Source organism: Streptomyces sp. NPDC058653 (assembly GCF_042716895.1).
Taxonomy (GTDB): Bacteria; Actinomycetota; Actinomycetes; order Streptomycetales; family Streptomycetaceae; genus Streptomyces.
On record NZ_JBHXRM010000013.1, the window covers coordinates 38,653 to 96,323 of the forward strand.

Sequence of the window (57,671 nt, forward strand, 5' to 3'; positions counted from 1 at the left end):
CCACGGGCCCCCGCCCCGCGGCCCTTGCGCGCCCTGCGCTCCAAGGCCGGCCCCGACCGGTACATGGACCCGGGCACACCGGTGGGGGCCGGCCGGGCGGGGCCGGCCGCCGCTCCCGAGACGAAAGGCTCCGAGGCGAAGTGAAGATAGTTCGCGTGGAGACGTTCCTCGTCCCGCCCCGCTGGCTCTTCTGCCGTATCGAGACGGACGACGGCACCGTCGGCTGGGGCGAACCCGTGGTCGAGGGCCGGGCGGAGGTCGTACGGGCGGCCGTGGACGTCCTCGCCGAGTACCTCGTCGGCCAGGACCCGCTGCGGATCCAGGACCACTGGCAGATCATGACCAAGGGCGGCTTCTACCGGGGCGGCCCGGTGCTCTCCAGCGCCGTCGCCGGCGTCGACCAGGCGCTGTGGGACATCGCCGGCAAGACCTACGGCGCCCCCGTGCACGCCCTGCTCGGCGGACCCGTCCGCGACCGGGTGCGGGTGTACGCGTGGGTCGGCGGCGACGAGCCCGCCCGGCTCACCGAGGAGGTCACCGCACAGGTCGAGGCGGGCTTCACCGCGGTGAAGATGAACGCCGCCGGGCGTACGTCCCCGATCACCAGCCCCGCCGAGACCGCCGCCGTGGTCGAACGGGTGGCGGCGGCGCGCGCGGTCCTCGGCCCGGCCCGGGACGTCGCCGTCGACTTCCACGGCCGCTTCAGCCCGGCGGGCGCCCGCCGCGTGCTGTCCGAACTCGCCCCGCTGCACCCGCTGTTCGTGGAGGAGCCGCTGCTGCCCGAGCACGGCCATCTGCTGCCCGGCCTCGTCGAGTCCAGCCCCGTGCCCATCGCGACCGGTGAACGGCTCTACGGGCGGGCCGAGTTCCTGCCCGCGCTCGCCGCCGGCATCGCGGTCGCCCAGCCCGACCTCTCGCACGCCGGCGGCATATCGGAGGTGCACCGCATCGCCTCGCTCGCCGACACCTACGGCGCACAGCTCGCACCGCACTGCCCGCTCGGCCCGATCGCCCTGGCCGCCAGCCTCCAGATCGCCTTCTGCACCCCGAACTTCCTCATCCAGGAGCAGAGCAGGGGCCTGCACTACAACAAGGACGCCGACCTGCTGTCGTACGTCGTGGACACGGAGCCGTTCCGCTTCGTCGACGGCCACGCCCACCGCACCGGTCTGCCGGGGCTCGGCGTCACCGTCGACGAGAAGGCCGTACGCGCCGCCGACCGCACCGGGCACAGCTGGCGCAACCCCGTCTGGCGCCACGACGACGGCTCGTTCGCCGAATGGTGAGCGAACCGCTGTCCGTCACCACCGACCCGGCGCACGGCGGACGCTGGACGTCGCTGCGCGCGGGCGGCCGGGAGTGGCTGTGGCGGCGCGACGAGCCACGCCGTGACCTCGTCGCCCCCGGGGAGGCGTTCGCCGACGCGGGGGGCCTGGAGGAGTGCGTCCCCACGGTGCGCGGCAGACCCGACCACGGCGACGCGTGGTCCCGGCCCTGGCGCGGCGACGGGGCGTTCGCGAGCGTCGACTGCCCGGACTTCCGTCTCACCCGCCGTATCCGTACGGAGGGCGACACGCTCGTCGCCGACTACCGGCTGACGGCCGCGCCCGGCTACCGCTTCCTCTGGGCCGGGCACGCCCTGTTGGACGTGTCGCCCGGCGCCACGCTCGGCATCCGGCAAGGAGCGCCCGTCCGGCTCTACCCCGACGAGGGGGCGAAGTGGCGGGCGGGAGCCTGGCCACGGGCCGACGGTGTGTCACTCGACCGGCTCGCCCCCGACGACGGCACCGCCGTGGGCGCCGTCGTCGCCGCGCCGGAGGTGACGGTGCGGGACGGGCGGCACACCTTGCGCATGGCGGTGGAGGCGGAAGGACAGCCCGTCTCCGTCGCGCTGTGGCGCAACCTCGGCGGCTTCCCGGCCGGCGCCCCGTACCGCTCCGTCGGGGTCGAACCGATGCTGGGCCGCGTTTTCGACCTGGCGGCGGCGGGGGAGGGGGACGCGGCGCGGGTCCCCGCGTCGGGCGGGGTCCACTGGCGGCTGACCGTCACGGCCGGCCGCGGTCCACGGCCATGAACGAGCGCGCCACGAACGAGAACAGCGGGCACGAGCACGCCCCGGACAGGAACCGTGCACGACCGCCCACGTACGAGAGAAGGAAGCCACCCGTGGATCTGCCGGCCGCCCTGCGCGCCCACCGACTCGTCGCCATCGTGCGCGGCGACGACCCCGACGCGGCGCTCAGGACCGTACTCACCCTGATCGAGGAGGGCGTCGTCCTCGTCGAGGTCTCGCTCACCGGGCGGGACGCGCTGGACGTCATCGCACAGGCCCGAGCCGCCCTCGGACCCGACGCCCCTCTCGGCGCGGGGACCGTCCTGACCGCCGACGACGCGCACGCCGTGCACCGGGCCGGGGCGGACTTCGTCGTCACACCCGCCGTCTGCGAGGGCGTCGACGCCGCGCGGGACCTGCGACTGCCGGTGCTCGCCGGTGTGTTGACACCCACCGAGATCCTCGCGGCGCTGCGCGCCGGAGCGTGCGCGGTGAAGATCTTCCCCGCGGCGCAGGCCGGCGGACCCGCGTATCTGCGCGCCCTCAAGGGCCCCTTCCCGGACGTTCCGTTCGTGCCCGTCGGAGGCGTGGACGCCGAGGCCGCCGCGGCGTATCTGGACGCCGGAGCGCTCGCGGTCGGCGTCGGCTCGCCTCTCGTGGGCACCGCGGCCGACTCGGCGGGCGGAGACGGTCTCGACGGCCTGCGCTCCCGTGCCCGCACCTTCCTCGACGTCGTACGCGCCGTGGGCCAGGACCCCGCGTGAGGACGGTCCCGACGCCGCGCCCGGGGCCGGTCGTCTGTGTCGGCGAGACGATGGCGGCGCTCGCGCCCGACCCGGCGGCCCCGCTCGACACCGCCGAGCGGCTGAGGCTCGACGTCGCGGGCGCCGAGTCCAACGTGGCGATGTACCTGGCCGACCACGGTGTCCCGGCCCGCTGGGTGTCCGCGCTGGGCGACGACCCCTTCGGGCGGCGCGTGCGGGAGCGGATCGCCGCGTCGGGCGTCGACGTCTCCGGCGTACGTACCGATCCGGCGCGCCCCACCGGCCTCCTCGTCAAGAACCCGGGCACGGACGCCACGAGCGTCCACTACTACCGCACCGGATCGGCGGCCTCCGCCCTCGGCCCCGGGACCCTGGACCAGCCGGCGTTCCGGGACGCCGCGCTCGTCCATCTCACCGGGATCACCCCGGCGCTCTCGGCGTCCTGCCGCGCGCTCGTCGAACGCGCGCTGCGCCCGGAACGGCCGTACGCCGTCAGCTTCGACGTGAACCACCGCCCCGCGCTCTGGGGCGACGAGCCGGCGGCCGAAGTCCTGCGTCCTCTCGCGGCCCGCGCCGACCTCGTACTGGTCGGTCTCGACGAGGCGCAGGCGCTCTGGGGCGCGGCCCTGTCCGACGACGGCCCCGACGCGGTCCGCGAGCTGCTGCCGGAGCCGCGCGTGCTGGTGGTCAAGGACGGGCCGCGCGCCGCCACCGCGTACGTCGGCCCCGACACGTACACCGTGCGGGCGCCGAAGGTGCGGGTGGTCGAACCGGTGGGCGCGGGCGACGCGTTCGCGGGCGGCTTCCTGGCGGGCCTGCTGCACTACGACGATCCGGTACGGGCCCTGCGCCTGGGCCACCTGACGGCGGCATCGGCCCTGAGAGTCCTGACCGACCACGGCCCCCTGCCACCCACGCCCCGAACCCGCGACCTGTTGGAGACGGACGAGAAGACCTGGAACGCGCTGTCCCTATAGGAAAGAGCCTGAGGAACGGCAGGCTGCTGCGCCCGGGGGTCGATCCCCGCTGGCGCGGGGAGCAGCTGACCCTCCACCACGGCGCCGACGATCCGGAGGGTCCATCCCGCTGGCGCGGGGAGCAGTGGTTGGGATGCTGAGGCCAGGCCCGCCCCCGGAGTCCATCCCCGCTGGCGCGGGGAGCAGTTTGTCGGATGGCAGAAGACCATCCGCCCTGGGGGTCCATCCCCGCTGGCGCGGGGAGCAGAGAATCCTCACTTTGAGTAACTGTCAGGCGGGGGGTCCATCCCCGCTGGCGCGGGGAGCAGGCAGCGGACGGCGTGAAGACGTCCGTGACGCAGGGTCCATCCCCGCTGGCGCGGGGAGCAGCTGACGGGGTGTCGCAGGAATCCGCAGCCCGAGGGTCCATCCCCGCTGGCGCGGGGAGCAGCCTCGCTGTCAAGGAATGTGATCACAGGGAGGGGGTCCATCCCCGCTGGCGCGGGGAGCAGGCTGCGTGGCCAGCAGGTTTCCTGGTGAGCAAGGCAGCTTTGAACCAACTGCCACGGGAGCGACAAACAGGCCAAATCGGCCAGCTCGTTGTACACGGATCTCCAGCGAACAGGTTACGGCCGCCCATAGACCGCCACGAGCATTCCACCCGAGATCCCGGAAACGTCGTGCGGCCGAGTCGGCGCGGTGGAAGATGTCGAACCCCGACATCTTCCCTCCGCAGTACACTTCCGCACCACACAACGGCATCCTGCGGTCAACCAACCAGGCACGGCATCAACGGCTCAGCAGCCACATACCTCCGTGGACGCTGGCGGCCCTGAGGAACTGCTTCCATGGTGCAGCCCTTCCAGAAACCCATGACGGCGCCGTGTGGAATGGGCCAGCCACGACGTGGAGACAGGGGACGGCCCGCGCACCTCGCCCCGCGGGCCCATCTCCCGGAAGTACGGCTCGACGTCGACGACCGGGCCCCATCGATCGCGTCCAAGTCCGTCACGTGCAGGTCCAGACGGTCGAACGTCCCGGTGGCTGGCCACTCAGCGTTGTCGCGGGGACTGCGAGTGTGGAGGGCAACGTCGCCCGGCGACGCCCTGTGGAATGTCAGACAACCACCAGTTCGGAGAACTCCTCCAGGGCCTGGACGACCTCGACGGGGAAATCCCGGTTCAGGCGGACGATCGCCGAACCTCTCCAACGGTCGCCGGTAGGCTCGTTGCGTCCGCCGACCACGGTCGCGATGGGCTTGATCTCCAGCGACTTCGTCATACGATCCGCACTCCCCTTCGAGCCTCCATGACGACGGCGTCAATCTAATCGGGCAGCCATCGCAGCGCCCCGGTCGTCGTCGATCGGACTCGACATCCGCAGCACGATCTTGGCGTCGTGCTGGGAGGCACATCCGTACTCGATGTGGATGGTTGCGTAGGCGACGCGGAATCCGTCCCTGTGCCGTTCAACCCATGCCGTTGAGAGGCCTCTTTCCTGTGGGTGTCGACGTGGCTCTGGTGGCACACGGCACAGTCACGTACTGCGCCTCGCCCCCAGGCTGTGGCGCGAACAGAGCCGCCCTGAACGTCCCTACGCCGAGTGGTAGGGCACGCAGTCCGTGCGCACTCACAACGCAGACAAGGCTTCGGCGCGTCAAGCACGCTGACCTCGTGGCTTGTCGTCAGCCTGGCGCTTCGCGCAGCGGCTGCTTGACGCAGACTGCGGACCTCGGCAAGGAACGAAGAACCCAATAGGCGGACAACGTGATCTCCGGCAGAGTGTCCGCGTGCGTGCCCGAACCTCGGTGCGCACCGACCCTGCGGAGCAGCCGAGGTGCGGTGGTTCCCCCGCGGGGTCGGGGGATTTGCACTACTTTTGCATGATTGTTGATCGCTGTCACGCCCAGCGAAGACGAGAAGAAGGCCTACGACTCACTCGGTAGTAGTCAATGACGAGCGAGCAGAACGCTCCATAACACAACACAAGTGCTGGCGATCGGCCTATCATCGGAGATACGGATCGTAGATCCTAGTGATTCTGTGTGTGCCCTGGCCCGCGGCACCCCTCGGTCGCGGGCCCCTTGATCAACGCCGGTCACTCGAAGGGGAATCCCCAATGAATTCGGTAGAATCGGACGACAACATGGCGGTTTCAGCACCTGCCGTCCCATCGCAGGAGATAGACAGTGTCGCCCTGAAGCGTTTGATCGAGGAGGTTCGGACAAGCGAACCGGTGGTGACCAGTAGTTATAACCGGACCCACAACCGCCACAACCGCTAGAGGTCGGTCCTGAACCGGGAGATCGACACCGTACTGGTCAAGACGGCTAGTCGCTGCAACCTGGACTGCAGCTACTGCTACGTCTACAACCTCGGTGATGACGGCTGGAAGAGCCAGCCTCGCCGTATGACAGATGCGGTGATGAGTGCCGTCATTGATCAGTTGGGTGGGTTGAGCCAGTCGCAGCCGCGCCCGCTGAGCGTAGTGCTGCACGGAGGCGAACCACTACTGCTTGGAATCGGTGCCACCGAGCGTTTCGTCGGAGGTCTCAAGTCGAGTCTGCGCGCAGATGCCGGTCTGCACATCCAGACCAACGGCGTGCTGTTGACTGACGAGTTCATTGACGTCTTCGATCGCTACGACGTGGGGATCTCGATCAGCCTGGATGGTCCGGCCGAACTGCATGATCGGAATCGTCTGGACCGACACGGCGACGGTTCGCACGAGCGCGTGGTGGCCGGCGTTGCTCGACTCGTCGCGCACCCGGCGAGAGAGCGGCTGTTCAGTGGATTACTCGCGGTTGTCGATCCGACGTCGGACCCTACCGAGGTGTATGAATTCCTCAAAGCCACCGGGGCGCCGTCGTTCGACTTCCTCTATCGGGACGGAAACCATGACGCACTTCCTCCAGGGAAGAGCCGGACGGACTCGACCGAATACGGCGACTGGATGGTGCGCCTGCTCGACCACTATCTCGCTGACCTGACCCCGCCTCGAATCCGCGTACTCGATGACCTCATCCGTCTCATCCTTGGCGGCCGTGGCCGCAAGGAAGGTATCGGGCAAGACGAGTACGGCATTCTTGTAATCGACACCGACGGTCGTATCACTCGCAACGATACGCTGAAGGTGGCTTACCCCGGCGCTGATCGTTTTCAGCTTGAGCGTTCAATCGTCAACCGAGATCTCCTTGACCAGCTCGATGGCGCAGAGCTTGACGAGTACTTTGCCCTCCAGTATCCGACATCCCCGACCTGCGAAGCCTGTCCCGAGCTGACCATATGCGGCGGAGGAATGCCTGCGCATCGCTGGTCCACCGAGAACGGCTACTCCAACCCGACCGTCTTCTGTAGCGACCAGCTTGAACTGATCTCGGCTGTCAAAGACCGCCTCTCCATCGCCGCCAAGGGAAATGACCGACACGAGGAATCGCCGTGACGACCAACTCTCCGCCTGAACAAGGCGCATTGCAGGTATCCGATACGACGGCGTGGCCGCGGCCAGATCTGGGTGCCCGGGAGGTGGCCGCAACTCCGTTTCGATACGCGACGTTGGCTGAGTGCTTCACGCCGCAGACCGGTGAGCACGTGCTCGAATGGTTTGAACGCGACGCGCCGTGGGTCGCGAAGCGGACCGACTTCTACGAGCAGTACGAGTTCAGCTGCTGGGACAGCGCATCGCCGACAGCTTCCTACCTGACCAGACACGACGTCCTCGATGCTGTCGGCACCGCGATGACAGGAATGTTCGGATGCGAGTTCGAGCCGGACGTCAGCGTCGTGTGCCACAAGCTCGTGCGCGGGCATCGAATCGGCATACACAACGACTACCTCGTCGGAGAAGAGTCACACCGACTGACCGTCCAGCTGAACCGCGGTCTCACTGACAGAGATGGCGGCTTTCTGATGCTCTTTAGCTCTGGCGACCCCGCCGATGTTCACCGTGTGCTGCGTCCGCAACACCTGAGCGCACTCGCGTTTGAAATATCGCCCGACTCTTTTCACGCGGTTTCCGAAATGCATGGTGGAGCGCGATACACGGTCATTTACTCGCTCCGAGCTCGACGTGACTAACTCCCTCAGTCTGCGCCTGGGCAAGGAAGATCCGCTTTGGTTCCCCGACTTGACGGCCGAATTGGTAGCGGACTTCATGTCGCGCAATCAGGTGGAGCCGAGTCTCATCGAACAGTACGGGACTTCTCGCTGGTTGGCGGGCAATGTGGGACCTCCCGCACCCGACGGCGGTGACATTCGATTTGGGCCTCACATAGCGAAGATTGAACACTTGTCGAGCAAGACAGCGGCAGCCTTCGAGGGTCTGCACTTTGCTGACGGTCATGATCCGCAGATCCGTGAGCGGATCCAAGCGGCGGCTGACGTCCTTACGCACGTCCCGAGCATGGCTGAGAGTATCGGCTCGGTCGTGAAGGTGATCCATCCGATTCAATCCCTGAGGGACCACGACGTCAGTCACAGCACGCCTGAACTGCCGTTCTCAATCTTTGTCTCGATACCGGAAAAGGACGAGCGGGATGCATTGCTGAGGGTGGCCGAGTCGCTCATCCATGAGGCGATGCACCTTCAACTCACTCTTGTGGACTCAATCGAGCCTCTGGTCGTAGATGATCGCGCAAGCGGCTACTCGCCGTGGAAGGATGAAGTTCGACCCGTCACCGGACTTCTGCACGGTCTCTACGTCTTTGCAGTCATTCACCAGGCGTTCGGCATTTTGACGGGCGTACGCGGCGAGTGGCGCCAATACTGTCGCAAACGTAGTAATACGATCGAACGTGAGATTGCCTCACTCTCGGAGGCGCCGAAAGGACTTTCAGAAATGGGCATCGATTTGTGGCGGCGTTGTCTTGAAAGCATTGCAGCTTGAGTAGAGCTTCGACGGTCACGGCCGGTTGGCGTGGTCGACGCGAGCCCTGCGGTCCGGAGCGTATGGCGCTAGTCTCCCGCTTTTGCGAGTGGGGCTGCCCGATCATTGATCGGATACCTGATAGGTGCTTCCGACCTGCAACGATGGGACTTGTCGAGGGTCCTGTCAGCTGCAAGGAATGAAGCACTCTCCAGGTGAACAGGCGTATCGGGCCGTACCCTTCTGTCCGTGTCCCAGGTGACGGGGACTCGGTGGTTCCGCAGGCTGCCGGGCTCTACCGGTGGAGACGATCCACAAGCCCGGTCCGGACACGGCGATATCGGCCGCGCTGACGCGGTGGTGCAAGCCACGCGCGATGCAGGACCCGGGCAGGATCCTGCTGGACCTCGCGCCGGCGGTGGCACTGGACGGCGACTGCTCGTCGGGCATCGGCGTGCTGCGAACCGAACATGTGGTGCTCAGGCCGGCGGCCTCCGACCCAACCGTCTCGCGGCTCGTCGAGACACAGGCTGCGGCCGACTCCTCCGCACCGACAGCGGTCCGCCGGGCCAGGGCCGAAGTCCGCGAGCGAGTGTGGAAGCTGTCCGGCAGCAATGTGCCCGACGCCGGTGGCGAGGTCATCGTGGAGATCGCCAGAGTGCTGGTCCTGGCGCACTCCGAGAAGCGGAACGTGCTCGCCACGCGGAAGATCATCAGCACCGACTCCGCCAGCGGTATCGACGACTTCGTCAATTGGCTCACCACATGGGGCCGGTGGTTGTCCTACTTGGTCGGCATGACCATCACTGACGCGGTCCACCACGCCTTATTGCAGGTCCCCCACCGCCCGGCAGAGCTCCAGCGTCGGTCCAGCCCTGGTTCTCGAAGCGCTTCGACCTCTCGGGGCAACCGTCGGCGCATTCGGAGAGTCGTACCCGCAGTGACCGAAGAACGTGAACAGCACTGCGTGGGGTTGTCGCCGACCGTCTCCGCGGCAGCACGCAACGGAAGTCTCGCCCTCGCGGCCGTGGCGAGTTGGAGCGACCTCCTGCTGGTCGTGCAGGGGCGGGTGCTTCCCGGCTGGGGGGTGAGTGCAACTCTCCTGATCCTGGCGCTCGTTCTCCGAAGGACCCTCACCCGGGTGGGCAGCCCGGCGGGGGCTCCGAAGCTCCCACGGAAACGAGCCACGTGGGCATCGCTGGGCAACACCCTGCTGATCGCCATGGCGGTGCTCGGCACCGTATGGGGAGCGGCGGACGACCTGATCTCCAGCGCGGAGTACCACGTACTGCGCCCCGCGGGGCCCGGGGGCTGCACGGCGGTGGTACGGGAGACGTCCTTTCTTATGATCGGCAATGGGGAAGCGTACGCGGTGGGGCTCACCGGCCTGGCCCTGGGCGAGTCGGGATCGTGGACGGTCGATGATGGTTACCGGCCCGTCGACGCCGGCACGTACGAGTTGGGCTGGGAGCGGGACAGCGGTCTTCTACGAGTCAGCGGCACGAGCACCGATCCCGTTGTCCGTGGCGGATCAGCCGACATCCACTGCGGGTGGTGAAGCCGGTCAGGCCCACCGGCATGCCCTGGCCAAGAAGACCGCCCCACTCGGCGCCTTTACGGGTGCCACGTGCCACTCGCCGGCCGGCATGCGGCGTGCTCACAGGTGGGCGTCCAAGAACTCCCCGAGCGCTGTCCTGGACATGGGACCGCTTCCGGCCGCCATCGCCTCGCCCCGGTCGATCAGCACGAAGGAGGGCGCGCCGGTGACGCCGTACCGCCGTACGGGGCCGGGGCACCTTGCGATGTCGGCCCGCACGACGATCAGTCGGCCCTGGTGGACATCGGCCGCCTCCCCCACCAGGACATCCATTTCCTTGCACGCTGCCGCGGCCTTGGGCCACACCCCGTAGAAGTACGCGAGCACCGGCACATCCGCCCTCGCCAGGATGAACTCGAACTCGGCTTCCTCATGGGGCCGTTGGACCCTGTTCGCCATCGGCACTCCTCGACGCTCCACTCGGTGCGAGGCAGTGGGTGCCTCCTTGTGTCTGACCACCGCGACGGACGTACCGCCCGTCAGTGGGCCCTGCGGGCTCGGGCGGCCTTGCGGGCCTCCGCCATCGTGCGCGCCTCCGCGGCCTTGCGGGATTCCTTCGGCGGGCGGCCCGCGCGGGTACCCAGACCCCGGAACGCCGCGTTTCCGGTCTTCACCACGTCCTGCACCGGCGGGCGCTTCGCGCCTGTGATGCTGGTCAGCCTCTCCTCGCCGGAGCGAACCTGAGAGACCGTGGGCCGGATCCCGGCGTCCGACATCATCCGGTGCACGTCCTGGCGCTGGCCGGGCGTGACCAGCGTGACCACGCTGCCGGACTCCCCGGCACGCGCGGTGCGCCCGCCGCGGTGAAGGTAGTCCTTGGGGTCGGAGGGCGGATCCACGTTGACGACAAGGTCCAGATGTTCGACGTCGATGCCACGGGCAGCGACGTTGGTCGCCACCAGCACAGTGATCTCCCCGTTCTTGAACTGGGCGAGCGTGTGCGTGCGCTGCGGCTGGGACTTCCCGCTGTGCAGAGCACCCGCCCGTATGCCGCTGCTCCGCAAGTGGCGGGTGAACTGGTCCACACCGTGCTTGGTGTCCAGGAACATCAGCACCCGCCCGTCCCGAGCGGCGATCTCGGTGGCCGTCACGTACTTGTCGGCGGGATGGACGTTCAGTATGTGGTGCTCCATCGTCGCGACCGAGCCCTCCGCCCGATCGACCGCGGCGAACACCGGCTCACTCAGATACTGCCTGACCAGTTGATCGACGTTTCGGTCGAGCGTCGCGGAGAACAGCATCCGCTGCCCGCCGGGGGGCGTCCGGTCCAGGGCTTCCGAGACCTGCGGCAGGAAACCCATGTCACACATCTGGTCCGCCTCGTCCAGCACCGCGATCCGTACCCGGTCCAGATGACAGTCCCGCCGGGCGACGAGATCGGCCAGCCGTCCCGGCGTCGCGACCACGACCTCGGCGCCCGCCCGGAGCGCCGCCACCTGCCGACTGATCGCCAGCCCGCCGACGACAGTCACCGAGCGCAGCCCGAGCGCCTCCGAGTAGGGAGCCAGCGCCTCGCTCACCTGCTGCGCGAGTTCTCTTGTCGGCACCAGGACCAGCGCGAGGGGGCGCTTCGGTTCGGCGCGCCGGCCCGCCGTACGTGCGAGGAGCGCGAGCCCGAAGGCGAGGGTCTTTCCCGAGCCGGTCCGCGCGCGGCCGAGGACATCCCGGCCGGCCAGCGCACTCGGCAAGGTGGCCGCCTGGATCGGGAATGGCTCCCGTATCCCGAGCTTCGCCAGCACTCCCCGCAGCTGGACCGGCAGTTCCAGCTCCGCGAAGGAGCCGGCGGGCGGGAGGCCGGGCGTCACTGTCCCCGGCACCGAGAGTTCGCCTCGCGGGGAGCTCCCCCGGTCGGACCTGCCGGGTCCGGAGCGACCGGAGGCCGATTGCTTCGCCTTCATGGGGGGTTCCTCGTTTCGGCGCCCTGAACGGAACTGGGCCCGTACCTTGTCCGGCACGGGCCCAGGCTCTCTGCAAGCGTGACCCGACCTTACCAGCGCGCGCCTCGCGTCAGCCGTCCCGCGGGCAGCCCAGCTGCTAGGTCGGGTTCATGGTCAGGGCTGGACCGAGATCGGCCGGCGCCGCAGACCGCCGCCGGGTGTGTGCCACCCGCGCACGGCTCGCCAGTGCCGGCACGTGGCCGGGGGCGACGCCGAGCACTCTGTCGAAGTCCGCCACCGCTGCGTCGGAGTATCCGCCAGTCCGTTCGTCCCCGCCCCGATGCCAGTACGCGCTCAAGGATCCGGAGAGGCATTCGTACAAGGGCGGCCCGGGCCCGTCCTCCGTAGGAGGAGGGCCGCTGTCAGCCGTGCTGCCGTACCGGGATCTCCGCCTGCGGGCGCCCCTCCCACGTAGGCGTCGTCCCCGCGAGCTGGCAGACCATCAGATAGAAGGGGATCGGCGGGGTGTACGGCGTGGGGGCGCTCGGCCAGTGGATCAGCCGGGGGTGCGCGGCCGGGACCCGGGTCCCGGAGACGTAGAGCGCGGGCCGCGGCCAGTCCAGTTCGAGGTCCGAGCCGGCGGGGACGATCCACCACCACCAGTCGGTGTCGGCGAAGACGCAGCCGGTGCTGGGCAGCCTGCCCATCAGCCGGAACCCATGCCTCGCGGGGACGCCCACCGCGTCACACCCGAGCGAGGCGGGCAGGGTCGGCGGTACCGGCAGCTGTGCGAGGCCGTTCCCCTCGTCACGCAGCCCACGGGCGAACCGGCGCACCGCACTCATCAACACGGTTGCCCCGCTTCATGTGGCAGCTCGGCCCAGACGACACGCCCGGCTCCGTAGCCGGACGTGTCGTGTGTTCCCCAGCAACTGCTCACGGCGTCCACAAGAAGGAGCCCCCGGCCGCCCTCGTCCTCGGACGCACGGTGCAACTGGGGGCCCATGGGGCCGAAGCCCTGGTCCTCGACGGCTATGTGCAGTCTGCCGTTCCCTTCGCGCAGTTCGCATATGACGTGGTCGCCGGGGGCGTGGACGACGGCGTTCGTGACGAGCTCGGAAATGATCAAAATCGCGGTCTCCAGCGTCTCGTCCGCGGTGCCCCAGCGGGCGAGCCGCTCACGGGTGAGCTGTCTGGCACGGCAGACCGACTCGGCATGGGCCGGAAGTGCGAATCCGTAGCGTCGGACAACGTTGCCAGGGCACACGGTCATCAGCGGGGGGGTGAGCGCGTTACCAGGTGCCACGACCGATTCCTAACGGTGGGGAAGCAGCACCGTGCGAAACCTCCGGGCGGAGCACGACAACTGCATGAGCTGGTTCACCGAACCACTCTCTACCCGTGCGCGACACTTGGCAAGTAGCACTGTGAATTTTTCAGAGTGCCGTGTTCTTCCTGGCGAGGGCATGGCACACTGCTGGCAACCGTGCATGGGGAGGTTCCAAAGTGAGTGAACCGCGGTCTGCCCCGACCGTGGGACAGGTCGTACTCGGCAAACGTCTTATGGATCTGCGCGAGAGAGCAGGCCTGAAACGCGAGGAAGCCGCCAAGCTTCTCCGGGTGGCGGGGGCCACTGTCCGCAGGATGGAGACAGCCGAGGTCACGCTCAAAGTCCCCTATGTGCAGGTACTTCTGCGGGCCTACGGAGTCGGTGACGAGGAAGCCGCGGTCTTCGTCGAGCTGACCGAGGAGGCCAACAAGCCGGGCTGGTGGCAGCGGTTCCACGACATCCTGCCGGACTGGTTCAGCATGTACGTCAGTCTGGAAGGCGCCGCCTCCCTGATCAGGGCGTACGAACCGCACTTCGTTCCAGGGCTGCTCCAGACGGAGGGGTACGCCCTGTCGGTCATGCACGCCGGCGCCGTGGGACAGGTCCAGCCGGAGGCCATCGACCGGCATGTGGCACTGCGGATGCGACGTCAGTCACTGCTCACGAGGTCGGACGCACCCAAATTGTGGGTGATCATGGATGAGACGGTGCTTCGCCGTCCCGTCGGTTCGCCGGAGATCATGCGCGAGCAGGTCGACCGGCTCATCGACGCGTCCGAGATGAAAAATGTGACCCTTCAGATCGCGGAGTTCTCCTCCGGACACCACCCCGGAACGTACGGGCCGTTCGTGCTCTTCCGTTTCGCCATGCCCGAACTGCCCGACATGATCTACAGCGAGTACCTGACCGGCGCCGTCTATCTCGACGCGCGTCCCGAGGTGGCGACCCACCTCGAGGTCATGGACCGTATGGCGGCTCAGGCTGCAACTGCACAACGCACGAAGGAGATCCTCAAGGATGTCCGCAAGGAGCTGTGAATGGATCCGATATACAACGGCATGCCCGCCACCGACCTCGGCGCCGAAGGCTGGCACAAGCCGTGGAGCGGCGGCAACGGCGGCAACTGCATCGAGGCCATGAAGCTGGCCGACGGCAGAGTCGCCGTGCGCCAGTCCAACGACCCTGACGGCCCCGCGCTGATCTACACCAACGGCGAGATCGCCGCGTTCATCCAAGGTGCCAAGTCCGGCCAGGCCGACTTCCTCCTGACCTGACCTGACATGACCGACCGCACCTGACATGACCGCATCCGACCGCTGTGACCGGCCCGACCGACGTACCGCTATCCGACGAGATGCTGTGACCGGGACCGTACATCCTGATCGGCCGGATCCCGCCTGGTACGAGCCGATCAGGCCTGATCGGATCTGAACTCACCTGTTCCTTGCCACCAGTTCGCCGGCCCCCGCCGACGGCGCCGAGACTCATGGAGTGCACATGACCGGGCATGACGCCATTGACACCAGCAGGCCGCACCCTGCCCGGATGTACGACTGGTTCCTCGGCGGCAAGGACAACTATCCGGTCGACGAGGAGATGGCGCGCCAGCTCCTCGCACTGAACCCGCTCGGCCGGGAGATGGCCAAGTGCAACCGCGCCTTCATGCACCGGGCCACCCGCTGGCTCGGTGCGGAGGCGGGTGTACGCCAGTACCTGGACATCGGGACGGGCATCCCGACCGAGCCCAACCTGCACCAGATAGCGCAGGAGGTCGCCGCCGACTCCCGCGTCGTCTACACCGACAACGATCCGATCGTGCTCCGGCACGCCGAGGCGCTGCTGCGCAGCAGCGCCGAGGGTCTGACCGAGTACGTCCAGGCCGACGCGCGTGAACCCGACGAGATCGTCGAGCAGGCCGGGCGGATCCTGGACTTCAAGAAGCCGGTCGCCCTGTCGCTCATCGCGCTGCTCCACTTCGTCCCCGACGAGGACGGCGCGCACGAGCTGGTGCACAAGCTGCTGGAACCGCTGCCGTCCGGCAGCTATCTCGTGATCTCCCACACCACGGGCGACTTCGACCCGGACAACGTGGAGAAGGCGAAGGAGCTCTACAGGGCCAAGGGCGTGCCCCTCGCGCTGCGTTCGCGCGACGAGGTCGCCCAGTTCTTCGACGGTCTCGAGATGGTCGAGCCCGGTGTCTCCCTGGTGGCCGACTGGCGGCCGGAGCTGGGCGATGTCGTGCCTGTCCCCGACGACGCGGTCATCGCGGGATACGTGGGCGTGGCCCGCAAGCCCTGACGGCCCGGACCAACGGCACGGCGGCGACGGCGGGCCAACGAGCAGCAGGACAGGAACACAGCAGGACAGGAACACAGCAGGACAGGACTCACACGGCCCGGACCGGCGGGGGTCCGGGCAGGTAAGCGCCTCGGCGCCGCGGCACTCCCGGGGGGTGGCAGCGGCGCCGAGGCGTTTCCGGACACGGACGGGATCCCGCGCCGACGGCTCCACGCCCCGTAGAAAGCGCTTGTGCGCCCCGTCAGGGCGTCAGCACCGGCCCAGGGGACCGGAACGGGCGGGAGGCCCCGGCGGGCGCCCAGGGGCCGTTTGAGCCCTTTCCCGGCCGTCCCGGGACTCCGGCCGTCCGCAGGCGGGCACAATGTGCGGATGTCCCGACGCCCGACGCGCCCCAGTCGCACCCCGTCCACCCGGCGGACCTCGCCGAGTACAAGCACGAACGGCGGCACGAACACGAGCAGAGGCATGAGCAGAGGCACGAGCACCGGCAAGAGCGGGAGCGCCGCCCGGGACGACTCCCCGTGTCTGTGCGGACTGCCCTCCTCCTACGGAGAGTGCTGCGGCCGCTTCCACTCCGGTACGGCCGCCGCCCCCACGGCCGAGCGCCTCATGCGCGCCCGCTACAGCGCCTTCGCGGTGGGGGACGAGCCCTATCTGCTGAGCAGTTGGCATCCCGCCACCCGCCCCACGCGGGTGGACCTCGACCCGGCAATGCGCTGGGCGGGTCTGGAGATCCTGGCCACCACCGAGGGCAGTGCCTTCCACACCAAGGGCACCGTCACCTTCCGCGCCCGCTACACCCGCCGCGGTGAGAAGGGCACGCTGCACGAGCGCAGCCGCTTCGAGCGGCACGAGGGCGCCTGGGTCTACGTCGAGGGCACCTTCGTCGACTAGGACCCCAGGAGCTGTCCGGTGGATCAGCCGGACGTGAGGACGACGGATCAGCCGGACGTGAGGACGACGCATCAGCCCGACGCGAGCACCTCCGCCAGGTCGTACCGGACCGGCTCCTCCAACTGCGCGTACGTGCACTCCCCGGGTGTACGGTCCGGACGCCACCGGCGGAACTGCGCCGTGTGCCGGAAACGGTCGCCCTCCATGTGGTCGTACGCCACCTCAAGGACCAGCTCGGGGCGCACCGCGACCCACGACAGGTCCTTCTTGCCCGTCCAGCGGCTCGGCGCCCCCGGCAGTCTGGCGCTCTCGTGCGCCGACTCCCGCGCCCAGGCGGCCCACGGATGGTCCTCGGCCGAATCCATCAGCAGCGGCGCCAGCTCGTCCACGAGCTCGGCCCTGCGCTTCATCGAGAACGCGGCGCACACCCCCACGTGCTGGAGCGTCCCGCCCGTGTCGTACAGCCCGAGGAGCAGGGAGCCGACGACGGGGCCGCTCTTGTGGAGGCGGTATCCGGCCACGACCACGTCCGCGGTCCGCTCGTGCTTGATCTTGTACATGACGCGTACGTCCGGCCGGTACGGCAGATCCAGCGGCTTGGCGACCACCCCGTCGAGCCCGGCGCCCTCGTAGCGCCGGAACCACTCCTGGGCCAGCTCGGCATCCGTGGTGGCCGGCGCCAGATGCACCGGCGCCGAGACCCCGCCCAGGGCGTCGACGAGGGCGGCACGGCGCTCGGACTGCGCCGTGTCGAGCAGCGAACGGTCGCCGAGGGCCAGCAGGTCGAACGCGACGAAGCTCGCCGGGGTCCGTTCGGCGAGGGTCCTCACCCGGGAGTCCGCCGGGTGGATGCGCTCGCTGAGCCGGTCGAAGTCCAGCCGGCCCTCGTACGCGATCACGATCTCGCCGTCGACCACGCACCGCTCGGGCAGCTCGCGCCGGAAGGCGGTGACCAGCTCGGGGAAGTAGCGGGTCAGCGGTTTGCCGTTGCGGCTGCCGATCACCACCTCGTCACCGTCCCGGTGGACCAGCGCACGGAAGCCGTCCCACTTGGCCTCGTACTGCATTCCGGGCGGGATCTTGGCCACGGACTTGGCCAGCATCGGTTTCATCGGGGGCATCACCGGCAGATCCATGCCCTCGATTGTGCGCGGAACGAGGACGGTCCGCCCAATATGCGCGGTGGGGGAGCCGGGCCTACGGTGGCGCGTATGGCGAGCAAGGGTGCGGCGATGGAGCTGGAGGTCGGCGGCCGGGCCGTGCGACTGTCCAGCCCGGACAAGATCTACTTTCCCGATCGGGGCTTCACCAAGCTGGACGTGGCTCAGTACTACATCGCGGTGGGCGAGGGGATCACCCGCGCCCTGCGGAACCGGCCGACCACCCTCCAGCGGTACATCGAGGGCATCTCCGGCGAGTCCTTCTACCAGAAGCGGGCGCCGAAGAATCTGCCCGACTGGATCCCCACCGCCCGGATCGCCTTCCCCAGCGGACGCACCGCCGACGAGATCTGCCCCACCGAGCCGGCCGCCGTGCTCTGGGCGGCGAATCTCGGCACGCTGACCTTCCACCCCTGGCCCGTACGGCGGGGGAACACCGAACACCCCGACGAACTGCGCATCGACCTGGACCCGCAGCCGGGCACCGACTTCCAGGACGCCGTCAGGGCCGCCCACGAACTGCACGCCGTCCTCGACGAGCAGGGACTGAACGGCAGACCCAAGACCTCCGGCGGACGCGGACTGCACGTCTTCGTGGCGATCGAACCGCGCTGGACGTTCACCCAGGTACGGCGCTCCGCCATCGCCGTCGGCAGAGAGCTGGAACGGCGTATGCCCGGCCGGGTGACCACGGCGTGGTGGAAGGAGGAGCGCGGCGAGAAGATCTTCGTGGACTACAACCAGACGGCGCGCGACCGCACGATCGCCTCCGCCTACTCGGTACGCCCCAATCCCTACGCCACGGTCTCCGCGCCCCTGCGCTGGGAGGAGCTGGACGACGTCTCGCCGCGCGACTTCGACGTGGCGACGATGCCGGCCCGCTTCGCCGAGGTCGGGGATCTGCACGCGGACATGGACTCCGAGGCGTACAGCCTGGAGGGCCTGCTGGAACTGGCCGCCCGCGACGAGCGCGACCACGGCCACGGCGATCTCCCGTACCCGCCGGACTACCCGAAGATGCCGGGCGAACCGAAGCGCGTCCAGCCGAGCCGCGCCCGCGAGGACCCGCCGGACGCGCCCTAGCCCCGGTCGCCCCCCGCCCCCGTCCCGCACCCCGGCCCCCGCGCCCGTCCCCGAACGGCGAAGTGCCCCCTCCCGTGAGGGAAGGGGCACTTCTGTCGGCTCGGCCTCCTAAGGAGGCGTCACATCGAACCGGTCCCGATCAGAGCTGCTTGATCCGGATGTCGCGGTAGGAGATGACGTCCGTCGTGCCGTGCACCTGGAGACCGACGTAGCCGGACGAGTAACGCCGTCCGTCGGTACCCACGTCACCGGCGCGCGGCGGAGTGAACTCCTGGCCGCCGATGTTGTCGAACTCGTTGATCACGACACCGTTGCGCAGGATGGTGTAGTGCTGGTCGACCACCTTGATCTCGTAGTCGTTCCAGCTGCCCTTCGGGGTGACGCCCGCACCGGCGAGGCCGACGCGGTCGAAGCCGTAGAGCGATCCCGTCTTGTACATGTCGCCGTCCGGGCGGTCCAGGATCTGGACCTCGTGCCCGTAGTTGATGGCGACCCACTCCGGCCGGCTCTCCAGCGGGTGACCGTTGACGTTCGGGAAGCGCACGAAGACACCGCCGTTGGCGTTGCCCGTGCCCGGCGCGTCGTCACGGAACTGGAGCTTCAGCGAGAAGTCGTCGTACTTGCGCTCCGGGAACCACAGCATGCCCATGCCCTCGACGGTGGTGCTGCTCGTCATGGCGCCGTCCGCGGTGAGCGAGAACTTGCCGCCGCCGACCTGGGCCCACTTGGAGAAGCTGTCCTCCGTGCCGTCGAAGATCGTGCGGTAGCCGGTCGTCTGACCCGGCTTGCCGATCTTCGACTGCTTGGCGGCCTTCGTGATCTTGGTGTGCTCGCGCTTGTCGATCACACCGTCCGACTGGAGCTTGTCGAGAACCGCGTCGACGTGCTTCAGGAACAGCGCGTGCGAGGACCAGTCCTTCTCGTCCTCTATCAGCTCGTTGATCGTGCAGCGGCTGGTGGTGAGCCGGTTCGGCACACCCGTGTCGACCGCACCGACGATGACCGTCAGCCGCACGTCGTACTCGGGGCAGTTGGGGGCGGGAACGCCACCGCCCTTGGCGATGGTGAACGTCACCTCCTTGGCCACCGAGGTGTTGCCCGACTTGTCCGTCGCACGGTGCGCGAGCTTGTGGTAGCCCACCGCGTCGACGATCACGGGCTTGGTGTACGCGAGGTAGGGACCGCCGTCGAGCGAGTACTCGATCTTCTCGACACCCGAGAGGTCGTCCGTCGCCTTGAGCGTCGCCGTGGCGCTGGTGATGTACGCGCCGTCGGAGTTCTTGTCACCGCTCACGGCCGCGGTCGAGACCGGCGCCGTCGTGTCCTCCGCCGGGGGCTCGACGACCTTGAAGTCGACGGCCTTCTCGGCGGCGGCGTTGCCGGCCTTGTCGGTGGCCCGGTAACGGACCTTGTGCGTACCGACCTCATGGACCATCACCGGCGCGTCGTAGGTCTGCCAGGCCCCGTCGGCGCCGATCGCGTACTCGATCTTGTTGACACCGGAACCGGCGTCGGACGCGGTCACGGTGACCGTGGCCATGCTCAAGTACGCGCCGTCCGCGTCCTGTTCACCCGACACGGTCGCCGAGGTCTCCGGCGCGGTCGTGTCGCCGGTGTCCGGCGCGACGACCTTGAACTCCGCCGTCTTCTCGGCGGCGACGTTGCCGTCCTTGTCGGTCGCCCGGTATCTGATGGCGTGGTCGCCGACCGTGTTGACCACCACCGGAGTGGTGTACGGCTGCCATTCGCCGTCGGCCCCGACCGCGTACTCGACGGTGTCGACACCCGAGCCCGCGTCGGTGGCGGAGAGCGTCACCGTGGCCTGGCCGACGTACGCGCCGTCACCGTTCTGGTCGCCGTCTATTTTCGCGGCCGTCTCGGGCGCCGTGGTGTCCTCGCCGCCGCCACCCTCGGTGACGGTGAAGGTGCCGGTCATCGTGCCGTGACCGGGGATCGTGCAGAAGTAGCGGTAGGTGCCCGGGGTCAGTACGACCTCGGCCGTCTGCTTACCGCCCTGCGCGTCCTCCGGACTCGCCATCAGGTTGAGCGTCACGTCGTTGTTGTAGTCGGGGTTCGACGTGTCGAACGTGACCGTGTGCGGCATCGACGTGGTGTTGCCGGTGGCCTTGCTGTTCTCGAAGACGATCGTCGCGGGACCCGCGACAGCCGTCGTCGGGAACGTCTGGTACGCCGTGGTGGAGTTGCCCGCCGTCCAGTTGAGTACCTGGGCCGCCGCCATCGGCGACTTGCCGTTGTCGTCGCGTCCGTACGCCTGTGTCGAGGTCAGCCCCAGCACCAGCATCAACGAGCCCAGCAGGGCCGTCCACAGGCGTAGAGGTCGGTGTCTCAGTGCGCCGCGTTGCCTCACTGCGCCGCCTTCCTGGCCAGATCCGCGGCGGCGGGTGTGGCCTCGCCGCCCTTGTACGTCACGCGCCAGAGCGCGGACTTCGCGTCGGACGTGAAGAACCCACGTCCGTAGTCGAGCACGTACAGCGAGCCGTCCGGGGCGAACTTCCAGTCCATGAGGTTGCGGATGCCGCTCTCACCGACGGGGATGATCTCCTTCAACGACTCCGCGTGCACGGGCAGTCCGCCCTTGCCCGCGGTCTTGGGGTCGAGCTCCACGGCGTGCCTGGGCTGCGTCTGGTCGTAGAAGTCGCCCACGAACCACTTGCCGTCCCAGTACGACGGCCAGCCGTCGGCCGTCGCCTTCTCCGCGTCGAACCGGTAGAGGGGACCGTTCATGGTCGCCTGGCCACCGCCCTTGAGCCACGGGAGGAGGTAGGTCGCCTCCGCCTGCTTGTAGCTCGGGATGCCGTTCGCGTCACGCGGGTAGTCCGGCGCGCCGCCCTGGGGCGAGTACCAGATGGTGTTGCCCGTGATCGGCGGGATGTTGACGAGACCGTCGTTGTTCGGGGACTCGTTCTTCGGCGCGTCGCAGTTGTACCAGCCCAGCGGCTTCGACGGGTCCGGCAGGTTGCGGTCGCGGTAGGGCTGCTTGTTGCCCATGCAGTACGGCCAGCCCTGGTTGCCCGCCTTGGTGATGGCGGCGAAGGTATCGTACTTCGCCGGACCCCATGTGGTGCTCGGCGCGCCCGCGTCGGGGCCGACCCAGCCCGCGTACAGCGTGTCGGTCTTCTTGTCGACGGAGATGCGCGCCGGGTTACGGACACCCATCACATAGATCTCGCCGCGGGTCTTGTCGCCGCCCTCGGCGGTCTCCTCACCGGTGAAGAGGTTGCCCTCGGGCAGCGTGTACGTGCCGTCGTCCTCGGGGTGGATCCGCAGGATCTTCCCGTTGAGGTTGTTGGTGTTACCGGCCGTACGGCGCGCGTCCGCGAAGGAGACGCCCTTGAAGTTCGGCTGCGGGTTGTTGCCCGAGTAACCGTCGCTGAAGCCGGAGGAGTTGTTGTCCCCGGTCGCGATGTAGAGGTTGCCCTTGGAGTCCCACGCCATACCGCCACCCGAGTGACAGCAGCTGTGGATCTGCACCGGCCAGCCCAGCAGCTTCTTCTCGCTCGCGAGGTCGAGCTTGTTGGTCGCGAGGTCGAGAGTGAACCGCGAGACCCGGCGCTCGGCCATGTGGGTGTCACGGTTGATCCCCGAGTGGGGTGTGTAGTGCAGATACACCCAGCCGTTGGTCATGAAGTCGGGGTCCAGCTCGATACCGAGCAGGCCCTCCTCGTTCTTGACCAGCTCGTCGCCGCCGCCCTTGTTGCCGAAGATGGTCAGGCCGCCGGCCTTGGTGACCTTCTTCGTCTTGGGGTCGTAGACGTGGATCTGGCCCTCGCCCTTGCCGATGTCCGGGTTCGCCCAGTCGGTGACGACGGGCTGGGTGTTGTCGCCGCCGCCGCGGCCGATGTAGAAGATTCGGCCGTCGGGCGCGACGACGGTGCCGTGCGGCTCGCCGATCTGGTCCGACTCGCCTGGCTTGTTGGGCTGGGTGACACGCTCGGCCGTGTAGTTCGAGGTGATGGTCGCCTTGCAGTCGGCCCGCGAGATACGCGTGGTCCACTGGAGGGCGCCGCGCAGGTGGTCGCGGAAGTCGGTCTCGGCGTACGAGTCGACGGTGGCGCCCATGCCGGTGTAGAAGGAACGGCCGCCGTCGTAGTCCCGGCACCAGGAGATCGGGTGGTCCGCGCCGTTGGCGCCCTCACCCGGCTTGTAGGTGCTCTCCCGCAGGCGGGCGACGGTGTGCACGTCGCCGGTCGGGTTCTGGTCCCAGTTGAACCACTTGTCGGAGCGCTTCCACTCCTTCGGCAGGTTCTTGGTCGCGGGGTGCTGACGGTCACCCACCTCGACGGTCGCGCGCTGGACGGTGTCCGGGCTCGCGTCGTCGGGACGGGCACCGATCAGTCCGGTGAACCACTCCGAGTACGGCTCGGTGCGCGCCGCGTCCCGGATACCGAGGAAGCCTCCGCCGGCTTCGACGAAGGCTTCGAGTCCGGCCTCCTGCTCGGGATCCAGCACATCGCCGCCACCCGTCAGGAAGACGACCGCGTTGTACTTGCCGAGCTTGGTGGCGTTGGTGAAGACCGAACCGTCACCGTTGGTCTCGGTCTTGAACCGCTGTGCGGCCGGGCCGGTCAGGCCGATCTTCTCGATGGCCTCGATCCCGGCGTTGACGATCGGGGACTCTTCCGACGTCGAGCCGTGGAAGACGAGTACCTTCACGTTCTTACCGCCGGGCGGCGAAGGAAGGGACAACGTTGTCGACGGCGGCTCAGGGTACGGACCGGCCATGGCGTTTCCGCCTAGCAGAGTCGCGGCCATGGTGCCGGCCACCACGGCGGCGGCCATTGCGCGCCGGGATCTTGACCGGCGATGTGGTACGCGCTGCATGTGTTCACCCACCCATCTTTGGTCACAGCAACAGGCGTGAAGCTAGACCTGTTTCGGTGGCGAGCCAAGAGGTATCACCAGAATGGAACTAACTTTGTCCTGAGTGTGGATAAACGAAGATCCCCGAGCTACCGTGTGGCCGTCCCGGGGCTTCACTGTGTCCCGACAGTCTCAGCACCGCATGTGGGGAGTTCGGCATGGCGATGGACAGACGGAGTTTCAACCGGCGCCTCATGGCCGGCGGCGCGGTCGCGGCAACTGGCGTGACATCGTTGTCCGTTGCCTCGGCCTCTTCGGCCGCCCCCGCGCCGACCGCCGCCGCGGCGGGCCCGAACCGGGCGCCCGCCGGCGGCAAGGTGCACCATCTCACGATGGTGGCCGAGCGGTTGGGCACGGGGAAGATCGGCTACGGCTTCGAGAAGGGCAAGGCGACCGTCCCCGGCCCGCTCATCGACATCGTCGAGGGCGACACCGTCCACATCGAGTTCACCAACCTCACGGACGTCGACGCGAGCCTGCACGTGCACGGCGTCGACTACGACATCGCCAACGACGGCACCCGTATGAACAAGAGTCATGTACCGCCGGGTGGGAAGCGTACGTACACCTGGCGTACACACAAGCCGGGCAAGCGTGCTGACGGTACGTATCGCGAGGGCAGCGCGGGCTACTGGCACTACCACGACCATGTCGTCGGCACGGACCACGGCACGGGCGGCATCAAGCAGGGCCTCTACGGCGGTCTGGTGGTCCGCCGGGAGGGTGACATCCTCCCGGACAAGCAGTTCACGATCGTCTTCAACGACATGCAGATCAACAATCTGCCGGGGGCTCAGAGCCCCAACTTCGAGGCCACGGTGGGTGAGCGCCTCGAAGTCATCATGATCACGCACGGCGAGTTCTACCACACGTTCCACATCCACGGTCACCGCTGGGCCGACAACAGGACGGGCCTGCTCAGCGGCGCGGGCGACACCAGCCGGATCATCGACAACAAGATCACTGGACCGGCGGACTCCTTCGGGCTCCAGATCATCGCGGGCGAGGGCGTCGGCGCGGGCGCGTGGATGTACCACTGCCACGTACAGAGCCACTCCGACCAGGGCATGGCGGGCCTGTTCCTGATCGCCAAGCCGGACGGCACGATCCCCGGGTACGAGCCGCACCACCCCCAGGCGGCGAAGAAGAGCGCGAAGGGCGCGACCGCGAAGGGCGCCCACGCGGGCCACTGACGGCGCAAGCGCCACCACCGGCCGCGGCCGGACGGACCGACACCCGGCCCGCCCGCCGCGGCCGGCCGCGTGTCGGGCCCATCCAGCGCGTCGGGCCCGTGCCGCGTGTCGGGCGCCCGCACCGCGTGTCCGGCTCGTGCCGCGCGCAAAGACCACCCCGCGTGGTTCGGCCACCCGTGTCCGCCCGGCCGGAAAGTGGTGGGCGTACGGGCCCCGGGCGCGGCGTGGAGACCCCGGTTCCGCTCTCCTCTCGTACACATGCGGGGGGTCCCGATCGGTAGCAGACTCGGGAGTGGAAGCGTTACGGGGGGTCTCTCTGAGGAGCCGCGATGCTCACCACGCGTTATGTGCAAGGTTCACCGAACTGGGCCGATCTCGCCACGCCCGACATCGAGGGCGCGAAGTCCTTCTACGGAGGCGTCCTCGGCTGGGACCACGTGTCGGCCGGTCCCGAGTTCGGGGGCTACGGCATGTTCCGGCTGAACGGCAAGACCGTCGCGGGGGCCATGCAGCTCCCCGTCGAACAGGCCCCGCCGTCCTGGACCCTCTACCTCCAGACCTCGGACGCCGACGCCACCGCCACGGCCGTGAAGGACAACGGCGGCACGATCGTCAACGAGCCGATGGACGTCAGGGACCTCGGCCGCATGACCATGTGCGAAGACCCCGCGGGTGCGGACTTCGCCACCTGGCAACCGGGGACGAACGCCGGCCTGGAGGCCGTCGACGGACCGGGCACCCTCTGCTGGGCCGAGCTCACCACCCCGGACAAGAACGCCGCCACCGGCTTCTACGGCTCCGTCTTCGGCTGGGAGTCGAGCACGATGCCGATGCCCGGAGGCGACGGCGACTACACGATGGTCCATCCCGCCGGCAAAGGCCCGGAAGGCATGTTCGCGGGGATCGTCCCCTCGGAGGCCGACCCCACCTCCGACACGACCGGGCCGAACTGGCTCCTGTACTTCGGTACGGCCGACTGCGATGCTGCGGTGGCGAGCTCGGACCGGCTGGGCGGCACGACCGTCCAGGAGCCCACGGACATCGAGGGTGTCGGCCGTTTCGCCGTGGTGAACGACCCGTACGGCGCTCGTCTCGCGTTCATGCAGGGCTTCTCGCAGGACACCTGAGCGGGGCCGGAAACAGCCCTTGCGGCTCTCCCCATCTGCTCGTTGATCGAATGTTTATGGCCACCAGGCAGCGTGTGCGCCATGCAGATCGATGCAATGAAAACCCTCACCGGCCTCACCGGGCGTACGGGACAGGAACTCGCCTGGCAGGAGAACGCCCTGTGCGCCCAGACAGGGCCCGAGTTCTTCTTCCCGGCCCCCGGCTCGTCCACCCGCGAGGCGAAACAGCTCTGCGGAGCCTGTGAGGGTCGGCGCGCCTGTCTTGAATACGCCCTCGACAACGACGAGCGCTTCGGCGTGTGGGGCGGGCTCTCGGAGAAGGAGCGCGAGCGGCTGCGCCGCCGACGTTTCGGCGGCGCCGGAGCCGCGACGGCAGCGTCCGGGAGCGCCTGAGCCGGCTGAACCCGCGTCGTCGCCGTCTGGGCCGAACGGGGCGGAGACGGCGACGACGGGCGCGCCTGTGAGGAGGAGACGGGTGCCGGGGGACCGGGCCGTACGCCGTGCGGGGCGTACGGGACCCGATGCCGGTACCCGGGGGAGCTCCGCCTCGTGGAACGGCACACCCGGTGGGACACGTGAACGGTCCGTGCTGCCCACCGGAGGGCCGGAGCGCCGCGTCGGCGCAGGACGACGTCGGCTCCGGACCGCGCGGGATCAGCCCACGAGGGTCAGCCTGCGGCGCGCGCGGCCATCCGCGCCTTGCGGGCGGCGAGCTTCTCGTCGAACTTGCTCGCCTCGGAGTCGAGCCCGCCCATGTACATCCCGAGCTCTTCCTGCGCCTTGAGCCCGTCGGGGCCCAGTCCGTCGATGTCGAGCACCTTGAGATAGCGCAGCACCGGCTGCAGCACGTCGTCGTGGTGGATGCGCATGTTGTAGATCTCGCCGATCGCCATCTGCGCCGCGGCGCGCTCGAAGCCCGGCATCCCGTGCCCCGGCATCCGGAACTCGACGACCACGTCGCGTACCGCCCGCATCGTGAGGTCCGGGGCGATCTGGAAGGCCGCGCCCAGCAGATTGCGGTAGAAGACCATGTGCAGGTTCTCGTCGGTGGCGATACGCGCCAGCATCCGGTCGCAGACCGGATCACCCGACTGGTGGCCGGTGTTGCGGTGCGACACACGGGTCGCCAGCTCCTGGAAGGCGACGTACGCGACGGAGTGCAGCATCGAGTGCCGGTTGTCCGACGTGAAGCCCTCCGACATGTGCGTCATCCGGAACTGCTCCAGCTTGTCCGGGTCGACGGCGCGCGACGCCAGCAGATAGTCGCGCATCACGATGCCGTGCCGGCCCTCCTCGGCCGTCCAGCGGTGCACCCAGGTGCCCCACGCGCCGTCGCGGCCGAACAGGCTGGCGATCTCGTGGTGGTAGCTGGGGAGGTTGTCCTCGGTCAGCAGATTCACCACGAGGGCGATCTTGCCGAGATCGGTCACCTTGGACTGCTGCGGCTCCCAGGCCGTGCCGTCCTCGAAGAAACCGGGGAAGTTGCGCGCGTCGGACCAGGGCACGTACTCGTGCGGCATCCAGTCCTTGGCGACCTTGAGATGGCGGTTGAGTTCTTTCTCCACCACCTCTTCCAGTGCGTACAGCAGTCGGGCGTCGGTCCACGCCTCCGAACTGCCGAGATGGGGAGAGGTGAGTGTCACGGATGCTCCTGGGGACGGGAGTAGTACCTACGGGTTCGTAGGTTACGTGACCGTAGGTTAAGGGTGCGGTAAGGCGAGAGCCAAGACCTGATGCGCGATGCGCGCTTACAGGTGGTTATGCGCGCAGGTCGCGGAGCCGCACCGAGAGGCAGGTCACGCATCCCTCCAGTCTCTCGAACTCCGAGATGTCGACCTGGACGGGCTCGAACCCGAGATCCGCGAACAGTCCGGCGCTGCGCGGCGCGCTCGCGGCCATCAGCAGTTTCCCGCCACCGAGCAGCACCACATGTGATCCCGCCTCCTCGGGAACGGCCAGGAAGCGCGGGAAGAGCGACGGGTCGTCGACGAGCGGGGCGTGCCCGACGACCGTCCCGTCGGGCAGCGCGGTCACCGCTGATTTCAGGTGCAGCGCCTTGCTCACCGGTACGGCGACGACACGCGCGCCCAGCGGCTCGAACGCGGCGCGCACCTGCCGTACGCCCTCCTCGTTGGTCCGTCCGCCCTGCCCCACGTACACCGTGTCGCCGACCTTCAGCACATCGCCGCCGTCGAGCGTGCCCGGCTCCCGTACCCGCTCGACCGAACACCCGAGCGCGACGAGCGTCTCCTCCACGGCCGGGGTCTCCGGCCGGCGCGACTCGGCACCCGAACGGGCGATCAGCGCGACGTTGCGGAACATGACCACCGTGTCCTCGACGAACACCGCGTCCGGGCAGTCGTCGGCGGGCGCCGCCTCCACCGTCTCCCAGCCGTGCGCCCGCAGGGCCTCGGTGTACGACTCCCACTGCGCGAGGGCCAGTCCGGCGTCGACCGGTGTGCGCTCCAGATGGGTCACCAGGCCCTCGGCGAGACGCGGGCCGGGGCGTCGGATCAGGGCTTTTCCGTGCGGCATGGGGACCTCCGGATCGGGTCGTGGGCTCCTCGGGCCGAGGAGCCGTCCACGCTACGTCAGCCCGTACGCGCCGAAGAGGCGCGGTCACCGCGGCGGCACGGTCACCGGCGGGAGGCCCTCACATCCCGAGATCCCGCCGCAGGTACGCGGCGGTGAACGACTTGGGGTGGCGCAGCAGTTCGGCCGGTGTCCCCTCGAAGAGGATCTCGCCGCCGTGCTTCCCGCCGTCGGGGCCGAGGTCGACCACCCAGTCCGCGCGCTTGACCACCTCCATGTTGTGTTCGACGCAGATCACCGTGTTCCCCGCGTCCACCAGCCGGTCGAGCAGTGTCATCAGCGTGCCCACGTCCGCCATGTGCAGCCCGGTCGTCGGCTCGTCCAGCACGTACACGCTGCCCGTACGGTGCAGTTGGGTCGCCAGCTTGATGCGCTGACGCTCGCCGCCCGACAGGGAGCTGAGCGGCTGACCGAGCGTCAGATAGGTCAGCCCCACGTCGTTCAGGGTCCGCAGCTTGCGCAGCGTCGCCCGGTCGCCGCCGAACTGCCCCAAGAACGGAATCGCCTGAGCGGCCGTCATGTCCAGTACGTCGACGATGGACCTGCCTCCCACCCGGAGCGCCAGCACCTGCTCGCCGAACCGCCGTCCCTCGCACCTCTGGCAGACCGTCGTCACCGGGTCCATGAACGCCAGATCCGTCTGGATGATCCCCCGCCCCGCGCAACCGGAGCAGGCGCCCGAGGAGTTGAAGCTGAAGAGCCCGGGCTCGACGCCGTTCTCCCGCGCGTACAGCTTGCGGATGCTGTCCATCGCGCCGAGGTACGAGACCGGGGTGGAGCGCGACGAGGCCGTGATCGCGCCCTGGTCGATGACGATCGCGTCCGGGTGGGCCGCCGTGAAGACCTCGGAGACGAGCGTCGACTTCCCCGACCCGGCGACACCGGTCACCGCCGTCAGCACCCCGGCCGGGAACAGGACGTCGATGCCCTTCAGATTGTGCAACGCGGCCCCTCTCACCGGCAGTTGGCCGGTGGGGGAGCGGAACCCCTCCTTGACGGGGGTACGGCTCACGAGATGCCGGCCCGTGAGGGTGTCCGCCTCCCGCAGCCGCTCCACCGTCCCCTCGAACACCACCTCGCCGCCGTCCGCGCCCGCCGCCGGTCCCATGTCGACGACATGGTCAGCGATCGCCACCACGTCCGGGTCGTGCTCCACCACCAGCACCGTGTTGCCCCGGTCGCGCAGCCGCCGCAGCAGATCGTTCAGCCGTCCCACGTCCCGTGGATGCAGACCCACACTCGGCTCGTCGAAGATGAAGGTCAGCCCGGTCAGCGAACTCCCCAGATGGCGCACCATCTTGAGGCGCTGTCCCTCGCCGCCGGAGAGTGTGGTCGTCTCCCGGTCCAGGCTCAGATAGCCGAGCCCGATCCCCACCAGCCGGTCGAGCCGCTCGCGCGCGGCGGTGGCGATCGGCGTGGCCACCGGGTCGTCGATCGCCGCCAGCACGTCCACCAGGTCCCCGACCTCCATCCGGGTGCAGTCGGCGATGGACAGGCCGTCGATACGGGTGGCGAGAGCCGCCGCGTTGAGCCGCGCCCCGCCGCACGCGTCGCACACCCGCTGCGCGGTGAACCTGCTCGCGGCCTCCATGCGCTTCTCCGACAGGCCGGCCGTGTCGCGCTTGAGGAAGAGCCGGGTGAAGCGGCCCACGACGCCCTCGAACCGTACGTCCGCCGAGCCGGTCCGCAGCTCCAGCCGGACGGTGAAGTCACCGCCGTGCAGCAGGAGTCGGCGCTCCTCGGCGGTGTACCGGTCGAGAGGCTTGTCCGGGTCGAAGTGCCCGGACCCGGCGTACAGGTGCCACTCCCAGTTGCCCACCGAGAGGCCCGGCAGCAGCAGCGCGCCGCCGTTCAGGGACTTCGACCAGTCGATTGCGCGGTCGAGATCGAGCCGTACGACCCTGCCCACGCCGTCGCACTCGGGACACATGCCGGAGGGGTCGTTGAAGGAGTACGCGCCGGCCGCCCCCGCGCTCGGCGTGCCGTACCGCGAGAACAGCACCCGGAGCACCGAGTAGATGTCGGTCATCGTCCCGACGGTGGAGCGGACGTTGCCGCCGACCGGCTTCTGGTCGATGACGATCGCCACCGACAGGTCGTCGATCGCCTCGACGTGCGGCCGCTCGTACTTGGGCAGCCGGTTCCTGATGAACGTCGAGAAGGTCTCGTTGAGCTGGCGCCGCGACTCCACCGCGATGGTGTCGAAGACGATGGACGACTTGCCGGAACCGGAGACCCCGGTGAAGACGGTGATCCGGTCCTTCGGAATGGTCAGCGAGACGTCCTTGAGGTTGTTCTCACGGGCGCCCACGATGGTGATGTTCTGAGGCATGGGCCCGAAGCTAATCGGGAATCCAGACAGCCTCTGTCCGGATTCCCGATCGCGCCCCCGATCGCGCCCCGATCGCGCTCTCGACGGTGCTCCCGACCGGCCTCGGGGACGGCTTCCCCGCCGCCTTCCGGGTCTCTTCCGCGGGCTCTACGACGGCGGCAGTCCCGCCCGTACCTCCTCCACCGTCGTGTCACGCAGCTCGCCGTCCAGCACCAGCCACCGCGTGATGCCGATCGACTCCAGGAACCGCACGTCGTGGCTCGCCACGACCAGGGCGCCCCGATAGGCCCCCAGCGCCGCCGTGAGCTTCCGCACGCTCGCCAGATCGAGACTGTTCGTCGGCTCGTCCAGCATCAGCAGACGGGGCGCGGGCTCCGCGAGCAGCAGGGCGGCGAGCGACGCGCGGAACCGCTCCCCGCCCGACAGGGTCCCGACCGGCTGGTTCGCCCGTGCGCCCCGGAAGAGGAACCGCGCGAGCCGCGCCCGGATCTCGTTGTCCGTGGCACCCGGGCGCGAACCGCGCGACGTTCTCCACGACGGTCAGCCCGTCGTCCAGGACGTCGAGCCGCTGCGGCAGGAAACGCGTCGGCACCAGCGCCTCGGCCTCACCCGCGACCGGTGCCAGCTCGCCCGCGAGCGTCCGCAGCAGCGTCGTTTTGCCCGCCGCGTTCCGGCCCACCAGCGCGATCCGCTCGGGGCCGTGGATCGCGAACTCGCCCCCGGCCCGGGCGCCGTAGCGCAGCCTCAGCTCCCGCAGACGCAGCACACCGATACCGGAGTGGACCTCGGTGGCGGGCAGTTCGATCCGTATCTCGTCGTCGTCACGCACCGCCTCCACCGCCTCGTCGAGCCGTTCCCTGGCCTCCGCCAGCTTCGTGGTGTGCGTGGCGCGGTGCTTGCCCGCCGACACCTGCGCCTGGCGCCGGCGCTCCTGCATGATCGTCTTCGGCTCGCGCCTGGTGTCCCACATCTTCTGGCCGTAGCGCTTGCGCCGGGCCAACTTGACCTCCGCGTCGGCCAGTTCGCGCTTCTGCCGGCGCACATCGCTCTCGGCGACGCGCACCATCCGCTCGGCGGCCTCCTGTTCGACGGCGAGGGCCTCCTCGTACGCGGGGAGGTTCCCGCCGTACCAGGTGACCTCGCCGTCCCGCAGATCGGCGATCCGGTCGACCAGATCCAGCAGCTCACGGTCGTGACTGACCACGACCAGCACCCCTGAGAACGCGGCGACGGCCTCATGGAGCCGCCCGCGCGCGTACCGGTCCAGATTGTTCGTCGGCTCGTCCAGGAGCAGCACCGACGGACGGGCCAGCAGCAGGGCCGCCAGCCGCAGCAGGACGCACTCGCCGCCCGACATCTCGCCGATGGTCCGGTCCAGACCGATATGGCCGAGCCCCAGCTGGTCGAGTACGGCACGCGCCCGCTCCTCGACGTTCCAGTCGTCGCCGACGGCGGCGAGGTTCGCCTCGCTCGCGTCACCCGCCTCGACGGCGAGCAGCGCCGCGCGGGTGTCGGCGACGCCGAGCGCCCGGTCGACACGGAGACCGGTGTCGAGCACGGCGTTCTGCGGGAGACGGGCGATCTCGCCCACCACGCCGATCCTGCCCTCGGTGGGGGTGAGTTCGCCGGCGATCAGCCTCAACAGGGTTGATTTCCCTGAACCGTTGAGGCCGACGAGGCCGGTCCTGCCGGGGCCGACGGCCAGCTGGAGGTCGTCGAAGACGACGGAGCCGTCCGGCCAGGCGAAGGAGAGGGCGGAGCAGGTGATATGGGGGGAAGTCGACATACGGGTCTCCAGGCTGCTGCGAAGGGATGCGAGGCAACGGTGGGAGACACCGGCAGAGGGCACCGGGGAAGGACGGCTCGACAGCCGAGGTCACACGCGGTGCGCGCGGGCGGTGAGCCGCGCGGCACGGTGTCTCATGACCTCAGAGGAACAACGTCCCACTCCGTTCGGCGACAACAGGACCGCTGTGCACGGTACGAGGGGGCGGGCGCCGGAGGCAACGCGTTTTACGGGAGGGGCGGGGGAGCCGGAGGGGTCCGGGCTTCAGCAGGCGTCGCGCAGCAACTCCGCGACGTCGTGGTCCAGATCGAGATACAGATGCTCACGGCCGACCGGCACGACGCCCAGGGAGCGGTCCAGGAAACGCCGTACCTCCGAGGTGCGGACATGGACCATCGCGACGCCCTCGGGGGCGTGGAACTCAAGGACCGTACGGTCGTAGCCGAACGGCCGCACCCGTACGTCACCGAGCCCGGCCGGTTCGTCCATCCCGACGGTCAGCAACTCCCGGGAGAACGCCCAGGAGACCTCCGTCCCCTCCAGCGTCGCCGTGGGCGGGAACGCCATCCGCACCGCGAACGGATCCTCGCCGTCGTAGCGCAGGGTCGCGGGAACGGTCTCCAGCTGCGGCGCCGAAGCGACCAGCCGGGCTTGCAGGGCCTGCTCGATGACGGTGGACAAGGCCAGCTCCCCTTCGCACGGCTCGGGCGGATGAGTCTCCTCCGCTACAGGGAAAGACGACGCAACGGGCTGAAGAGTGCTCGGTGAACGGCGTGACCTGCGTCACCGTTTTTGCTACCGGCGGGTCGGGTGCTCCACGGCGCCCCCGCGCCCCGGATGTACGTCGATCCGCCCGGCCGTGACGGGGTCCCGGCACTACGCTGGGCCCACCATGACGACGATCAGGACACCCGCCGACGAGGCCGAAGCCAGGGCGATCCAGGACGAGTTGCGCGAACTGGTCGTGCGGGGCGACGAGGGGCCGGCGGTCGGGACCGGGCTGGTGACCGGGGTCGACGTGGCCTACGACGACGAACGGGACATCGTCGCCGCCGCCGCGGTCGTCCTCGACGCGGCGACCCTCGCCGTCGTGGACGAGGCGACCGCCGTCGGCCGGGTCAGCTTCCCGTACGTGCCGGGACTGCTCGCCTTCCGCGAGATCCCCACCGTCCTCGCCGCCCTCGACGCCCTGACGTCGGACCCGGGACTGGTGGTCTGCGACGGCTACGGCCGCGCCCATCCCCGCCGGTTCGGGCTCGCCGCCCATCTCGGGGTGCTCACGGGACTGCCGGTGTTCGGCGTCGCCAAGAACCCGTTCACCTTCTCGTACGAGCAACCCGGCACCCGGCGCGGCGAGTTCACGCCCCTGCTCGCCGACGACGGTGAGGAGGTGGGCCGGGCGCTGCGGACGCGGGACGGTGTGAAGCCCGTCTTCGTCTCCGCCGGCCACCGGACCGGACTCGACACCGCCTGTGCGCACACCCTGTGGCTGACCCCGGAGTTCCGTATCCCGGAGACCACCCGCAGGGCGGACGCGCTCTGCCGTCGAGCGCTGAGCGAGGCCGTGGGGGCCGCGCCCGGAAACAAATACGACGCGGAGCGATGAGTTTCGCGCGGTGCACCGGTCTGCCCCTCGAAGAGAACGGCACACAGGCGAGGGGCAGGCGAACCGCGCCGAACAAGCTGACCCGCCGGCGGACCACGCGAGTGCCGCCGACGGGTCCGGTACGAGCGCGGCGGCCCGTGCTGGGGGCGGGCCGCCGCGCTCTCGCATCCGCAGGGGGGCGGCCGGGCCCGGCCGCCCGCCGGCTCTCAGCGCGCGTGCGCGACCCGGAAGACCATCCCGGCCGACCGCAGCCGCTCCAGCAGCGCGTCGCCCATCGCGGCGGCCGTGGTGACCTGCCCCGACGTCTCGGGGAGATCGTCGAAGGCCAGGCTCAACGCCACCTCGGCCAGCATCTTCGCCGTCTCGTCGTAGCCCGGGTCACCGCCCGCCACCTCCGTGAACACCCTGCGTCCACCGCCCTCGCCGACGAACCGCGCCATGAACCAGCTGCCGCTCCTGCGTGCCTCGCCCGGCCCCGTCCCCGGCTCGTAGTAGTTCGTCAGCGTCCGCCGGACCGCCGGAATCTGCGCCAGCGCGGCGCCCGCGCCCGCCGCCACCGCGCCGCCGAGCGCGACCGGCAGCGTCCTGACCCCGGCGAAGTGCCGGTAGCGGAAGTCGGGGCCGTACCGGGGCAGAGCCGCCGCCGAGCGCGCCACGACCCGCGCGTCCAGGGTGGGCAGCGGCAGCGCCCAGAAGCCGGTCTCCCTGTTGAAGTGCGGCCTGCCCAGCGGCCCGACCGCGCGCCGCCCGACCAGCCGGGGCTCGTGCAGCCGCCGCAGCTTCGCGGCCTCCATGGCCTGGCGCCCCCGGCTCAGCGCGTTCATCGCCGTCGCGAGGGTCCCGCCGGAGAAGAACGCGTTCGTGCGGACGAACCCGTCGATACGCAGCGGCACATCGGCGGGCAGCTGCTTGACCGTGAAGTACGCGCCCAGATCGTGCGGTATGCAGTCGAACCCGCAGGCGTGGATCAGCCGTGCCCCGGTCTGCCGGGCCCGGTCCTCGTACGCCACATACATCCGGTCGACGAACTCCTGCTCACCTGAGATGTCCGCGTAGTCCGTCCCGGCCTCCGCGCACGCGGCGACGAGGCCCTCGCCGTGCCGGACATAGGGGCCGACGGTCGTGGCGAGCACCTGGGTGGACTCGGCGAGCGACCGGAGGGAGGCCGGGTCGGAGGAGTCGGCCACCAGCAGCGGCAGGTCCGCGCAGTGCGGGGCGAGCCCGGCCAGCCGGTCCCGCAGCTTCTCCAGCCTGTCCCGGTCGCGGCCGGCCATCGCCCATCGGCACTCCTTCGGCGCGGTCAGGGCGAGATATTCGGCCGTGAGTGCTCCGACGAAGCCTGTCGCCCCGAAGAGCACCACGTGGTACGGGCGTTCTGCCCCGTTCTGCCTGTTCATCGAGTCCTCGCCGTTCGAGCCGGGCCGCTGTCGGGGGCGAAGGGTAGCGCCTGGGGCGGTGGGCCGGGGCAGGGGGTGAGCCGCGCCGGACGCCGCGCGGGCGCCCGTGGGTGGCCGCGCGGGATGTCATTCCGTGGAAGTCTGCGACCATCTAAGAAGAACAAGCGCTTGCTTGCCGAGCCGCCCCGGCGGGGCTTGTGCGGAGTGGTGGGCGTTCCTAACATCATTGCTGTTACATCGTTGGTGTCACACTGCTGGGGGCTCACCATGACAGCGACAGCGAGCGGCCGAGACGCCGCCGGCCCGGCCGCGAACGGCCCGCTGGCCGGGGTGCGGGTGGTCGAGCTGGCCGGTATCGGGCCGGGCCCGTTCGCCGCCATGCAGCTGGCCGACCTCGGCGCCGACGTCGTACGGGTCGACCGTCCCGGCGGCGCCGGGCTCGGCATCGACCCGCGGTTCGACCTCATGAACCGCAACAAACGCTCCGTGCTGCTCGACCTCAAGGCCGACGAGGGCCCCGCCCGGCTCCTGGATCTCGTGGAGCGCGCCGACATCCTCATTGAGGGCTACCGGCCCGGCGTCGCCGAACGCCTCGGCATCGGCCCCGAGGAATGCCTCGCCCGCAATCCCCGGCTCGTCTACGGCCGGATGACCGGCTGGGGCCAGGACGGCCCGCTCGCGCAGCGCGCCGGGCACGACATCGACTACATCGCCGTCGCCGGCACGCTCTCCATGTTCGGCGACGCCGACCGGCCGCCCACCGTGCCCGCCAACCTCGTCGGCGACTACGCGAGCGGCTCGCTCTATCTCGTCATCGGCGTCCTCGCCGCGCTCCAGCACGCCCGCACCCCCGGCGGCAGCGGCCAGGTGGTGGACGCGGCCATCGTCGACGGCGCCGCCCATCTGACCACGATGATCCACGCGATGACGGCGGCCGGCGGCTGGCAGGACCGGCGGGGGGCGAACCTGCTGGACGGCGGCGCCCCCTTCTACGGCAACTACGAGACCGCAGACGGCGAGTACATGGCCGTCGGCGCGCTGGAGCAGCGCTTCTACAACGAGTTCATCGAGCTGCTCGGCATCAAGGACGACGTCCCCGCCCGCAAGGACTTCGCGCGCTGGGACGGACTGAAGGCGGCGATCACCGCCCGGTTCAAGGAGAGGACCCGTGCCGAGTGGACGGCCGTCTTCGAGGAGTCCGACGCCTGCGTGGCGCCCGTCCTCTCGCTGCGCGAGGCCCCCGCCCACCCGCACCTGGTGGCCCGTGGCACATTCACCGACCACGCGGGCATCACCCAGCCGGCCCCCGCGCCACGCTTCTCGGCCACGCCCACCTCCGTACGGAGCGCGCCCGCGCTGCCGGGCGCGGACACCGAGGGGATCGCCGACGACTGGGACGTACCGAGCATCAGGAGCGGCACCGGTACACCTGGCGCCCCCGGCACACCTGGCACCGCCCCCGGCACCCCGAGCACGTCCGGCACCTCCCACGACTCCGAAAGGCCGCTGTCTTGAGTACCGAAGCGTTCGTCTACGACGCGATCCGCACCCCGCGCGGTCGCGGCAAGGCCAACGGTGCCCTGCACGGCACCAAGCCGATCGATCTCGTCGTCGGTCTGATCCACGAGATCCGCGACCGGTTCCCCGGGCTCGACCCGGCGGCGATCGACGACGTCGTCCTCGGAGTCGTCAGCCCCCTCGGCGACCAGGGCTCCGACATCGCGCGGACCGCCGCCGTCGCCGCCGGACTGCCCGACACCGTCGCCGGCGTCCAGGAGAACCGCTTCTGCGCCTCCGGCCTCGAAGCGGTCAACCTGGCTGCGGCCAAGATCCGTTCGGGCTGGGAGGACCTGGTCCTGGCCGGCGGCGTCGAGTCGATGTCCCGCGTGCCGATGGGCTCCGACGGCGGCGCCTGGGCGATGGACCCGATGACCAACATCCGTACGGGCTTCGCCCCCCAGGGCATCGGCGCCGACCTGATCGCCACCATCGGCGGCTTCACCCGGCGCGACGTCGACGAGTTCGCCGCCCTGTCGCAGGAGCGCGCGGCCGCGGCCTGGAAGGACGGCCGCTTCGCGCGCTCCGTCGTACCCGTCGTCGACGTCAACGGACTCACCGTCCTCGACCGCGACGAGCATCTGCGCCCCGGCACCACGGCCGACTCGCTCGCCGCGCTCAAGCCCTCCTTCGCACAGATCGGCGAACTCGGCGGATTCGACGCCGTGGCGCTCCAGAAGTACCACTGGGTCGAGAAGATCGACCACGTCCACCACGCGGGCAACTCCTCGGGCATCGTGGACGGCGCCTCCCTTGTCGCGATCGGCTCGAAGGAGACCGGCGAGCGGTACGGCATGCGCCCGCGCGCCCGTATCGTCTCGGCCGCCGTCTCCGGCTCCGAGCCCACCATCATGCTGACCGGCCCCGCGCCCGCCAGCCGCAAGGCACTCGCCAAGGCCGGACTGACCATCGACGACATCGACCTCGTGGAGATCAACGAGGCGTTCGCCGCGGTCGTCCTGCGCTACATCGGCGAGATGGGGCTCTCGCTCGACAAGGTCAACGTCAACGGCGGCGCCATCGCGCTCGGCCACCCGCTCGGCGCCACCGGCGCGATGATCCTCGGCACGCTCGTGGACGAACTGGAGCGCCAGGACAAGCGGTACGGCCTCGCCACGCTCTGCGTCGGCGGCGGCATGGGAGTCGCCACCATCGTCGAACGCGTCTGACCGTCCCCTCCGCACGGGCCACCACCCCACGCATCTCTACGGAGCAGCAGCATGAGCGAGTCCACCACCATCCGCTGGGAGCAGGACGGGACAGGCGTCGTCACCCTCGTCCTCGACGACCCCGCCCAGTCGGCCAACACCATGAACCAGGCCTTCCGGACGTCCGTCGCCGCCGTCGCGGAGCGCGCGGAGGCCGAGAAGGACGGCATCCGCGGCATCATCGTCACCTCCGCGAAGAAGACCTTCTTCGCCGGCGGAGACCTCAAGGACATGATCAAGCTCGGTCCTGACGACGCCCGGCAGGCGTTCGACGCGGGCCTCGCCGTCAAGCGCGCCCTGCGCACCATCGAGACGCTCGGCAAGCCCGTCGTCGCGGCCATCAACGGCGCGGCCCTGGGCGGCGGTTACGAGATCGCCCTCGCCTGCCACCACCGGATCGCCCTTGACGCGCCGGGCTCGAAGATCGGTCTGCCCGAGGTCACCCTCGGCCTGCTGCCGGCGGGCGGCGGCGTCACCCGTACCGTACGGCTCCTCGGCATCTCCGACGCGCTGCTCAAGGTGCTGCTCCAGGGCACCCAGTACTCACCGCGCCGGGCCCTGGAGAACGGGCTCGTCCACGAGGTCGCCGCCACCACCGAGGAGATGCTGGACCGGGCGCGCGCCTTCATCGACGCCCACCCCGAGTCGTCGCAGCCGTGGGACGTCAAGGGCTACAGGATCCCGGGCGGTACGCCGTCCAACCCCCGCTTCGCCGCCAACCTGCCCGCCTTCCCCGCCAACCTCAGGAAGCAGACCGGCGGCGCGCCCTACCCCGCGCCCCGGAACATCCTGGCCGCCGCCGTCGAGGGCTCACAGGTCGACTTCGAGACCGCGCAGACCATCGAGGCCAGATACTTCACCGAGCTGGTCACCGGGCAGACGGCCAAGAACATGATCCAGGCCTTCTTCTTCGACCTCCAGGCGGTCAACTCGGGCGCCAGCCGCCCCCAGGGAATCGAGGGGCGCCCGGTGCGCAAGGTCGCCGTCCTCGGCGCCGGGATGATGGGCGCGGGCATCGCCTACTCCTGTGCCCGCGCCGGTATCGACGTCGTCCTCAAGGACGTCACGGCGGAGGCGGCGGCCAAGGGCAAGGCCTACTCCGAGAAGCTGCTGGCCAAGGCGGTCTCCCGGGGCCGTACGACCGAGGCGGACCGGGACACGCTGCTGGCGCGGATCACCCCCACGGGCGACGTCGCCGATCTCGCGGGCTGCGACGCCGTGATCGAGGCGGTCTTCGAGGACACGGCGCTCAAGCAGCAGGTCTTCCAGGAGATCCAGGACGTGGTCGAGCCCGACGCGCTCCTGTGCTCCAACACCTCGACGCTGCCCATCACCGCCCTCGCCCACGGCGTCAGCCGGCCGCTGGACTTCATCGGCCTGCACTTCTTCTCACCCGTCGACAAGATGCCGCTGGTGGAGATCATCAGGGGTGAGAAGACCGGTGACGAGGCGCTCGCGCGCGCCTTCGACCTCGTACGGCAGATCAAGAAGACACCGATCGTCGTCAACGACTCGCGTGGCTTCTTCACCTCGCGTGTCATCGGGCAGTTCATCAACGAGGGTGTGGCGATGGTCGCCGAGGGCGTCGAGCCCGCGTCCGTCGAGCAGGCGGCGGCGCAGGCCGGCTACCCGGCCAAGGTCCTCTCCCTGATGGACGAGCTGACCCTCACCCTGCCCCGCAAGATCCGGAACGAGACACGGCGCGCGGTCGAGGAGTCGGGCGGCGCCTGGACCCCGCACCCGGCGGACGCGGTCGTCGACCGCATGGTGGACGAGTTCGGCCGCCCGGGGCGCAGCGGCGGCGCGGGCTTCTACGACTACGCCGAGGACGGAAGCCGCGTCGGCCTCTGGCCGGGCCTGCGTGAGCACTTCACCCGGACCGATGTGGACGTGCCGTTCACCGATCTCAAGGAGCGCATGCTCTTCTCGGAGGCGCTGGACTCGGTGCGCTGTCTGGAGGAGAACGTGCTGACCACGGTGGCCGACGCGAACATCGGCTCCATCATGGGCATCGGCTTCCCGGCCTGGACCGGTGGTGTTCTCCAGTACATCAACGGGTACGAGGGCGGCCTGCCCGGCTTCGTCGCGCGGGCGCGTGAACTGGCCGAGACGTACGGGGCGCGGTTCGCACCGCCGGCGTCACTGGTGGCGAAGGCGGAGCGCGGCGAGACGTACCACGACGGCTGACCCTTCACGCGGGCCGCCTCACCCGTCTCACCCGTCCGTGAACGCGGCCCGCAGCTCCTCCTTCAGCGACCGCTGGAACGCGGTGACCAGCGCCTGCACGACCAGCGGCTGCATGTGCGCCGACAGCGACCTCATCGCGGCCACCCGCTCCGGGTCCGGCTCGCCCTCCTCGTACGGATTCCACACCTCGTCCCGGAAGAGATGTGACAGCTCGTGCGCGGCCGAGCGGGTGTGCTCCAGCAGGACCGTGCGGGCCGCGAGGATCGTCTCGTGCGCGATCGGCACGTCGAGCAGCTCCACGCCGAGGCGCAGCAGACCCGGATCGAGCCGGTAGCGGCCGGGTTCGCCGGCGGATTCGGGGGATTCGGCGGAGCCGGACGGGTCGGCGCGGGCCAGGACGCCCATCGCCGCGAGCCGGTCGATGTCCTCGTCGGTCAGGGCCCGCCCGGCGCGGCGCTCCAGCTCCGCCCGGGTCGCCTCCTGCGCCGAGTCCGGCGCCCAGGTCGCCACCAGCGCCCGGTGGATCGCCAGGTCACGCGCGCTCAGATCCGGCGGCAGCCGCTCCAGATAGCGCTCGATGGCCGCGAGAGTCATGCCCTGGTGCTGAAGCTCCTCGATGAGCGCGAGCCGCGAGAGGTGGTCGGAGCCGTAACGGCCCACGCGACGGGGGCCGATCACCGGAGGCGGCAGCAGACCACGGGTGCTGTAGAAGCGGACCGTGCGCACGGTGACGCCGGCGCGCGCCGCCAACTCGTCGACGGTGAGCGTCGGCTCCTCGGGCGCCCCGCCGGCGGCGGTTCCGGCCGCCGTCCCGTTCTCCGATCCGGCCTCTGAGTCCATACCGACAGTATTGCTGTCTCACCACTACTGCGAAAGAAGACCGAGGACCGCGGGCGGCAGGAGCGGCGAGGAGTGGCGCGTCCACGACGGCACCGATCCGAGGCGCCGGCTCACACCGTCCCGACGCCGAGAACGGCGCGCGCGCACCGCGGCACGCCCTCCGGCGGACTGGTGCGCCGTTCGAACAGGCCGCGCGGGCGGCCCCGGCCGGTGGGGTACTGTGACCCGACCTACGCAGAGCTCGACCGAGGAGGTGGGACCCATTACCGCAGTGTCAGGCCGGGTGCTCCCCACTCACGGCCGCGCGGTCCGTCCGACAGGCTGAGACCGCGGGAGCGCCCGTGAAGCGCCCCGAAAGGTTTCCATGTCGGCAACACCCGCCTCCCCGCTCTCCCCTTCCTCGCCACCGTCCCTCACCGCCGTCGTCACCACGCTCCGCGCCGCCGGCTGCGTCTTCGCCGAGGACGAGGCACGGCTTCTGGTCTCCGCCGCGGGGACTCCCGACGAACTCATCGCCATGGTGGGCCGCCGTGCCGCCGGGCAGCCCCTGGAGCATGTCGTCGGCTGGGCCGAGTTCCACGGTCTGCGGATCGCCGTCGACACCGGGGTCTTCGTCCCCCGGCGCCGTACGGAGTTCCTTGTGCGCCAGGCCACGGCCCTGATCCATCAGACCCCCGCGGGACGGCCCGCCGTGGTCGTCGATCTGTGCTGCGGCTCCGGCGCGCTCGGCGCCGCGCTGCTGGCGACGGCGCACGACCCGGTCGAGCTGTACGCCTCCGACATCGACCCGGCCGCCGTGGCCTGCGCCCGCCGCAACATCGCCGCCGGTGGCACGGTCCTCGAAGGGGACCTCTTCGAGCCGCTGCCGGACGTCCTTCGGAGCCGTATCGACATCCTGCTCGCCAACGTGCCCTACGTACCGACCGGAGAGGTCCCCCTGCTGCCCTCCGAGGCGCGCGAGCACGAGCCGCTGATGGCGCTCGACGGGGGCGCCGACGGGCTCGACGTCCTGCGGCGCGTTTCGGCGAGGGCGTCCGACTGGCTCGCGCCGGGCGGACATCTGCTCTTCGAGACCAGCGAACGCCAGGCGCCGGGCGCCGTCGCCACGGTCAGGGGGGCCGGGCTCGCCGCGCGCGTCGTGACGTCCGAGGAGTGGGACGCCACGGTCGTCGTCGCCCAGCTCCGGGGCGCCGGCCTGGGACCCCTCGCCCTCACCCCGGACCCCCGGGGGCGCCGGTGACGACCCGGTGGCGGGGCCCTCGGCCCCGCCACCGGCTCTTCCGTCAAGACTCGAACGCAGAACGGCGCCGACCCGCGCCCAACTGCCTTCTGTGTCAGCTCTATTGACACTCAGGTTTCAGAAGTTTTACGTTCCTTTGCGTCTGAGAGCGCTCTCGGACTTCCTTCCCCCCATGACTTCGAGGTGCCGTCCATGCCCACCTCCCGCTCCAGGCCGGCCTCGGTGCTGGTTCTGGTCACCGCCATGGCCGCCGTAGGACTGGGCCCCGCCGCCGGTCCCGCGTCGGCGGCGAACATCCCCGTCGGCTCGGGCAGTTACTCCGACACCCGCCCCGCGGGCACGTCGGGCCCGACCAACAACGTCGGCGCGCCGGTCACGCCCAAACTGACCGAACAGGCCAAGGACAGGCCGGTCCCCACCAACGACTGGTGGACCTCGCTGGCCTATCAGCGCTACGGCGACAACCCGTACTCCACGCCGATGTACGGCCACCCCCTCACCTACCAGGCGACCGCGGGCGGCCTCCAGGTCGGCTACCCGACGACGCCCGCCATCGTGGGTGACGGACGGCAGTACGAGTACGCCCACAAGGCCGATCTCACCCTAGGCCTCACCGGCCTCAACTCCGCCGACACCAAGGCCGACGACTGGTCCGACTGGACCGTCACCCCCTACTGGTCCGACGGCTCCCGCACCCTGCGCACCACCATCGGCCACGGCATGCCGTACGTGTACGCGAAGGGCTCCGGAGGCGACGCCAGCATCACCACCGCGTCCGCGCCGACCGTCTTCTCCGACAACGGCAACGTCCTCGGCATCACCGTCGCCGGACACCACTACGCCCTCTTCGCGCCGACCGGCAGCGACTGGTCGGTCTCGGGCTCCAGCATCACCGCGGGACTGGGCGGCAAGGACTACTTCTCGCTCGCGCTCCTGCCGTCCGAGGACGCGCTCGCGACCTACACCAAGTACGCCTTCAGCTTCGTCACCGGCTCCACGACGGCATGGAACACCGAGGGCGGCGACGTCGAGGCGACGTACACCCTCACCACCGAGCCGCAGGAGGGCACAGAGAAGGGCACCCTCCAGGCCCTCTACCGGCACCAGTGGCTCCACACGAGCGACTCGCTGACCCCGTACACCTATGTGTCGCCGCGCGGCACGATGAAGGTCCGCGAGTCCACGACCTTCACCACCCGCCAGAAGGCGTCCGGTGTGCTGCCCGCGCTCCCCGAGTCGAACGGGGTCGACTCGGCCGCGCTCAAGGCGCAGTTGAACGACGTGGTCAACGCCGGCGACCCGTTCTCGGGCGCGACCGACACCTACTGGACAGGCAAGGCGCTCGGCCGGCTCGCCCAACTGGCCCCGATCGCGGACCAGATCGGCGAGACCGCCACCCGCGACAAGATCGTGGGCCTCCTCAAGGGCCGTCTGGAGGAGTGGTTCACGGCGGGCGGCGCCGGTGAGTTCAGCTACGACAACGCCTGGAAGACGCTGACCGGTTACCCCGCCTCGTACGGCAGCGACACCGAACTCAACGACCACCACTTCCACTACAGCTACTACGTCTACGCGGCGGCCATCGTCGCCCAGTACGACCGGGCGTGGGCCGCCGAGTCCGCCTGGGGCGGCATGGTCGAGACGCTCGTACGCGACGCCGCCAACCCGAGCCGTACCGACAGCGACTTCCCGTTCCTGCGCGGCTTCGACGTGTACGCGGGCCACAGCTGGGCCTCCGGACACCAGGGCTTCGCCGCCGGCAACAACCAGGAGTCGTCGTCGGAGTCGATCAACCTCAGCGCGGGACTGGTCCTCTGGGGCTCGGCCACCGGGAACGACGAGCTGCGTGACCTGGGCTCGTATCTGCTGGCCACCGAGTCCGAGGCGATCGGCCAGTACTGGTTCGACGCCGACCAGGAGGTCTTCCCGGCCCAGTTCGCGCGCGGCACGGTCGGCATGGTGTGGGGGAGCGGCGGCGCGTACTCCACCTGGTGGACCGCCAACCCCGAGGAGATCCACGGCATCAACGTCCTTCCCGTGACCGGTGGTTCACTCCACCTCGGCCGTGAGAAGGAGGCCATCGGCCGCAACATCGCCGAGATGGAGCAGCAGAACGGCGGCCCGGCCGTCGAATGGCGCGACATCCTCTGGGAGTTCGAGGCGATCTCCGACCCGGCGAAGGCGAAGGCCAAGTGGGACGCGGGCCAGGCGGCCCTGTCCCCGGAGGCCGGCGAGTCCAAGGCCCATGTGCACCACTGGATCGGCACGCTCGACGCGGTCGGCGCCCCCGACCCGGCGGTGACCGGATCGATCCCGACCTCGGCCGTCTTCACCAAGGGCGGGGTGAGCACCTACGCCGCGCACAACTTCGCGGCGACGCAGCAGACGGTCACCTTCTCGGACGGTACGACGCTCACGGTGCCCGCACGCTCATCGGCGAGCACCACCGGCTGACCCGCGGCCGATCCCACCGGCCGCCCCGCGGGGCGGCCACCCGACCGGTAACCCCACCCCCCACCCGCGGCGGGTCTCCGGCCCGAGGCGATGCCTCAGGCGGAGGCCCGCCGCACCAGCGTCGTCGGCGTGATCACGGACGCCGGCGTCCGCGTCTCCCCGCTGTCCTTGTCGAGCCCGCGCAGCAGCAGCCGGGCCATCAGCCGCCCCTGCCCCTCCACGTCCTGACGGATCGTGGTCAGGGGCGGATCGGTGTCCTCGGCGACGGACACCATGTCGTCGAAACCGACCAGCGCCACCTCGTCGGGCACCGAGATCCCCCGCTCCCGCAGCACCCGCAGCGCACCGGACGCCATCAGGTCGTTGGCCGCGAACACCGCGTCCAGGTCCGGGCGCCGGTCCAGCAGGTCCTTCATCGCCCGCGCGCCGCTCTCCACCGTGAACTCGCCCTCGGTTATCAGCGTCGGGTCGGCGTCGAGCAGTACGTCGCGGTAGCCGTCGAGCCGGTCGGTGGAGGAGGTCTGGTCGGGCGGTCCCGCGATGTGCGCGATACGCGTCCGCCCGAGATCGCGCAGATACTGCACGGCCGCCCGCGCGCCGCCGCGATTGTCGGCGTCCACGTACGGCACGCCCTGGTCGCTGGGCGGCGACGTCCAGCTCGGCCGGCCGCCGTACACCGTGGGAGTCCCCGACCGGCGGATGATGCCCGGCAGCGGGTCGTCGATGTGCAGCGAGAAGGCGAGGGCGCCGTCCACATGGCCGCCCGCCAGATACCGGGCGATCCGCCCGAAGTCACCGGGGCCTTCGAGCAGGAGCAGCACCAACTGCGTGTCGTGGGCGGTCAGTTCCTTGCTGATGCCGCGTATCTGCTGCGAGAAGAACGGGTCGGAGAAGATCCGGATCTCCGGCTCCGCGATGATCACCGCGACCGCGCCCGTCCGCCGGGTGACCAGGGTGCGGGCCGCGTGGTTCGGCACGTACCCCAGCTCCTCCACGGCCCTGAGCACCTTGTCGACGAGCGGCTGCCGCACCCCGGCACCGCCGTTGACGACCCGGGACGCGGTGGCCCGGGAGACGCCGGCACGTGCCGCGACGGCTTCCAGTGTGGGCCGGGACCCAGGTGACTGCTCGGGCAAGGCGGGCGCTCCTCGTCGGTGGCCGCGCGGGTGGGCACGGCCCTGTTCCGGCCGGTGGGCGTTCCGGCCGACGGACCACGTCCAGGCTCTGGACGGACCCGGCGGCGGGGACGGATGACCGTACGGGCAGCCGGGACCGGTACAGGGTATCCGCTGCCCCCTCCATCGAGAGAGCGCTCCCAGGAGCCCGCACACCCGCTCAGCAGGGGCGGCGCGAGGCGCCCCGCATCCGGCTGATCGCGGACGGACCCCTGTCGCACCGCTGTTCACCGGGGTACGTTTCCGCCCCAAGGAATTCGTTCACGGGGCATCCGTCCGACGGGCCGCCCCGCCGAGCCTCGGAGACCGCACCTGATGACGTCCCGGATTCGCACGCTCGTCCTTTCGGTGGCGGCAGCCGCCCTCGTCGTCCCCCTCACCGCGCTCCCCTCCACGGCCGTCGCCGCGGCCCCGGCCGACGCCCCGCCCCGTACGGGCTTCGAGGAGAGCGACGGCGCCGAGTGGACCACCCTCGCGCAGGAGCAGGAGTTCCTCGCGGCCGTCGACCGCGGCGGTGAAGGCGTCACCGTCCGCACCATCGGCACCACCAAGCAGGGCCGCCCGCTCAACCTCGTCGAGCTGGGCGACAGGCACGCGGTGACCAGCCTTTTGCTCATCTGCAGCCAGCACGGTGACGAGCCGTCGGGCCGCGAGGCGTGCCTGACCACCGTCCGCGACCTCGCCTATCCCAAGGACCGCGCGACGAAGCGCTTCCTGGACCGTACGAGCGTCCTCGTCGTCCCGACCGCCAACCCCGACGGCCGCGCCGCCGACACCCGCGGCAACTCCGACGGCGTCGACATCAACCGCGACCACATCGCCCTGGAGACGGCCGAGGGCCGCACCATCGCCGCCCTCACCCGCGACCGCAAGCCCGACGTCATCTACGACCTGCACGAGTACGGGGCCACACCGCCGTACTACGACAAGGACCTCTTCGACCTCTGGCCGCGCAACCTCAACACCTCCTCGCGCGTGCACAAGGAGGCGCAGACCCTGTCGGAGTCGTACGTACGCCCGGCGGCCCGTGACGCCGGGCACTCCATCGGCACGTACGGCATCTGGACCGACCCCGTCACCGGCGAGCCGATCAGACAGACCGCGGGCGACGGCCAGGAGCGCATCCTGCGCAACGCGTCGGGCGTCAAGCACTCCGTCGGCCTGCTCATCGAGAGCCGCGTCGACCCGAGGTCCGAGGCCGAGGAGAACGACCCGTCGCTGAACCACCGGCGCCGTGTCGACAGCCAACTCGACTCCCTCAAGGGCCTGTTCGGCTACACCGACGAGCGCCGCGTACAGCTCTCCGCCGCCACCGCGCTCTCCCGCGCCGCCGGACTGCTCGACCGCGGCACGGTCTACCTCGGCGGCGGCGACAACGAGCCCGCGTCCCCCGAGGACACCCTGAAGAACCCGCCCTGCGGCTACCGGCTCGACGCCGCCCAGTACGCGGACGTGAAGGACGAGCTGGCCCTGCACGGTGTGAAGGCCCTGCCCGCACGCGGTGACGGCGCGTTCGTGCCGCTGCGTCAGTCCCAGCGCAACCTGATCCCGCTCCTCCTCGACGGACGCGCCACCTACCACCTGACCGTCGGACAGCCAGTGACAACTTGTTGATAGAAAGAGACGCACGTCACACGTGTGAGGGCCCCTCTTCGGGATCGGGACCGGGCCGTCGGCCCGGCGGGATCCGGAGGAGGGGCCCTCAGGCGTAGCCGAGCGCGGACGCTCGCGCAGTGAGACCCCGAAAGGTGTTGCCCGTGCCCCAGGACCCCGAGAAACCCCGAGCCGAAGGAGGTCCGCCGCCGGTCACGACCGGTGAGCCCGGCCATCCCCAGGAGTCCCAACGCCCCCGGACCGATCGGGTGGTGTTCGGTGTCACCGCCGTCCTCACGCTCGCTTTCGTCCTCTGGGGAGCCGTCGGAACCGACTCCCTGGAGGACGCGTCGAGCTCCCTGCTCTCCGGCCTCATCCACAACGGTGGCTGGGCGTTCGTCCTGGTGGCCTCGGGCTTCGTCGTCTTCGCCCTCTGGCTGGCGATCAGCCGCTACGGCAGGATCACCCTCGGCGACGAGGGCGAGAAGCCCGAGTTCAGGACCGTCTCCTGGGTCGCCATGATGTTCAGCGCCGGCATGGGCATCGGCCTGATGTTCTTCGGCGTGAACGAACCGCTCACCTTCTTCACCGACCCGCCCCCCGGCACCGACCCCCCGGACGCGGCGGCGGCCACCGAAACGGCCATGGCCACCACGCTGTTCCACTGGACCCTGCACCCCTGGGCCATCTACGCCGTGGTCGGCCTCGCCATCGCGTACAGCACCTTCCGGCGCAAGCGCCGCCAGACGATCAGCGCGGTCTTCGTGCCGCTCATCGGCGAGAAGCACGCGTACGGCACGACGGGCCGGGTCATCGACATCCTCGCCATCTTCGCGACGCTCTTCGGCTCGGCCGCCTCGCTGGGTCTCGGCGCCCTCCAGATCGGCAGCGGGTTCACCGAACTGGACTGGCTGGACTCCGTCAGCACCGGGCTCCTCGTCACCATCATCGCCGTCCTGACCCTGGCGTTCGTGGCCTCGGCGGTCTCCGGCGTCGAGAAGGGCATCCAGTGGCTGTCCAACACCAACATGGTGCTGGCGCTGCTCCTGGCCCTGTTCGTCTTCGTCCTCGGTCCGACCGTCTTCGTCCTGGACCTGCTGCCCACCTCCATCGCGTCGTACTTCGGCGACCTCGCCCAGCTCGCGGGCCGCACCGAGGCCAGCAGCGGCAGGGGCGTCGCCGAATGGCTCGGAAGCTGGACCGTCTTCTACTGGGCCTGGTGGATCTCCTGGACGCCCTTCGTCGGCATGTTCATCGCCCGTATCAGCCGCGGCCGGACCATCCGTCAGTTCGTGGGCGGCGTCATCCTCGTACCGAGCACCGTGAGCCTCGTCTGGTTCGCCATCTTCGGCGGATCGGCCATCAGGCTCCAGGAGGACAAGGGCCGGCTCAGCAAGGAGGCGACGCCCGAGGGCCAGCTCTTCGCGCTGCTCCAGGACTTCCCCCTCGCCACCGTCACCAGCCTGTTGGTGATGATCCTCGTCGGGATCTTCTTCGTCTCCGGCGCCGACGCCGCGTCCATCGTGATGGGCACCCTCTCCCAGAGGGGACACTTCGATCCCGGCAAGCACGTGATCGTCTTCTGGGGCGTGCTGACCGGCGCCGTCGCCGCGGTGATGCTGCTCGTCGGCAACGGGCAGGGAGACGCGCTGGAAGGGCTCCAGAACCTCACCATCCTGGTGGCGGCGCCGTTCGCGCTCGTCATGATCGGTATGTGTGTGGCCCTGATGCGCGACCTGCGCCGCGACGCGCTGATCATCCGGGGGGAGCGGGGTGCGGAGGTCGTCGAGTCGGCCGTCATCGCCGGCCACGAGCAGTACGACGGCGACTTCGAGATCCGGATCGGCCCGACGCCCGGCGAGGGGCCGAGCGCGGGCGCGGGCACGGGCGCGCCGAAGAAGTCCCCGCCCCGCTGATCCCCCTGCGTACGGAGGCCACCCCGCCCGGGTTCAGCCCGCCAGCAGGGCGGCCTCCTCCGCGCAGCCCCAGGCCACGGTGACCCCCGCGCCACCGTGACCGTAGTTGTGCACCAGCCGTGCGCCGCCCGGCAGTTGGACGGCCTCCACCCGTACGCCCGGTCGGGCCGGACGCAGCCCCACCCGGTGCGCGAGCACCCGCGCGCCCCGCACCTCCGGCCGCAGCGCGGCGCAGCGCTCGACGATCGCGGCGGCGGTCTCCGGGTCGGGGCGCGGGTCCCACGCGTGGTCCTCGGCGGTGCCGCCGAGGACCAGACCGAACGGCTGCGGGAAGAGGTACGACGTACCGGCCCCGTTCCCGGCCGCCGACACGAGCCACTCGTCGATCCCCGGGTTCTCGACCACCACGAGCTGCCCGCGCACCGGGAACACCGAGGCGTCGGGCACGAGTTCGCGGGCGCCGAGGCCCGAGCAGTTGACCACGACGGCCGCCTCGGCGGCCGGCTCGGCGAGTCCAGCGACCGTCCGCCGCTCCACGCCTCCTCCGGCGGCGCCCAACCGCTCCTCCAAATAGGCCAGATGGGCGGGCATGTCGATCAGCGGCAGCCTGCCCCGCAGCGCCTGAGCGCACCCGTCGGGCAACTCGTCGCGGCGTGCCTCGCGCAGCTCGGGAAGCTCGTCCGCCCAACTCCCCAGCCCTGCAAGCGGGGTGTCGGTCATCAGCCCCGCCGCCACGCGTACGCCGGTCGCCGCCGGGTCCCCTGCCAACACCAGGTACTCGCGCAGGGACCGCAGCGCCCAGGGCCCGACCCGCTCCGCGGGCTCTATCCGGTAGGGCCAGAACAACGCCCCGGCCACCGCCGACGTGGTGCGCGCGGCGGGGTCCCGCGACCACACCCGGACCCGTCGGCCCCGCTCGGCGAGCACGACGGCGGTCGTCAGCCCGACGACCCCGCCACCGACCACGATCACCGTGTCACCCATGCGGGGACCGTAGCCGAGGAGGAATTCGGTGGACAGCCCGCCGGCCCGGGGCCAAGCTCGATCCCGTACGACCTGCGAACCGACCGACGATGGCCCCGGCGAGCCGCGAATCGCCGTACGACGTGAATGACGTGAACGCCATGACCGCCACCAACGCCCTGAACGGCTCGGGCGGCCCGGACGGCTTCCGCGACCCGAGCCCATCGTCCCGGAGGCCGACGGCCTCGCGCCGATGACCGCGATCCGCGCCCGTACCCCGGGCGAACTGCGCCGCAGCCGCCGCCCCCGCGCCCACTCCTGCTGGGACCACCTCTACGCGGCGCCCCTGTGGCCCCTGCACGGGGCCAACCTCGGCACCCTCGCCCGCACCTGCGACGCGGTCGGCGCCTGCCTCGCGCTGCCGCGCTTCTCCTGGGTCCCCGAGGCCCTGGCACGCGGCAACACCCTGCGCAGGCCCGTGTGCGTCCACTGGACCGGTGATCCGCTCGGCTGGCTCGGCAGGCAGCGGGAGCGCGGCGCGCTCGTGGTGGGGGTGGAACTCGCGGACGAGGCGGTACGCCTGGCGGACCTGCCCGCCGCCCGGCAGCGCACCGTGATGGTCCTCGGCCATGAACAGCACGGCATCCCGCCCGAAGCACTGGACCTCCTGGACACCTGCGTGGAGATCCCCATGATCGGCACCGGCGCCAGCCTCAACGTCGCCGTCGCCGGCAGCCTGGCCCTCTACAAACTGGCGGGCCTGCTCTGACAGGGGCCCGTCGCCCGGCCCCGTACCCCCGCTCCCTGATCAGGCCCGCCCCGTGAGGCAGGCCTTAGAATCGACGGTCTGATGACTGCCACTCTCGTCGCCAAGAATCTCGCCGCGGGCCACGGCGACCGCTCACTCTTCACAGGACTCGACCTCGTCGTCGCGCCCGGCGACGTGATCGGTCTCGTCGGGGTCAACGGAGCCGGGAAGTCGACCCTGCTCCGGCTCCTCGCCGGGCTCGACACCCCCGAGGACGGGGCGCTGAACCTCTCCCCGCCCACCGCGACCGTCGGCCACCTCCCGCAGGAGCCGGAGCGGCGCCCCGGCGAATCCGTGCGGGACTTCCTCGCGCGCCGTACGGGTGTCACCGACGCCCAGACCGCCCTCGACACCGCCACCCAGGCACTCGTCGACGGCGCGCCCGGCGCGGACGACGCGTACGCGGCGGGCCTGGAGCGCTGGCTCGGCCTCGGCGGCGCGGACCTGGACGAACGAGCGGAGGAGGTGGTCGCCTCCCTCGGACTGACCGTCGGCCTCGACCGGCCGATGACCGCCCTCTCCGGCGGCCAGGCCGCCCGCGCCGGCCTCGCGTCGCTGCTGCTCTCCCGCTACGACGTCTTCCTCCTGGACGAGCCGACCAACGACCTCGACCTCGACGGGCTCGAACGACTCGAATCCTTCGTGACCGGCCTCCGCGCGGGCACGGTCCTGGTCAGCCACGACCGCGAGTTCCTCACCCGCACCGTCACCAAGGTCCTCGAACTCGACCTGGCCCAGCAGCAGGTCAACCTGTTCGGCGGCGGCTACTCGGCGTATCTCGAAGAACGCGAGCGCGCGCGGCAGCATGCCCGCGAGGAGTACGACGAGTACGCCGACAAGCGCTCGGCCCTCCAGGGGCGGGCGCAGACGCAGCGCTCCTGGATGGAGAAGGGCGTCAAGAACGCGCGTCGCAAGGCCACGGACAACGACAAGATCGGCCGCAAGTTCCGCTCCGAGTCCACGGAGAAGCAGGCGGCGAAGGCCCGCCAGACGCAGCGCCTGATCGAACGCCTGGACGCCGAGGCCGTCGAGGAGCCCCGCAAGGAGTGGGAGCTCCGGATGGAGATCGCCTCCGCGCCGCGCTCCGGTTCGGTGGTCGCCACCCTGAACGGCGCCGAGGTCCGGCGCGGCGACTTCCACTTCGGGCCGGCATCGCTCCAGGTCGACTGGGCGGACCGGGTCGCGATCACCGGCGCGAACGGCGCGGGCAAGTCCACCCTGCTGGCGCTCCTCCTCGGCCGGCTGTCACCCGACGCGGGGTCGGCGTCGCTCGGCTCGGGCGTGGTGGTCGGCGAGGTGGACCAGGCCCGCGCGCTCTTCCACGGCACGGAGAAGCTGCTCGACGCGTTCTGCGCGGCGGTCCCGGACACGGAACCGGCGGAAGTGCGCACGCTGCTGGCCAAGTTCGGCCTCAAGGCGGCACACGTCCTGCGCCCGGCGACAACCCTCTCCCCGGGCGAACGCACCCGCGCGGCCCTGGCGCTGCTCCAGGGCCGGGGAGTGAACCTCCTGGTCCTGGACGAGCCGACGAACCATCTCGACCTGGCGGCGATCGAACAACTGGAGTCGGCGCTCGACTCGTACGAGGGAACGCTGCTCCTGGTCACCCACGACCGCCGCATGCTCTCGTCGATCCACACGACCCGCCGCATCGAACTGACCGCGGGCAAACTGACGGAGATCTGACGGGGGGGCCGGGCAGCCGCGGACGTCCGCGTCGGAGACCCCTCGCCGCCGGTGCGGGCTCCCGAGGTCGTCCTCGATCGCCGGACCGGCTGCGGCGCCTCGCCGCCGCCAGGGCGGTGCGGAGTGCCGACCCTGCGGTCGTCCTCCATCCGGCTCGCCCGCACCCGCCACCGCGCGGAGCGCACCTACGCGCAAGCGCGCCCAACTCCCTCCGGTCGAAACGACCGGGAGCCGTTGGACGCCCCCGTCCGAGGACCGGTCGGTGCGTGCGCTCCCTGGAAGGGGGCCCGTCACCTTCGGAGCGGACCGCCAGCGCGCCCGCGCCCGCCCGGGCGGCCGCCGGGAGCCGTTGGACCTCCCGCCATCCCGCCCGGGAACCGGTCGGTGCGTGCGCTCACTGGAGGGAGGCCCGTCACCGCCGACGCGGCTAAGCGCGCCCGCGCCCGCCCGGCCCCCCCGTCGGCCGGGCAGCCGTCCCCGCCCGGGCGGCGCGTCAGCCGCCCAGGCCCGCCCTTCGCAGGGCGTCCGCCATCGCGCTGTTCGACGGGGGTGGGGTCGGCCTCGACTGGCGCTTCGTGGACGGGCGGTCGGTGGAGCCGCGTTGTTTGGCGGCGGACCCGCCCCGTTGCTGCGGTGCGCGGTCCCCGCCCGTCGGCTCCGCCTCGTCGTCCAGACGCAGCGTCAGCGAGATGCGCTTGCGCGGGATGTCGACCTCGCGGACCTTCACCCGGACCACGTCGCCCGGCTTCACCACGTCACGCGGGTCCTTCACGAACGTCTTCGACATCGCCGACACATGCACCAGCCCGTCCTGGTGCACCCCGACGTCCACGAACGCCCCGAACGCCGCCACGTTCGTGACCACGCCCTCCAGCACCATCCCGGGCGTGAGGTCACCGATCTTCTCGACGCCGTCCTTGAACGTCGCCGTCTTGAACGCCGGACGCGGGTCCCGCCCCGGCTTCTCCAGCTCGCGCAGGATGTCCGTGACCGTCGGCAGCCCGAACGCGTCGCTGACGAAGTCCGCGGGCCGCAGCGAGCGCAGTGCCGGCGCGTTGCCGATCAGCGTCGCGACGTCGCTGCCCGTCGTCTTCACCATCGCGCGGACCACCGGATACGCCTCCGGGTGCACGGACGACGCGTCCAGCGGATCGTCCCCGCCCCGGATCCGCAGGAAGCCCGCGCACTGCTCGTACGCCTTCGGCCCCAGCCGTGCCACATCCTTCAGCGCGCGCCGCGAGCGGAACGGACCGTTGGAGTCGCGGTGGGCGACGATGTTCTCGGCGAGACCCGAGCCGATGCCCGAGACCCGCGAAAGCAGCGGCGCCGACGCGGTGTTGACGTCGACGCCGACACCGTTCACACAGTCCTCCACGACCGCGTCGAGCGAGCGGGAGAGCTTCACCTCGGACAGGTCGTGCTGGTACTGGCCCACACCGATCGACTTGGGGTCGATCTTGACCAGCTCGGCGAGCGGGTCCTGGAGCCGCCGCGCGATCGAGACGGCGCCGCGGATCGACACGTCGAGGTCGGGCAGCTCCTGCGAGGCGAACGCGGAGGCCGAGTACACGGAGGCGCCCGCCTCCGAGACCATCACCTTCGTGAGCTTCAACTCCGGGTGCTTCGCGATCAGTTCGCCCGCCAGCTTGTCCGTCTCACGGGACGCCGTCCCGTTCCCGATGGAGATCAGGTCGACGGAGTGCTCCGCGCAGAGCCGCGCGAGCTTCGCCAGGGACTCGTCCCACTTGTTCGCCGGGACATGCGGATAGATCGTGTCGATGCCGACGACCTTGCCCGTCGCGTCGACGACGGCGACCTTGACCCCCGTACGGAAACCCGGGTCGAGCCCGAGCGTGGCGCGCGTCCCCGCGGGCGCGGCCAGCAGCAGATCGCGCAGGTTCGACGCGAAGACCCGTACCGCCTCGTCCTCGGCCGCCGTACGCAGCCGAAGCCGCAGATCGATACCGAGGTGCACGAGGATCCGGGTGCGCCAGGCCCAACGGACGGTGTCGGCGAGCCACTTGTCGCCGGGCCGGCCGCGGTCCGCGACGCCGAAGCGGCGGGCGACCATGTTCTCGTACGCGCTCGGGCCCGGCCCCGCGTCGGTGTCGTCCGCCTCCGGCTCCAGGCTGAGATCGAGGATCTCCTCCTTCTCGCCCCGGAAGAGCGCCAGCATGCGGTGCGAGGGGAGCGCGGTGAAGGCCTCGGCGAAGTCGAAGTAGTCGGCGAACTTGGCGGCCGGACCCTCCGTCGCGTTGCCCCTGCCCTCACGTACCTTCGCCGTCAGCCGGCCGCGCGTCCACATCCGCTCCCGCAGCTCGCCGATGAGGTCGGCGTCCTCCGAGAAGCGCTCCGTCAGGATCGCGCGGGCGCCTTCCAGCGCGGCGCCGGCGTCCGCCACACCCTTGTCCGCGTCGACGAAGGCCGCCGCCGCGGCGAGAGGATCCACCGACGGATTGGAGAGCAGTCCGTCGGCGAGCGGTTCGAGCCCGGCCTCCCGGGCGATCTGCGCCTTCGTCCGCCGCTTGGGCTTGAACGGCAGATAGATGTCCTCAAGCCGGGACTTGGTGTCGGCGGCCCGGATCCGCGACTCCAGGGCTTCGTCCAGCTTGCCCTGCTCGCGTACGGACTCCAGGATCGCCGTCCGGCGCTCCTCCAGTTCGCGCAGGTAGCGCAACCGCTCTTCGAGCGTGCGCAGCTGCGCGTCGTCGAGCATCTCGGTCGCTTCCTTGCGGTAGCGGGCGATGAACGGGACGGTCGACCCACCGTCCAGCAGCTCGACGGCCGCCCTCACCTGCCGCTCGCGTACGCCGATCTCCTCGGCGATCCTGCCTTCGATGGACGTCGTCACGTTCTCCCCGACCCGGCTCTCGTGCTGGCTGTGCGTGCGCCTGCATTGTGCCGCGTGGCCGGGGGCCGTGTCGCGCGCCCTCTCGGAGAAGTGGGACGTGGCGGATCGCGCCCCTCCCAAAGCGCCCCTCTCAGAGGCGCCCCCTCTCAGAGGCGGCCCTCTCAGGCGCGGCGCGGGCGGCCGCCGCCACGCCCCCCGCGTGAGGCGCCGCCGAAGAGCCGGGCGACGAGCCGGAACGGCAGGGAGACCACGGTCGCGAGTGCGCCTCCGACTGCACGCAGTGCATCTGCGACGGCACGCATGACGTACACCTCCTGGTAGACGTGCGGACCCGTTCGCGGACCCACACTCTCCGCTTTGCCGTTCAGCCGCCCGGCAAACGTCAGCTCTTGCCGACGAGGTCCGCCGGGAACGCCCCCGCACCGGTCGCCACCAGCAGAAATCCGCGCGCCAGCTCGGTGAGCCGCTCCACCCCGGCGGCGCCCAGATGCTCGTACGGCGCGCTGTCGAGCCGGTCCGTGTGGTCCTCCAGCTCGGCGCGGAGCGCGGTGCCGGCCCCGGTGAGCTCGCCCGCCCCGTCCAGCAGCCCGCGCTCGCGCAGCCGGCCGACCGCCGCGTCCCAGTCCGTACGGTGCCAGCCCCGCGTCCCGAGCACCCACCGGGGCGACATGCCCTTGCCGGTCGCCGTGTGGCTGACGAGCGCCTCGACCGGGTCGAGCCCGGCGGACAGCAGCGCGGTGAGATGCCCGTCGCCGCGGTGCTCGCGCAGCAGCGTCGCCGCGTGCCAGTAGGCGAGATGCGGCTGCTCGGGGACCGGCAGGTCGGCGTGGGCGGCGTAGAGCGGCCGGGCGTTGCGGGAGCACGCCTCGGCGGCGCGGAGCCCGAGCCGGGCCGCCTCGGCCATCTCGTCGGAGGCGATGATCTCCTCACCGAGGAGGCGCCGGAGGGTGGAGTCGACGGCACGCAGCCTGGCGTCGAGGACGGCCTCGGGCGAGACGGTGCGCCAGACGGCGGGGACGTGCTCGGCGACCAGCTCGTAGCTGAAGTTGTAGAAGGCGGCGGCGATCACGCCCGGCCCGACCGCGCCCATCGCGGCGCCCCGCCCGGCGAAGTACACGGCTCTCTGGTTCTCGACACCGGCGTCGGCGAGCTCCTTGCCGAGGTCCGGGGAGAAGTAGAGCGTCGAGTGGAGGGGATTGACGGCGTTGTGACAGCGGCGTCCGGCACGCGGGGCGAGAGTGGTCATGGCCGTACGTTACCGACTGGTTGGTACGCCCGGAAGCCCGGGGGCGTGCCCGCCGCCACCTCTCAGCTGCCGAAGGGCGGAACGCCGATCCGAGCCCGCTGGGCGAGCGGCCTCCGCCGCCGCTGTCGCGGTGCAGCCGGTGTCGGCGGGACGAGAGC

Annotated in this window: 46 protein-coding genes, 1 pseudogene and 1 CRISPR repeat array; of the genes and pseudogenes, 27 read left to right on the forward strand and 20 right to left on the reverse strand. The window is 70.3% G+C overall.

Annotated features, from left to right (window positions below):
- The first annotated feature begins 140 nt into the window (after nt 1–140).
- From dgoD to ACFWU9_RS13890, 4 genes are all read left to right on the forward strand, one after another.
- Entirely contained in the window at nt 141–1,286 is a 1,146-nt protein-coding gene (gene dgoD / locus ACFWU9_RS13875; protein ID WP_384317793.1) for a galactonate dehydratase, read from the forward strand.
- Complete coding sequence (locus tag ACFWU9_RS13880) at nt 1,280–2,074, forward strand: hypothetical protein (protein ID WP_384317796.1); 795 nt, start codon at nt 1,280–1,282, stop codon at nt 2,072–2,074. The genes dgoD and ACFWU9_RS13880 overlap by 7 nt, the downstream gene beginning before the upstream one ends.
- 92 nt (nt 2,075–2,166) lie before the next feature.
- On the forward strand, nt 2,167–2,817 hold the full coding sequence (locus ACFWU9_RS13885; RefSeq protein WP_384317799.1) for a bifunctional 4-hydroxy-2-oxoglutarate aldolase/2-dehydro-3-deoxy-phosphogluconate aldolase: 651 nt from the start codon (nt 2,167–2,169) through the stop codon (nt 2,815–2,817).
- Nucleotides 2,814–3,794, forward strand: a complete 981-nt coding sequence (locus tag ACFWU9_RS13890) for a sugar kinase (RefSeq protein ID WP_384317802.1) — start codon at nt 2,814–2,816, stop codon at nt 3,792–3,794. The genes ACFWU9_RS13885 and ACFWU9_RS13890 overlap by 4 nt, the downstream gene beginning before the upstream one ends.
- A gap of 34 nt (nt 3,795–3,828) precedes the next feature.
- Nucleotides 3,829–4,285: direct repeats of the CRISPR family, unit length 29 nt; unit sequence GGGTCCATCCCCGCTGGCGCGGGGAGCAG.
- A 604-nt stretch (nt 4,286–4,889) separates the two neighbouring features.
- Here ACFWU9_RS13890 and ACFWU9_RS13895 read toward each other — a convergent pair.
- A complete protein-coding gene (locus ACFWU9_RS13895; protein ID WP_384317805.1) occupies nt 4,890–5,054 on the reverse strand; it encodes a hypothetical protein in 165 nt (54 codons plus the stop codon).
- Nucleotides 5,055–5,918: 864 nt separating this feature from the next.
- Here ACFWU9_RS13895 and yhhA point away from each other — a divergent pair.
- The 5 genes from yhhA (at nt 5,919) to ACFWU9_RS13920 (ending at nt 10,194) form a co-directional block, all read left to right on the forward strand.
- Complete coding sequence (gene yhhA, locus ACFWU9_RS13900; protein WP_384318027.1) at nt 5,919–6,056, forward strand: YhhA family cyclophane-containing RiPP; 138 nt, start codon at nt 5,919–5,921, stop codon at nt 6,054–6,056.
- A 33-nt stretch (nt 6,057–6,089) separates the two neighbouring features.
- Nucleotides 6,090–7,214, forward strand: a complete 1,125-nt coding sequence (yhhB, locus tag ACFWU9_RS13905) for a cyclophane-forming radical SAM/SPASM peptide maturase YhhB (RefSeq protein WP_384318029.1) — start codon at nt 6,090–6,092, stop codon at nt 7,212–7,214.
- Nucleotides 7,211–7,849: a cyclophane-containing peptide 2OG-Fe(II) oxygenase YhhC gene (gene yhhC / locus ACFWU9_RS13910; RefSeq protein WP_384317808.1), complete on the forward strand. Its 639-nt coding sequence runs from the start codon at nt 7,211–7,213 to the stop codon at nt 7,847–7,849. Before yhhB ends, yhhC begins: the two co-directional genes overlap by 4 nt.
- On the forward strand, nt 7,797–8,657 hold the full coding sequence (locus ACFWU9_RS13915) for an aKG-HExxH-type peptide beta-hydroxylase (RefSeq protein WP_384317811.1): 861 nt from the start codon (nt 7,797–7,799) through the stop codon (nt 8,655–8,657). Before yhhC ends, ACFWU9_RS13915 begins: the two co-directional genes overlap by 53 nt.
- 280 nt (nt 8,658–8,937) lie before the next feature.
- The gene (locus ACFWU9_RS13920) at nt 8,938–10,194 is read left to right on the forward strand and encodes a hypothetical protein (protein WP_384317814.1); all 1,257 of its coding nucleotides are present in this window, start codon (nt 8,938–8,940) and stop codon (nt 10,192–10,194) included.
- Between the two features lie 99 nt (nt 10,195–10,293).
- Here ACFWU9_RS13920 and ACFWU9_RS13925 read toward each other — a convergent pair whose 3' ends face one another.
- From ACFWU9_RS13925 to ACFWU9_RS13940, 4 genes are all read right to left on the reverse strand, one after another.
- Nucleotides 10,294–10,632, reverse strand: coding sequence for a thioredoxin family protein (locus ACFWU9_RS13925; protein WP_384317817.1), 339 nt, complete (start codon nt 10,630–10,632; stop codon nt 10,294–10,296).
- An 80-nt stretch (nt 10,633–10,712) separates the two neighbouring features.
- The gene (locus ACFWU9_RS13930; RefSeq protein ID WP_384317820.1) at nt 10,713–12,131 is read right to left on the reverse strand and encodes a DEAD/DEAH box helicase; all 1,419 of its coding nucleotides are present in this window, start codon (nt 12,129–12,131) and stop codon (nt 10,713–10,715) included.
- A gap of 401 nt (nt 12,132–12,532) precedes the next feature.
- Nucleotides 12,533–12,955 (reverse strand): hypothetical protein, encoded by a 423-nt coding sequence (locus ACFWU9_RS13935; protein WP_384317823.1) that lies wholly within the window; start codon nt 12,953–12,955, stop codon nt 12,533–12,535.
- Entirely contained in the window at nt 12,955–13,416 is a 462-nt protein-coding gene (locus ACFWU9_RS13940) for an ATP-binding protein (RefSeq protein ID WP_384317826.1), read from the reverse strand. Before ACFWU9_RS13940 ends, ACFWU9_RS13935 begins: the two co-directional genes overlap by 1 nt.
- 200 nt (nt 13,417–13,616) lie before the next feature.
- Between ACFWU9_RS13940 and ACFWU9_RS13945 the strand changes: the two genes are divergently transcribed.
- From ACFWU9_RS13945 to ACFWU9_RS13960, 4 genes are all read left to right on the forward strand, one after another.
- A complete protein-coding gene (locus tag ACFWU9_RS13945) occupies nt 13,617–14,477 on the forward strand; it encodes a helix-turn-helix domain-containing protein (protein ID WP_384317829.1) in 861 nt (286 codons plus the stop codon).
- A complete protein-coding gene (locus tag ACFWU9_RS13950; protein ID WP_384317832.1) occupies nt 14,478–14,714 on the forward strand; it encodes a DUF397 domain-containing protein in 237 nt (78 codons plus the stop codon).
- A 223-nt stretch (nt 14,715–14,937) separates the two neighbouring features.
- Complete coding sequence (locus tag ACFWU9_RS13955; RefSeq protein WP_384317834.1) at nt 14,938–15,738, forward strand: SAM-dependent methyltransferase; 801 nt, start codon at nt 14,938–14,940, stop codon at nt 15,736–15,738.
- Nucleotides 15,739–16,203: 465 nt separating this feature from the next.
- The gene (locus ACFWU9_RS13960; RefSeq protein ID WP_384317838.1) at nt 16,204–16,632 is read left to right on the forward strand and encodes a YchJ family protein; all 429 of its coding nucleotides are present in this window, start codon (nt 16,204–16,206) and stop codon (nt 16,630–16,632) included.
- A gap of 71 nt (nt 16,633–16,703) precedes the next feature.
- On the opposite strand, the gene ACFWU9_RS13965 is transcribed toward ACFWU9_RS13960, so the two are convergent.
- Nucleotides 16,704–17,768 carry an ATP-dependent DNA ligase gene (locus tag ACFWU9_RS13965; protein WP_384317841.1) on the reverse strand — a complete coding sequence of 355 codons (1,065 nt, stop codon included), beginning with the start codon at nt 17,766–17,768 and terminating at the stop codon, nt 16,704–16,706.
- Between the two features lie 96 nt (nt 17,769–17,864).
- Between ACFWU9_RS13965 and ligD the strand changes: the two genes are divergently transcribed.
- Nucleotides 17,865–18,875, forward strand: a complete 1,011-nt coding sequence (ligD, locus tag ACFWU9_RS13970) for a non-homologous end-joining DNA ligase (protein WP_384318031.1) — start codon at nt 17,865–17,867, stop codon at nt 18,873–18,875.
- A 139-nt stretch (nt 18,876–19,014) separates the two neighbouring features.
- Here the strand turns inward: ligD and ACFWU9_RS13975 are convergent, their stop codons facing one another.
- Both ACFWU9_RS13975 and ACFWU9_RS13980 read right to left on the reverse strand, forming a co-directional pair.
- Nucleotides 19,015–21,177: an OmpL47-type beta-barrel domain-containing protein gene (locus tag ACFWU9_RS13975; RefSeq protein ID WP_384318033.1), complete on the reverse strand. Its 2,163-nt coding sequence runs from the start codon at nt 21,175–21,177 to the stop codon at nt 19,015–19,017.
- Nucleotides 21,178–21,239: 62 nt separating this feature from the next.
- Nucleotides 21,240–23,717, reverse strand: a complete 2,478-nt coding sequence (locus tag ACFWU9_RS13980; RefSeq protein WP_384317844.1) for a ThuA domain-containing protein — start codon at nt 23,715–23,717, stop codon at nt 21,240–21,242.
- 203 nt (nt 23,718–23,920) lie between these two features.
- Between ACFWU9_RS13980 and ACFWU9_RS13985 the strand changes: the two genes are divergently transcribed.
- The 3 genes from ACFWU9_RS13985 (at nt 23,921) to ACFWU9_RS13995 (ending at nt 26,469) form a co-directional block, all read left to right on the forward strand.
- Complete coding sequence (locus ACFWU9_RS13985) at nt 23,921–24,949, forward strand: multicopper oxidase domain-containing protein (RefSeq protein WP_384318035.1); 1,029 nt, start codon at nt 23,921–23,923, stop codon at nt 24,947–24,949.
- Between the two features lie 329 nt (nt 24,950–25,278).
- Nucleotides 25,279–26,076 (forward strand): VOC family protein, encoded by a 798-nt coding sequence (locus ACFWU9_RS13990; protein WP_384317847.1) that lies wholly within the window; start codon nt 25,279–25,281, stop codon nt 26,074–26,076.
- 81 nt (nt 26,077–26,157) lie between these two features.
- Nucleotides 26,158–26,469: a WhiB family transcriptional regulator gene (locus ACFWU9_RS13995; protein WP_384317851.1), complete on the forward strand. Its 312-nt coding sequence runs from the start codon at nt 26,158–26,160 to the stop codon at nt 26,467–26,469.
- A 275-nt stretch (nt 26,470–26,744) separates the two neighbouring features.
- On the opposite strand, the gene ACFWU9_RS14000 is transcribed toward ACFWU9_RS13995, so the two are convergent.
- The 5 genes and pseudogenes from ACFWU9_RS14000 to ACFWU9_RS14020 form a co-directional block, all read right to left on the reverse strand.
- Nucleotides 26,745–27,719, reverse strand: coding sequence for an acyl-ACP desaturase (locus ACFWU9_RS14000; protein WP_384317854.1), 975 nt, complete (start codon nt 27,717–27,719; stop codon nt 26,745–26,747).
- A gap of 115 nt (nt 27,720–27,834) precedes the next feature.
- On the reverse strand, nt 27,835–28,611 hold the full coding sequence (gene ddaH / locus ACFWU9_RS14005; RefSeq protein WP_384317857.1) for a dimethylargininase: 777 nt from the start codon (nt 28,609–28,611) through the stop codon (nt 27,835–27,837).
- Between the two features lie 118 nt (nt 28,612–28,729).
- The gene (locus ACFWU9_RS14010) at nt 28,730–31,000 is read right to left on the reverse strand and encodes an ATP-binding cassette domain-containing protein (RefSeq protein WP_384317860.1); all 2,271 of its coding nucleotides are present in this window, start codon (nt 30,998–31,000) and stop codon (nt 28,730–28,732) included.
- 147 nt (nt 31,001–31,147) lie between these two features.
- Nucleotides 31,148–32,786, reverse strand: a pseudogene (locus ACFWU9_RS14015) (ABC-F family ATP-binding cassette domain-containing protein).
- 264 nt (nt 32,787–33,050) lie between these two features.
- Nucleotides 33,051–33,467, reverse strand: a complete 417-nt coding sequence (locus ACFWU9_RS14020; protein WP_384317863.1) for an SsgA family sporulation/cell division regulator — start codon at nt 33,465–33,467, stop codon at nt 33,051–33,053.
- Between the two features lie 211 nt (nt 33,468–33,678).
- Here ACFWU9_RS14020 and ACFWU9_RS14025 point away from each other — a divergent pair, with 211 nt between their 5' ends.
- A complete protein-coding gene (locus tag ACFWU9_RS14025) occupies nt 33,679–34,392 on the forward strand; it encodes an endonuclease V (protein WP_384317865.1) in 714 nt (237 codons plus the stop codon).
- A gap of 206 nt (nt 34,393–34,598) precedes the next feature.
- Here ACFWU9_RS14025 and ACFWU9_RS14030 read toward each other — a convergent pair whose 3' ends face one another.
- On the reverse strand, nt 34,599–35,789 hold the full coding sequence (locus tag ACFWU9_RS14030) for a saccharopine dehydrogenase family protein (protein ID WP_384317867.1): 1,191 nt from the start codon (nt 35,787–35,789) through the stop codon (nt 34,599–34,601).
- A 267-nt stretch (nt 35,790–36,056) separates the two neighbouring features.
- Here ACFWU9_RS14030 and ACFWU9_RS14035 point away from each other — a divergent pair, with 267 nt between their 5' ends.
- From ACFWU9_RS14035 to ACFWU9_RS14045, 3 genes are read left to right on the forward strand one after another with little or no spacing between them, the layout of a single operon-like run.
- Entirely contained in the window at nt 36,057–37,304 is a 1,248-nt protein-coding gene (locus ACFWU9_RS14035) for a CaiB/BaiF CoA transferase family protein (protein WP_384317869.1), read from the forward strand.
- Nucleotides 37,301–38,515, forward strand: a complete 1,215-nt coding sequence (locus tag ACFWU9_RS14040; RefSeq protein WP_384317871.1) for an acetyl-CoA C-acetyltransferase — start codon at nt 37,301–37,303, stop codon at nt 38,513–38,515. The genes ACFWU9_RS14035 and ACFWU9_RS14040 overlap by 4 nt, the downstream gene beginning before the upstream one ends.
- A 51-nt stretch (nt 38,516–38,566) precedes the next feature.
- Complete coding sequence (locus ACFWU9_RS14045; RefSeq protein ID WP_384317874.1) at nt 38,567–40,741, forward strand: 3-hydroxyacyl-CoA dehydrogenase NAD-binding domain-containing protein; 2,175 nt, start codon at nt 38,567–38,569, stop codon at nt 40,739–40,741.
- A gap of 27 nt (nt 40,742–40,768) precedes the next feature.
- Here the strand turns inward: ACFWU9_RS14045 and ACFWU9_RS14050 are convergent, their stop codons facing one another.
- The gene (locus tag ACFWU9_RS14050) at nt 40,769–41,581 is read right to left on the reverse strand and encodes a MerR family transcriptional regulator (RefSeq protein ID WP_384317877.1); all 813 of its coding nucleotides are present in this window, start codon (nt 41,579–41,581) and stop codon (nt 40,769–40,771) included.
- 364 nt (nt 41,582–41,945) lie between these two features.
- On the opposite strand from ACFWU9_RS14050, the gene ACFWU9_RS14055 reads away from it, so the two are divergent.
- Both ACFWU9_RS14055 and ACFWU9_RS14060 read left to right on the forward strand, forming a co-directional pair.
- Nucleotides 41,946–42,821 carry a putative protein N(5)-glutamine methyltransferase gene (locus ACFWU9_RS14055; protein WP_384317880.1) on the forward strand — a complete coding sequence of 292 codons (876 nt, stop codon included), beginning with the start codon at nt 41,946–41,948 and terminating at the stop codon, nt 42,819–42,821.
- A 192-nt stretch (nt 42,822–43,013) separates the two neighbouring features.
- A complete protein-coding gene (locus tag ACFWU9_RS14060; RefSeq protein ID WP_384317883.1) occupies nt 43,014–45,275 on the forward strand; it encodes a glycosyl hydrolase in 2,262 nt (753 codons plus the stop codon).
- Nucleotides 45,276–45,370: 95 nt separating this feature from the next.
- Here ACFWU9_RS14060 and ACFWU9_RS14065 read toward each other — a convergent pair whose 3' ends face one another.
- On the reverse strand, nt 45,371–46,411 hold the full coding sequence (locus ACFWU9_RS14065; protein WP_384317886.1) for a LacI family DNA-binding transcriptional regulator: 1,041 nt from the start codon (nt 46,409–46,411) through the stop codon (nt 45,371–45,373).
- Nucleotides 46,412–46,765: 354 nt separating this feature from the next.
- Here ACFWU9_RS14065 and ACFWU9_RS14070 point away from each other — a divergent pair, with 354 nt between their 5' ends.
- Entirely contained in the window at nt 46,766–48,064 is a 1,299-nt protein-coding gene (locus ACFWU9_RS14070) for a M14 family metallocarboxypeptidase (RefSeq protein WP_384317889.1), read from the forward strand.
- 143 nt (nt 48,065–48,207) lie between these two features.
- Entirely contained in the window at nt 48,208–49,959 is a 1,752-nt protein-coding gene (locus tag ACFWU9_RS14075) for a BCCT family transporter (RefSeq protein WP_384317893.1), read from the forward strand.
- A 33-nt stretch (nt 49,960–49,992) separates the two neighbouring features.
- On the opposite strand, the gene ACFWU9_RS14080 is transcribed toward ACFWU9_RS14075, so the two are convergent.
- Nucleotides 49,993–50,943 (reverse strand): FAD-dependent oxidoreductase, encoded by a 951-nt coding sequence (locus ACFWU9_RS14080; RefSeq protein WP_384317896.1) that lies wholly within the window; start codon nt 50,941–50,943, stop codon nt 49,993–49,995.
- A gap of 232 nt (nt 50,944–51,175) precedes the next feature.
- Between ACFWU9_RS14080 and ACFWU9_RS14085 the strand changes: the two genes are divergently transcribed.
- Nucleotides 51,176–51,691: a TrmH family RNA methyltransferase gene (locus ACFWU9_RS14085; RefSeq protein WP_384317899.1), complete on the forward strand. Its 516-nt coding sequence runs from the start codon at nt 51,176–51,178 to the stop codon at nt 51,689–51,691.
- Between the two features lie 81 nt (nt 51,692–51,772).
- Entirely contained in the window at nt 51,773–53,416 is a 1,644-nt protein-coding gene (locus tag ACFWU9_RS14090) for an ABC-F family ATP-binding cassette domain-containing protein (protein ID WP_384317902.1), read from the forward strand.
- A 493-nt stretch (nt 53,417–53,909) separates the two neighbouring features.
- Here the strand turns inward: ACFWU9_RS14090 and ACFWU9_RS14095 are convergent, their stop codons facing one another.
- The 3 genes from ACFWU9_RS14095 to ACFWU9_RS14105 form a co-directional block, all read right to left on the reverse strand.
- Nucleotides 53,910–56,267 carry a Tex family protein gene (locus tag ACFWU9_RS14095; protein ID WP_384317905.1) on the reverse strand — a complete coding sequence of 786 codons (2,358 nt, stop codon included), beginning with the start codon at nt 56,265–56,267 and terminating at the stop codon, nt 53,910–53,912.
- 161 nt (nt 56,268–56,428) lie between these two features.
- On the reverse strand, nt 56,429–56,569 hold the full coding sequence (locus ACFWU9_RS14100) for an LPFR motif small protein (protein ID WP_384317908.1): 141 nt from the start codon (nt 56,567–56,569) through the stop codon (nt 56,429–56,431).
- An 80-nt stretch (nt 56,570–56,649) separates the two neighbouring features.
- On the reverse strand, nt 56,650–57,513 hold the full coding sequence (locus ACFWU9_RS14105; RefSeq protein WP_384317911.1) for a hypothetical protein: 864 nt from the start codon (nt 57,511–57,513) through the stop codon (nt 56,650–56,652).
- Between the last annotated feature and the right edge of the window lie 158 nt (nt 57,514–57,671).

Excerpts from the sequence above, each read along its gene's own strand:
- ACFWU9_RS13915 (WP_384317811.1), top strand. The coding sequence starts at position 7,797 with ATGGTGGAGCGCGATACACGGTCATTTACTCGCTCCGAGCTCGACGTG.
- ACFWU9_RS14090 (WP_384317902.1), top strand. The coding sequence starts at position 51,773 with ATGACTGCCACTCTCGTCGCCAAGAATCTCGCCGCGGGCCACGGCGAC.
- ACFWU9_RS14100 (WP_384317908.1), bottom strand. The coding sequence starts at position 56,569 with ATGCGTGCCGTCGCAGATGCACTGCGTGCAGTCGGAGGCGCACTCGCG.
- yhhA (WP_384318027.1), top strand. The coding sequence starts at position 5,919 with ATGGCGGTTTCAGCACCTGCCGTCCCATCGCAGGAGATAGACAGTGTC.
- ACFWU9_RS13880 (WP_384317796.1), top strand. The coding sequence starts at position 1,280 with ATGGTGAGCGAACCGCTGTCCGTCACCACCGACCCGGCGCACGGCGGA.
- ACFWU9_RS14010 (WP_384317860.1), bottom strand. The coding sequence starts at position 31,000 with ATGCCTCAGAACATCACCATCGTGGGCGCCCGTGAGAACAACCTCAAG.
- ACFWU9_RS13980 (WP_384317844.1), bottom strand. The coding sequence starts at position 23,717 with ATGCAGCGCGTACCACATCGCCGGTCAAGATCCCGGCGCGCAATGGCC.
- ACFWU9_RS14055 (WP_384317880.1), top strand. The coding sequence starts at position 41,946 with ATGTCGGCAACACCCGCCTCCCCGCTCTCCCCTTCCTCGCCACCGTCC.
- ACFWU9_RS14050 (WP_384317877.1), bottom strand. The coding sequence starts at position 41,581 with ATGGACTCAGAGGCCGGATCGGAGAACGGGACGGCGGCCGGAACCGCC.
- ACFWU9_RS13950 (WP_384317832.1), top strand. The coding sequence starts at position 14,478 with ATGGATCCGATATACAACGGCATGCCCGCCACCGACCTCGGCGCCGAA.
- ACFWU9_RS14030 (WP_384317867.1), bottom strand. The coding sequence starts at position 35,789 with ATGAACAGGCAGAACGGGGCAGAACGCCCGTACCACGTGGTGCTCTTC.
- ACFWU9_RS14105 (WP_384317911.1), bottom strand. The coding sequence starts at position 57,513 with ATGACCACTCTCGCCCCGCGTGCCGGACGCCGCTGTCACAACGCCGTC.
- ACFWU9_RS13930 (WP_384317820.1), bottom strand. The coding sequence starts at position 12,131 with ATGAAGGCGAAGCAATCGGCCTCCGGTCGCTCCGGACCCGGCAGGTCC.
- ACFWU9_RS14035 (WP_384317869.1), top strand. The coding sequence starts at position 36,057 with ATGACAGCGACAGCGAGCGGCCGAGACGCCGCCGGCCCGGCCGCGAAC.
- ACFWU9_RS13935 (WP_384317823.1), bottom strand. The coding sequence starts at position 12,955 with ATGAGTGCGGTGCGCCGGTTCGCCCGTGGGCTGCGTGACGAGGGGAAC.
- ACFWU9_RS13925 (WP_384317817.1), bottom strand. The coding sequence starts at position 10,632 with ATGGCGAACAGGGTCCAACGGCCCCATGAGGAAGCCGAGTTCGAGTTC.
- ACFWU9_RS13960 (WP_384317838.1), top strand. The coding sequence starts at position 16,204 with ATGAGCAGAGGCACGAGCACCGGCAAGAGCGGGAGCGCCGCCCGGGAC.
- ACFWU9_RS14060 (WP_384317883.1), top strand. The coding sequence starts at position 43,014 with ATGCCCACCTCCCGCTCCAGGCCGGCCTCGGTGCTGGTTCTGGTCACC.
- ACFWU9_RS13990 (WP_384317847.1), top strand. The coding sequence starts at position 25,279 with ATGCTCACCACGCGTTATGTGCAAGGTTCACCGAACTGGGCCGATCTC.
- ACFWU9_RS14025 (WP_384317865.1), top strand. The coding sequence starts at position 33,679 with ATGACGACGATCAGGACACCCGCCGACGAGGCCGAAGCCAGGGCGATC.
- ligD (WP_384318031.1), top strand. The coding sequence starts at position 17,865 with ATGGAGCTGGAGGTCGGCGGCCGGGCCGTGCGACTGTCCAGCCCGGAC.
- ACFWU9_RS13965 (WP_384317841.1), bottom strand. The coding sequence starts at position 17,768 with ATGGATCTGCCGGTGATGCCCCCGATGAAACCGATGCTGGCCAAGTCC.
- ACFWU9_RS13955 (WP_384317834.1), top strand. The coding sequence starts at position 14,938 with ATGACCGGGCATGACGCCATTGACACCAGCAGGCCGCACCCTGCCCGG.
- ACFWU9_RS14045 (WP_384317874.1), top strand. The coding sequence starts at position 38,567 with ATGAGCGAGTCCACCACCATCCGCTGGGAGCAGGACGGGACAGGCGTC.
- ACFWU9_RS13895 (WP_384317805.1), bottom strand. The coding sequence starts at position 5,054 with ATGACGAAGTCGCTGGAGATCAAGCCCATCGCGACCGTGGTCGGCGGA.
- ACFWU9_RS13975 (WP_384318033.1), bottom strand. The coding sequence starts at position 21,177 with ATGCTGGTGCTGGGGCTGACCTCGACACAGGCGTACGGACGCGACGAC.
- ACFWU9_RS14085 (WP_384317899.1), top strand. The coding sequence starts at position 51,176 with ATGACCGCGATCCGCGCCCGTACCCCGGGCGAACTGCGCCGCAGCCGC.
- ACFWU9_RS13985 (WP_384318035.1), top strand. The coding sequence starts at position 23,921 with ATGGACAGACGGAGTTTCAACCGGCGCCTCATGGCCGGCGGCGCGGTC.
- ACFWU9_RS13995 (WP_384317851.1), top strand. The coding sequence starts at position 26,158 with ATGCAGATCGATGCAATGAAAACCCTCACCGGCCTCACCGGGCGTACG.
- ACFWU9_RS14070 (WP_384317889.1), top strand. The coding sequence starts at position 46,766 with ATGACGTCCCGGATTCGCACGCTCGTCCTTTCGGTGGCGGCAGCCGCC.
- ACFWU9_RS14080 (WP_384317896.1), bottom strand. The coding sequence starts at position 50,943 with ATGGGTGACACGGTGATCGTGGTCGGTGGCGGGGTCGTCGGGCTGACG.
- ddaH (WP_384317857.1), bottom strand. The coding sequence starts at position 28,611 with ATGCCGCACGGAAAAGCCCTGATCCGACGCCCCGGCCCGCGTCTCGCC.